We start from the raw sequence: 54,484 nt of genomic DNA on the forward strand, positions 1-54,484 counted from the left end.
GTGCCAGCTGCTGTTCAAGCACCTGGTGATGGGCGGCTACCACCTGCGCAGCGGCTACCGCCAGATGCAGGACGTGGTGAAGCATTACCCGGCTTTCCTGCCGGCGCGCAAGACGCTGGGCGTCTGTCAATTTGCGATAGGCTCGTTGCCCGAAGGTTACCATTGGCTGCTGAGTTTGCTGGGGCTGACGGCGAACTCCAGCGAAGGATTGAAAAACCTGGCGCTGGCGGCTGCCCAGCCCCACGACTTCCAGACCGAAAGCCAGATTTACCTCAGCCTGATTCGGGAAGGGTACTACAAAAAGCCCGAAGAAGCCCTGCGGCTTGTCGAGCGCCTGCACGCCCAACAGCCCGACAACCTGCTGTTTTCCTACCTGCTCATCAGCATCAATAAGCGCCAGCACCACGGCGAGGCGGCCCTGGCGGCTTACCGCGCCCGGCCCACCGGCCCTGGCTACGTACCCGTACCTTACCTGCGCCACATGGCGGCCGATTTGCTGCTTTACAAGGGCGACTACGCCGATTCGGAACGCGAAAACCTGGCGTTTTTGCGCGAATACAGAGGCGTGCATTACCGCAAGGACGCGGCGTTTAAGCTCTACCTGGCGGCGTGGCTGGGGAGAGAACCGGCGGCGGCTGTAGCCCGCTACCGCGCCCAAATCAACCAGCCCGGCCCCACCGATGTGGAGGAAGACAACTACGCCCAGCACTACTACCACGAGGCCGTGGCGCTGAACCCCATTCTCACCCGCGCCCGCCTGCTGACCGACGGCGGCTACAACCGACAGGCCCTGGCCACGCTGCGCAGCTTTCGGGCCACGCCTGCCACGCTCTGGCGCGACCGCATTGAGGAGCCTTACCGCCGGGCGCGTGCTTTTCAGGGCCTCGGCCGGCTCGATTCGGCTTGGTTTTACTTCGAGCGCACCCAAACCGTGGCTGGCCCGAAAGCGCCCTATTATTTTGCGCCCCAGGCCGCACTGCAGCAGGGCTACCTGGCCCTGGAAGCCGGCAAAAAGGCGCAGGCGCGGTTATACTTCGAAAAGGCCCTGCATTACCCCTGGCACGAATACAAAAACAGTACCGACGCCAAAGCCACCCTGGCGCTGCGGGAGCTGAAATGAGCCGTTGGGCTTGATTGTAACCGATTAAACGAACGCGCCTTTTGACTTCGGCCCCTCCTCTGGTTGTTCGCCTCGCTGACTTACCGCCCGATTTTCGGGTACGGGCCCTGCACTGGGGTGCCCGGTTTGCGCACTGCGCCTACTTCGAGCACAACGACCTGACCTATCCGCAAGGGCCCTTTCGGCGCCTGCTGGCTGTAGCCCCGGCCGGGGTTGCCACGGTCGATTCGCTCGGTGAACTGGAATGCTTGTCTGAGAGCCCAACGCTGCATTGCGGTTTCATCAGCTACGACGTTAAGAATGACGTGGAGGCGCTGACGAGTGAGAACTTCAGCGGCATGGCCTGGCCGCAACTCTGCTTTTTCACCCCCCAAACCTGGCTACTTTGGCAAGTTGACACGCTTGAAATTCATGGGTTTGCAGGCGATGTATTAAATCAGATTCTAAGTTGCTCTGCGCCAGAATTCCCACCACCACAGGTTCCATTCCTGCGGCCCCGAATGGCCAGGGCTGACTACCTGCAGGCCGTCGATGCCATCCGAACCGACATCCTGAACGGGGAAGTTTACGAGTTGAATCTGTGCCAGGAGTTCTACGCAGAAAACGTGGCTTTGCAGCCGCTGGACGTTTTTTGGCGGCTGATGGCGGCCTCGCCCGCGCCGTTTGCCGGCTTTGTGCGCTGGCACCAGCATTTTCTAATGTGCGCTTCGCCCGAGCGGTTTCTGGCGCGTGCGGACGCCCACATCCGTTCGCAGCCCATCAAAGGCACCATTCGCCGCGGCCACACGCCGGAAGCTGATGAACAGCAGCGCCTGGCGCTACTCAACGACGAGAAAGAGCGCGCCGAAAACCTGATGATTGTGGACCTGGTACGCAACGACCTCGCTCGCGTAGCACAAACCGGCACCGTGCGTGTGCCGGAGCTGTTTGGCCTCTACCCGTTCCGCCACCTATGGCAAATGATTTCGACGGTGGAGGCCAGCCTGCGGCCGGATGTGCAACTGCCTGGAATACTGAGGGCCGCTTTTCCCATGGGCTCGATGACGGGCGCGCCTAAAATCCGGGCCATGCAGCTCATCGAGCACTACGAGCATACCCGGCGCGGCCTCTACAGCGGCAGCATCGGCTACCGGTGGCCCAATGGTGACTTCGATTTCAACGTCGTTATTCGCTCCCTGCAATACCGGCAGGACACAGGCTACCTCAGCTTCGAAGTCGGCTCGGCCATTACTTATGACTCGGACCCGGAGCGTGAATACGAAGAGTGCCTCTTGAAAGCCAAGGCTTTGCTGGAGGTGCTGGGCGCAGTTATTAGGGAAGTATAATTGCCTCTCACCCTGAGCGCGGCCAAGCACCTTCACAACCCAGAAGTTCTGACGTGAAAAGGTCCTTCGCTAGGCTCAGGATGACAGGCGAGTATTCGCAGAAGCAAACCATGTTGCCTCTGCCATTCTGTCATTTTTCATCGCAAAGGCGTATCTTTGCCTTCCGCCGAAACGCGCTATAATTATGCCCCAGCCCCTGCTAACCTTAGATTTTTTAGACCAAGCCGCTCCTGCTGCCGAGGCCACACCCAGCGGTGAGGTGCGCATCACGGCTGCCACCCGCACCGGCCGCCAGCGCAAGCTCTACATTGAGAGTTATGGCTGCCAGATGAATTTCTCGGACTCAGAAATCGTGTCGAGCATCCTATTCGATGAAGGATTCGACACCACCGACGACCTCGCCAACGCCGACCTCGTGCTGCTCAACACCTGCTCCATTCGTGAGAAGGCCGAGCAGACTGTACGCATGCGCCTCAAACAGATTAACTCGCACAAGAAGCGCAAGCCGGCCATGCTGGTGGGTGTACTGGGCTGCATGGCCGAGCGCCTGAAAAGCAAGTTTTTGGAGGAAGAAAAGATTGTGGACCTCGTGGTGGGCCCCGACGCCTACCGCGACCTCCCCGGCCTCATCGAGCAGGTAGACGGGGGCCAGAAGGGCGTGAACGTGCTGCTGAGCCGCGAGGAAACCTACGCCGACATCACGCCGGTGCGCCTGAACTCCAACGGCATTACGGCCTTCATCAGCATCATGCGCGGCTGCGACAACATGTGCTCCTTCTGCGTGGTGCCCTTCACCCGCGGCCGCGAGCGCAGCCGCGACGCCCACAGCATCGTGCAGGAAGCCGAGGCCCTGGTGGCCGCCGGCTACAAGGAAGTGACGCTGCTGGGCCAGAACGTGGACTCCTACAAGTGGGCCTCGGCCGACGGTACCGAGCACGTGAACTTCGCCCAGCTGCTGGAGCGCGTGGCCCTCATCAGCCCCGAACTGCGCGTGCGCTTCTCCACCTCGCACCCCAAGGACATCACCGACGAGGTGCTGCACACCATGGCCCGGTACGAGAACATCTGCAAGTACATCCACCTGCCCGCCCAGAGCGGCAACACCCGCGTGCTGGCCCTGATGAACCGCACCTACGACCGGCCCTGGTACGAGGACCGGGTGCGGGCCATCCGCCGCATCCTGGGCGAGGACTGCGCCATTTCAACCGACATGATTTCGGGCTTCTGCTCCGAAACCGAGGAGGAGCACCAGGACAGCCTGAGCCTCATCGACTTCGCGCAGTACGACATGGGCTACAACTTCTTCTACTCGGAGCGCCCCGGCACGCTGGCCGCCCGCAAGCTCGAAGACGACATTCCGCTGGACGTGAAGAAGCGCCGCCTGCAGGAAATCATCGACCGGCAGCAGGTGCACGCCCGCGCCCGCTACGCCCGCATGGTGGGCCAGGTGCACCGCGTGCTGGTGGAGGGCCCCTCCAAACGCTCAGCCGAGCACCTGAGCGGCCGCAACAGCCAGAACCAGGTCGTCATCTTCCCCAAGCAAAACTTCAAGAAAGGCGACTACGTGAACGTGCTGGCCACCAGCACCACCGGCGCTGCACTCTTGGGCGAAGCCGTGTAGCTTCTTCCTGAGAGCTTAGCAGCATTTCCGCCTTCCATAAAAAGCTATTTGCCTTGACCACCCAAGAAATCCAATCCATTAAGCTCCGATTCGGCATCATCGGCAACGCGTCGGCGCTGAACTACGCCATTCAGGTGGCTGCCCAGGTAGCCCCTACTGATATGACGGTGCTCATCACCGGCGAAAGCGGGTCGGGTAAGGAGTCGTTTTCCAAGATTATCCACGCCCTGTCGCCGCGCAAGCACGGGCAGTTCATCGCCATCAACTGCGGCGCCATCCCGGAAGGCACCATCGATTCGGAGCTGTTTGGCCATGAGAAGGGCTCGTTCACGGGCGCCAACGAGGCCCGCAAGGGCTACTTCGAGGTGACCAACGGCGGCACCATTTTCCTGGATGAAATAGGCGAGATGCCGCTGGGCACCCAGGCCCGCCTGCTGCGCGTGCTGGAGAATGGCGAGTTTATTCGGGTGGGCAGCAGCAAGGTGCAGAAAACCGACGTGCGCGTGGTGGCTGCCACCAACGTGAACCTGCTCGACCGCGTGCAGGCCGGCACCTTCCGCGAAGACCTGTACTATCGCCTGAACACGGTGCCCATCACGGTGCCGCCGCTGCGCGAGCGCGGCGAGGACATCTACTTGCTGTTCCGCAAGTTTGCTTCCGATTCGGCCGAGCGCTACCGCACGCGCCCCATCACGCTGCTGCCCGATGCGGTGCAGGCGCTCACCCGCTTCCGCTTTCCCGGCAACATCCGCCAGCTCAAGAACATTGCCGAGCAGATTTCGGTGCTGGAAACCGACCGGGAACTGGATGCCCGGCGCTTGGCCCCCTACCTGCCGCAGGAACAGACCAGCCGCTTGCCCATGCTGCTAGGAGGCGCCGGCGCGCCGGATAGCGCTACGGCCGGCTACTCGGAGCGTGACCTGCTTTATAAAATTCTGTTCGACATGCGCCGCGACATGACGGACCTCAAAAAGATGGTGCTGGAGCTGGCCACCGGCCAACGTCCCCACGAGGCCCAGGAGCTGTTGCGTCAAAACAGCCACCTCTTCAGCAATACCGGCCCCGGCAGCACGTTTGAGGCCAGCGTCGGGCCGGAATATTTCCTGCCGCCCGCTCCCACGGGATACAACAGCGAGCCCGCGGCCCGTTACGACGAAGCGCCGGTGGAAGACATTCCGCACGAAACCGAGGACGAAACGCTTTCGCTTGATGTCAAGGAAAAGGAAATGATTCTCAAGGCGCTAAAGAAGCACAACAACAAGCGCAAGTACGCTGCCCACGACTTGGGCATTTCGGAGCGCACGCTCTACCGCAAGCTGAAGCAATATGACCTGGAACAAGTTTGATTTTAAGCGGCAAGCCGAAAATGGCATAGGGCTGACGTTGCGCTACCTCGTGCTTTGTGGCTTGTGGTTTGTGGCGGCCAGCTTCCTCACCGGCTGCGGTATCTACTCCTTCAACGGCACCAACATTGACCCGGCGGTGCGCACAATTTCCATCTCCACCATCCAGAATAACTCGCCGACAGGTCCGGCCTTCCTCACGCAGCGCTTTACGGAAGATTTGAAAGACTACTTCCAGCGCAACACCAACCTGAAGCTGGTGCCGCGCGACGGCGACCTGCAATTTGACGGCAGCATCGTGGCCTACGACTTCGCCCCGGCCTCCATTCAGCAAGTGAACGGCGTGAGCCAGGCGGGCTCCAACCGCCTGACCATTCAAGTCAAAATTCGCTTCACAAACGTCAAAGACGACAAGCAGAGCTTCGAGCAGGTATTCCAGAATTTCGACGACTACGCGGCCGACCGCAACATCGCCACCATCAACAACGACCCGAACGCCGTACGCACCACGACGAACAAAATCATCACCGATATTTTCAATAAGTCGGTGGCCAACTGGTAGTCGGCCTTGAAGCCGGCTTTGGTAAGGCTCAATCGGTGAAGGCATTGCCTTGGTTTGGCGCCAAATCAGGGCAGTTGGCAGCAAAAGAAACCTGCGGGTATTTGCGTAAATTGACGTAATGTTGCGGCCCCATTCTTCTGTCGTGCCAGCAGAATTTGAGAATGGGCCTGCTTTTTAACGCTTTTTAAGCTCCGCTTTCGCTCGTGACCCGCGCCACGCTTTTGCAAGTTCTTGCCCGCCCCACGGCCCTCGGCCCGGCGGAAGTGCGCGAGTTGGAGCAGTTGGCCCAGGCCTTCCCCTACTGCCAAACGGCCCACTTGCTGCTAGCCAAGGCGGCCCACGACCACGGCACCATGCTGGCCGGCCAGCGCCTGCGCCGCGCCGCAACTTATGCGGCCGACCGCGCCCTGCTGCGCCGCCTCATTGAGGAAGTAGAGCCGGCAGTTTTGGCTGTTGAACCTGCGCCGGAAGCCGCATCCGAAGAAACCGTAACCGCGCCAGAGCCGGTGCTTTTGCCAGTCGCTGCGGTCTCGGCAGAGCCGGAATTACCGGCAGAAGCGCAGTTGCCCGTCGCAGCTGCTGCGGCCGTTGCCGCACCGGCTGCAATAGAAATAGCCACTTCGCCTCCCCTCATCATCGAGCCGGAAGTCGTTGTACTTGCTCCCGAAGTGGCGCCTGCCACGGCCCCTGAGCCCGTTGCACCGGCTCCACCTGCGGAGGCGCCGGTTGCAGCCCCCGATACAGCCCCTGAACCCGCAGTAGCAGAAGCTGCACCGGAACCAGAAGTGGCGGTATCTGGGGCTGCACCAGTAGCAGAACTACCGGTTGCTCCTATTGCCGAAATAGCATCAGAGCCTGAAATAACGGCTGCTGCCGAAGAGCCAGCCGCTGCTGAAGTTGCAGCGCCAGCTGTCGATGCTGAACTCCCGCCGGCACTTGTCGACCAGGAAGGGGTTGCTATTGCCCCCGCTACGTCGCAGCCGGAACTATTGCCCGAACCGCCACCGGAGGCGGCCCCCGAAGAAGAACCCGACCTGCCCGCCCAGGCCCCAGCCATCCGGCCGCCAGTTGAAGCCGGCGAAGCGCGCTTCGAGTTCGGTCTTTCCGAACCGCCGCCGCCCCCGCCTGCCTATGAGCTGCCCGGACTGGTGGATGAGTGGGCGGCGGCGGCCGTCACCCTTAGCTTGGCTGGCCCCGAGCCCGCGGCCGATTTTCTGGCAGTAGCCACTGCTGCAGCCCCCGCGCAGCCGGCCCTCACCCCGGCTGCCTTCACGGGCGACGAGGTCGTCGGCTACGGCTTGGGCGAAAGCAGCCGCCTGGGCTTTTCCATGCAGCTTCTGAACCTGCTGGCCGACAAGGCCGCGCAGGACGACGCCGCAACGCGACCGGCCGAGCCCCCTGCCGCGCCGCTGCCGCCCGTTGGCGCCTTCTTCGAGCCCGACCCCTTGTTGCTCGACCACTGGGCCACGCACCGCCCGCTGCCCCCGGCGCTGCCCTCTTCGCTCGACCTCATTAACAACTTCCTCAAGCGGCAGCCGCGCCTCACCCGGCCCGGCATGTTGCCGCCCGCGCCCGGCGGCCAAACCGACTTGAGCGCGCGCAGCACCCGGGCCGAACCCGACTTGGTTTCCGAAAATCTGGCCCGCATTTTCGTGCGGCAGGGCAAAACCGCCCGAGCCATTGAGATTTATGAGAAGCTAATGTTGAAACAGCCGGAAAAAATGGCGTACTTTGCGGCCCAAATACAATCTTTGCAACCTTAGGCGTAAGCCGTCTTTCTCTTCTTTGATTCCATGTATATCGCCCTTGTCGTTCTGATTCTTGTTGTGTGCTTCCTGCTGGCCCTCGTGGTGCTGGCCCAAAACCCCAAGGGCGGTGGCATTTCCAGCCAGTTCAGCGCCGGCGGCGCGGCCAGCATGATGGGCGTGAAGCGCACCGGTGATTTGCTGGAGAAACTGACCTGGGGCTTCGCCATCGGCTTGGTGGTCCTGTCGCTGGGCACGCACATGCTCACCGGCACCACGGCCGGCCCCGTGCGCAGCGTGAACCAGCAGCGCGCGCTCGAAACCAAGCTGCCGGCCCCGGCTCCCGCACCTAGCGCGCCCGCTCCTGGCGGTGCAGCCGCTCCCGCTGGCGACGCTAGCACGGCGCCCACCACGGCTCCGGCTACGCCGGCCGATGCTCCGGCCACTCCTGCCAAATAAATTCCCTGGCGCTTCGAGCGCCCCTGAGCTTAAGAGCCGGTGTTTCTTCGCGAAACACCGGCTTTTTTATTGGCGGCCGTAGAATCCTACCAAATATTGGCAACATTGCTTCTGCGTGGCGGTTTGCTTGCGGCGCTCTGCCACGCCCGGTCTAAAATCTGTCTATTTTGTCAGGTTTGGCGGGCTGGCACGGGAAGTGAGGCAGGGCCCGGCACAACCAATTTCCACTTAACTCAACCCCAACACACCCAAAATGGCACTTAGCATGAAACCGCTGGCCGACCGCGTCATTGTACGCGCCGCCGCCGCCGAGGAGAAAACCAAATCCGGCATCATCATCCCCGATACGGCCAAGGAAAAGCCCCAGCGTGGCGAAGTAGTGGCCGTGGGCGAAGGCAAAACCGCCGACAGCGGCTCGCTCATCAAGCCGCAGGTGGCCGTGGGCGACCAGGTGCTCTACGGCAAGTACGCCGGCACCGAAATCACCGTGGATGGCGAGGACCTGCTCATCATGCGCGAGTCGGACATTTTCGCCGTGCTCTAAGCCGCTGGCTGAGCTTCTCGGAAAGTCCTTATTAACTCATTCCTTCATTCCCTCATTACCCAGAAATGGCTAAGAACATCCAATTCGACACCGAAGGCCGCGCCCGTTTGCAGGCCGGTGTGAACAAACTGGCGAACGCCGTGAAAGTGACCCTCGGCCCGAAAGGCCGCAACGTCATCATCGACAAGAAATTCGGCGCGCCCTCCATCACCAAGGACGGCGTGACCGTGGCCAAGGAAATTGAGCTGCGCGACCCCATCGAGAACATGGGCGCCCAGCTCGTGAAGGAAGTGGCCTCGAAAACGGCCGACCAGGCCGGCGACGGCACCACCACTGCTACCGTACTGGCCCAAGCCATCTACACCGCCGGCTCGAAGAACGTGGCCGCCGGTGCCAACCCCATGGACCTGAAGCGCGGCATCGATAAGGCAGTAATTGCCGTGGTGGCCAACCTGAAGTCGCAGTCGAAGAAGATTGAAAACTCGTCGGAAATCGCCCAGGTGGGTGCCATTTCGGCCAACAACGACATGGAAATCGGCAAAATGATTGCCGATGCCATGGACAAAGTGGGTAAAGAAGGCGTCATCACGGTGGAAGAAGCCCGTGGCACCGAAACCGAAGTAAAAACGGTGGAAGGCATGCAGTTCGACCGCGGCTACCTCTCCCCCTACTTCGTAACCAACCCCGAGAAAATGGAGGTTGAGTTCGACAACCCTTATGTACTCATCTACGACAAGAAGGTGAGCACCATGAAGGAGCTGCTGCCCGTGCTTGAGCAGGTACTCCAGACCGGCAAGCCCCTCGTCATCATCTCGGAAGATGTGGACGGTGAGGCCCTCGCTACCCTCGTGGTGAACAAGCTGCGCGGTTCACTGAAAATTGCCGCCGTGAAAGCTCCCGGCTTCGGCGACCGCCGCAAGGCCATGCTGGAAGACATCGCCACCCTCACGGGCGGTACCGTTATCAGCGAAGAGCAGGGCTACAAGCTCGAAAACGCGACGTTGGAGTACCTCGGCACCGCTGAGAAAATCATCATCGACAAGGACAACACCACCATCGTAAACGGCAAGGGCTCGAAAGACGCCATCAGCGGCCGCGTGGCCCAGATTAAGGCCCAGATGGAAACCACCACGTCGGACTACGACAAGGAGAAACTGCAGGAGCGCCTCGCCAAACTGAGCGGCGGCGTGGCCATTCTCTACATCGGTGCCAGCACGGAAGTGGAAATGAAAGAGAAGAAAGACCGGGTGGACGACGCCCTGCACGCCACCCGCGCCGCCGTTGAGGAAGGTGTGGTGCCCGGCGGTGGTGTGGCCCTGGTACGCGCCCTCGATGCCCTGGAAGCCGTTGATACCCTCAACAGCGACGAGCGTACGGGCGTGAACATCATCCGCACGGCCCTGGAGGCTCCCCTGCGTACCATCGTGGCCAACGCCGGTGGCGAAGGCTCGGTAGTAGTGCAGAAGGTGCGCGACGGCCAAGGCGACTATGGCTACAACGCCCGCGAGGACCGTTACGAAAACCTGGTGGCCGCTGGCATCATCGACCCCACCAAGGTGACGCGTCTGGCCCTCGAAAACGCTGCTTCCATCGCCGGCCTGCTGCTGACGACCGAAGCCGTGATTTCGGACGAGCCCGAGCCCAAAGAAGCTGGCCATAGCCATGGCGATGGTGGCATGGGCGGTATGGGTGGCATGGGCGGCATGATGTAATCGACCGCAGATTATAATGGATTTGACTGATTACGCAGATTCACTGTAGCTCAAGAGAAAGCCCCGTTGGCAATGCCGGCGGGGCTTTTTTGTGAGCATGTGAGAAGCAATAATCGGATTTTCTGGTCCGACCGCTCTGGGCGGTCCGACCGGTTGAAGAGCGAACAAGCCGTTGGCACGGCAACCGGTCGGACCGCCCAGAGCGGTCGGACCGGCATACGCGAGTTGCGCACGGCACAGTTGCTTGATTTTCATTCAGCTATTCTGCTGGCTTATCAATGTTAATTTTCACAAATGCCAGTCCCGCAATGAAGGCAACAGCTGTCCCCAAGCCTATCCAGTTGTAGTGAAGCGCCTGACATAAATTGCGGCCATCCACTACTGAAATGCAGTTATTATCCTTCCTCTCATATTTTAGGCTGACCATCGTATTCGCAATCCCCAGCCCACAAAACAGAAACACGAGCGCAGCCAGCGCCTGCAGGAAACGATGAAGCTTAAGCGGCATGATAAACTTGGTAAGCATGGCCTAAGATAAAGAAAAAGCCCCCGCCGCACGATGCGCCAGGGGCTTTTCTCTTAGCAACAGGCTGAACTTAGGCAGCCGTCACCGGCTCCTCCATCATGGTGAAGAGGCGCTTGTAGATGACAAACAGGATGAGCGAAGCCACGGCCGACAGGCCCACGAAAATCATGAAGAAGTCGTAGAGGCTTGTGATTTGGAAGCCCAGGAAGGTGGGCCATTTGGAGGCCAGCTCCAGCGAGGCCAGCTTGGCGCTTACGTCGGCCGTGAGCTGCGTGGCGCCGTTGAGGATGCCGGGCAGGTTGATGCCTTCCTTGGTGGCTTTGGCAAACTCGGCCGGGCCGGGAGGATACAGGCCCGAGAGCACGCCGGCCAGCTTGTTGCCGGCGGCGGTGGCCAGGAACCACACGGCCATCAGCAGCGAGGCGAAGCGGGCGGGCGAGAGCTTGTTCACCAGCGCCAGGCCGATGGGCGACAAACACAGCTCGGCGAAGGTGTGCATGAGGTACATGGTGATGAGCCAGAACATGCTCACCTTGGTGTTGGCGTCCACACCTTTCACGCCGAAGGCGATGATGAGGTAACCCAGGGCCATAAGCATCAGGCTAATGGCCATTTTGAGCGGCGACGAGGGTTCCATGCGGCGCTTGCCCAGCCAGGTCCACAGCACGGCGAACACGGGAGCGAAAACGATAATGAACAGCGCGTTGGCACTCTGGAAATACGAGGCCGGCACCACCGTGGAGCCCAGGGTGCGGTCGGTCTGCTCGTCGGCAAAGAAGGTGAGCGAGGCGCCGGCCTGCTCGAACGTGCCCCAGAAGAAAATCACGAAGAAGCTAAGGATGAAAATAACGTAGATTTTCTGCTTTTCGCGGGCCGTGAGCGAGGGGTCGGTCAGGATGGTGACGGGGGCCACAATCATGGCCGAAAACACCAGCGCACCAATCCAGTCGCGGTTCATGAGCCAGGCAACGGCCGCGTACACCACCACAAAGAGGCCGATGAGCATGGGCAGCTTGCTGGCAAAGCTCTTGGCGGGCGCGGCCGGGGCGGCGATGCTTTCGGCGCGCACGGGGCCGTCGGTTTGGACCGGCACCACGGGTGAGGCTTCCACATTGCGCTCGGGCTTGGCGCCCAGGGGAGCACCTTCGGCCGTGACGACGTATTTGGCTTTCAGCAACTCGAACGTGAGGCTGCCCACCAGCATACCGATGCCGGCGGCCAGAAAGCCCCACTTGAAATCGCTGGGGTTGCCGGTGTCGCCCAGCGTGCCGCAGACCAGGGGCGAGAAAAACGCGCCCAGGTTGATGCCCATGTAGAAAATGGTGTAGGCCGCGTCGATGCGCGAGTCACCCTTGGGGTAGAGCGAGCCCACCATCGAAGAGATATTTGGCTTGAAGAAACCATTGCCGAAAATGAGCAGGCCCAGACCCAGGAAGAACAGCAGCAGCTGCGCAGAGGGCACGGCCGTTTGGCCGGCGCTGTACATCGAGGCCGAGAAAAACAGGGCAAACTGCCCAGCCGCCATCATCAGGCCACCCACCAGAATGCTGCGCCGGTTGCCCCAGTAGCGGTCGGCCATGTAGCCGCCCAGCAGCGGGGTAAGGTACACGAGCGAGGTGTAGTTGCCGTAGATGAGCGAGGACATTTCCTTGTTCATCAGCAAGGCCTTGAGCATGTACAGCGACAGCAGGGCGCGCATGCCGTAGTAGCTGAACCGCTCCCACATTTCGGTGGCGAACAGGACGTATAGTCCTTTGGGGTGGCTCGTGGATGCCGCAGCGCGTGGTTGCTCGGTTTGAGCAGAAACAGTTTGCATAAGGGAAGCTAGGGTGAGAAATGAGACGTAAATGCGATGCAAAGTGGCCCGGTATCGGCTTGGTGCAGTGCGGGCACGGTAAATCTAGGAAAGTTTCGGCATTGTGCAGGTTTTGCGCAATTTCAGCAGATGCGCCGTCTGTCATCCTGAGCGTAGCGAAGGACCTTCTCACGCTTGCAGTAATCGAACCCCTGCTAGCCGTCCATCGGTAATAAAGTCCTTTGCTACACTTAGGATGACAGTTCCGCCTTCCCTGTTTTGCCGACTGTATCACTGCGGTACGCCTTGGCCCGGTAGGCCCCCGGCGCCAGCCCGGTTTGCTTGCGGAAGAAGCGAGTGAAATAGCCGGGGTCAACGAATTGGAGCTCGTAGGCGATTTCGGCCACTGAGAGCGAGGTATATAATAGGTAGTTGTGGGCCTTGCGAATGGTGTGGGCCTGCACAATCTGCTGGGCGGTTTTGCCCTTCACGGCCTGGCAGATGCGGTTGAGGTGCACCGGCGTAATCTTCAGCTCCTGAGCAAAATCGGCTATTTTCTTCTCAAACGGAGCCGTTTTTTCGATGGCTTTCTGGAATTCGCGGAAGTAGTGCAGGGCGCGGTTGGGGCTTTCCTCCTTGCGGCGGTTGTGGTGCAACAGGCGAAATATCTTCACAAACAGCAACTTAAAATAGCCGTTGATGGCCAACTGCTTGCCGGGCAGCTCCGAATAAATTTCCTCGTGCAGGCGCTGCTCCAGCTCGGCTAGGTCGGCAAAGCTGACTTCGGCGTTGAAATCGGAGAGGATGTGCACCGTGTTCAGCTCCACCAGCACGCCGGGCGTGGCTTGCAGGATGGTATCGAGCAAGGCCTCGGAGAGCGTGAGGGTGCGGCCCTTCACCTGCGGGCTGAAGGTGAAGCCGTGCACGGTATTGGCCGGAATGATGACCAGGCAGGGCGTACGCAGCTCCACTAATTCGGTGGCCTCGAAGGCAGCGCGGCCCGATTCGAGGAAGAAAAGCTGGAACAGGTTTTCGTGCAGGTGCGGCTTGAGGCCCCAATCGGTGAGCCGCGGCCGGGGCACAATGAGCTGGCTTTGCAGGTAATCGTGCGAAATCTGGGCGCGGTGGTCGCCGTAGATTCCGTTGTAGCGGGCAATATCGGTGCGCATGGACAAATGAGCGAAAGACCGGGACAAAGCAAACCTAAAGATAAGCAAGCGTTTTATTCTTCCTACTCTGGCGGCTTGTCAGGCAGCATATTTCCAGCTACAGGCACAAATCAAGCATAGTCGGTTTGATTTGTCCTGCTAAAAAAACAAATTGTTTCACTGGTAACGATTGCGGCGCCCGTACCTTTGTGAAAGAAGTCAAGAGAGAATTCCCACCCAACACTTTCCAACGCTTTCCGGGCCATGCAACAAGACGCACAGTTTGCCGCCGACCTCCACAATCGTTTGCAGCCGTTGGGCTTCAACGAAACGGCTACCGTTCACCTCAACCTCACCCCTGCCGCGCTGGTAGAACATGCCCTGCGCAACGGCGAGGGCCACCTCACCGACACCGGCGCGCTGATGGCCGACACCGGCAAGTTCACCGGCCGCTCGCCCAAAGACCGGTTTGTGGTAAAGGACGAAAACACCGAAAACAGCGTGTGGTGGGGCGACATCAACATCCCCTTCGCCCCTGACAAATTCGACCAGCTGCACCAGAAAATGGTGGCCTACCTGGCCGATAAGGAGCTGTATGTGCGCGAAGCCTACGCCGGCGCCAACCCCGACTACCAGCTTAAGCTGCGCGTGGTGAACGAGCAAGCCTGGCATAACCTGTTTTGCTATAACATGTTCCTGCGCCCCGAAGAAGGCGCTGACACCTCCTGGACGCCTGATTTCAGCATCATCTGCGCCCCCGGTTTCGAGGCCGACCCGGCCGTGGACGGCACCCGCCAGCCCAACTTCGCCATCATCAACTTCACCAAGAAGATGATTCTGATTGGCGGCACGGGCTACGCCGGCGAGATGAAAAAAGGCATCTTCGGCGTGCTGAACTACCTGCTGCCCCACGAGCACAACACGCTGAGCATGCACTGCTCGGCCAACGTGGGCAAGGGTGGCGACACGGCCATCTTCTTCGGCCTGTCGGGCACCGGCAAAACCACTCTTTCGGCCGACCCGAACCGCGGCCTCATCGGCGACGACGAGCACGGCTGGACGCCCGACGAAGGCATCTTCAACTTCGAAGGCGGCTGCTACGCTAAGGTGATTGACTTGAGCAAGGAGAAGGAGCCCGAGATTTACGACGCCATCCGCTTCGGCTCCATCGTGGAGAACACGCGCTTCGTGCCCAGCACCCATACCGTGGATTACGCCAACAAGTCGGTGACCGAAAACACGCGTACAGCCTACCCCATCAACTTCATCCCGAATGCCATTGAGCCCGGCGTGGCCGATGCCCCGAAGAACATTTTCTTCCTCACGGCCGATGCCTTTGGCGTGATTCCGCCCATCAGCAAGCTCGATAAGTCGCACGCCATGTACCTGTTCATGTCGGGCTACACGGCCAAGGTGGCCGGCACCGAAATGGGCGTGACCGAGCCGCAGACCACGTTCTCGGCCTGCTTCGGCGCGGTGTTCCTGCCGCTGCACCCCACCAAGTATGCCGAGATGCTGGGCCAGAAGATGGATGAGAACCCCGACATCAACGTGTGGCTCATCAACACCGGCTGGACCGGCGGCAGCTACGGCACCGGCTCGCGCATGAAGCTGCCTTACACCCGCGCCATGATTACGGCCGCGCTGAACGGCCAACTCGACGACGTGAAGTTCACCAAGCACCCCGTATTCGGCATGATGGTGCCCGGTGCCGTGCCCGGCGTGCCCTCCGAAATTCTGGACCCGCGCAACACCTGGGCCGACAAAGAGGCCTACGACAAAACCGCTTCGGACCTGGCCGACAAGTTTGTCGCCAACTTCAAGAAGTACGCCGAGTACGCCAACGAGGAAATCCTGGCCGGCGCGCCCAAAGTGGCAGCCGCCGCGGTGGTAGCCTAAAGTTACCCAGTAGTTCACTCACCAAAAAGCCCCGCCGGTTGCAGCCGGCGGGGCTTTTGCTGTTTCGAGCAGACGCTTATTTTGTAATTAAATCGAAGGAAGCAAAAACCTCTCGCTATCGCTGCTTCCTAAGCTACTTTTTGCGACTGGGCCGCCCCAGCCACGCGGCTAGCGCCACACCCGCGCCGGCCAGCAGCGCCGTGCGCAGGGCCGGGCTGCCGGTAGTTACCGCTTCGGTGTAGAAGCTGGTTTCGCGGGTGTAGCCGGGGTAGTTGCCGCGCTCCTTGAGGGAGCCGGCGGGGCGGTCGAGGCCGTTGTGGCCCAGCGGACGCGGAGGCTCGCTGCTGTGCTCCTGCTTGAGGAAGGCCTTTTCCATGTACTGGTCGAACAAGGTGGGCGTCCAGCGCTGCATGCCGATAAAGGCGCGGCCCCCGCCGCCCACCACAATGGCGCGCTCCGACGTGACGGCCGCGTGCAAAATGGCGCGGGCCACGGTATCGGGGGCATAGGCGGGCGGACCGTGTTTGGCCTCGCGGTTCATGTAGTTTTTTGCGTGCACCGTGTAAGGCGTGTCGATGGACGAGGGCTGGATGAGCGTGACGGAAACTGGAGCGCCATCCATTTCCAGCTCCATGCGCAGGCCGTCGGTGAAGCCTTTCACGGCGTGCTTGCTGGCCGAGTAGATGGTTTGCAGAATGGCCGTGACGTCGGACAGAATGCTGCCCACGTTGATGATGGCGCCGCCCTTGCTTTTCAGGTGCTGGGCAGCTTCCATTGAGCCATAGACCAAGCCCCAGAAATTGGTTTCGAATAGCTTGCGCATGTCCTCCACGGGCACCTTTTCCAACTTGCCGTAGATGGAAACACCCGCATTATTCACCCAGGTATCGTAGCCGCCGAAGGCTTCCTGCGCGGCTTGGGCAATGCGTTGCACGTCGGTTTGCTGGCTCACGTCGGCCACTACGTAGATGGCTTGGCCGCCGGCCTGGTCGATTTCTTCGCAAAGCAGGCGCAGGGATACTTCGCTGCGCGAGGCCAGCACCAGCCGGGCACCTTCTTTGGCTGCCATGCGGGCCGTAACGAGGCCGATGCCCGACGAGGCACCGGTGATGACCATGACCTGGTCTTTGAGTTTTTTGAGGTTGACTTTCATGAAATGATGGTTGGAAGGATTTAATAATGAGCAAGGCCGCAGTTGAGGCGCATATCGGCTTCCCGTTGTGGAATAAGGGCGCGGGGCTCACTGCACACCTGACCGGATTACCCGGCTTTACACTTCTGCAAGTGGAGGAAGCGGATTATTCTCTGGGGCATCGGCTACGGAAGGCAGCTCCCGGGCCGGGCCAAACAGGCCCGAGAGCAAGCTCGCACCCACGCTGATGGCCCCAAAGACGAGGAACGTGTTGCGGGCCCGGCGGCGGCGGGCAAAGCCGGCGAGCCAGGGCATGGCCATGGTGCCCAGGCCGGCCGCAAAGTCCAGGGTCAGGTGGGCTTTATAGGGCATGAGTTTCCACACGCCCCACTCGGCGCGGGTGAGCAGCGTGGACGCCAGCACGCCGCCGCTCACGATGCGGGCGAGGCGGGCCGGGGTTTTGTGGTGCGCGAAACCAAACAGGGCCGGTGCGGCGGCCACGGCCGGCACGTAGAGGTAGTCGGCCACCCCGTGCAGGGGGCGGGGAATGACGGGCGTATGCATAAGGCGGGAACGAGGAAATGTGGAGCTACTCCCTACGCCCTCCGGGGGCCGGCCGTTATGGTTCAGCTTACCTCTCAAGAATGAAAAACGCCTTTCCGCCGCGCCTGCCGTTCTTTGCACTTATGCATACCTTCTTCGCCCCCGACCTCGCCGGCCCCACCCATACTCTGCCCGAAGACGAAAGCAAGCACGCCATCCGCGTGCTGCGCCTGAGTCTGGGCGACGCGGTGGAGCTGCTGGACGGGCGCGGCGGCCGCTACCAGGCCGCCGTGGCCGATGCCAACCCCAAGCGCTGCCAGCTGCGCATCACCCAGCACGAAACCGTAGCGCCCCGCCCCTACTTTACCCACGTGGCCGTGGCCCCCACCAAAAACCTCGACCGCATGGAGTGGTTCGTGGAAAAGGCGGTGGAAGTGGGCGTCGAGCGCATCAGCTTCCTGCGCTGCGCCCGCTCCGAGCGCCGCGAGCTGAAGCTGGAGCGGCTGGAGAAAATTGCCATCAGCGCCCTCAAGCAGAGCGGCCAGGCTTGGCTGCCGCAGCTGGATGAGTTGCAGGATTTCACCGCTTTCGTGACCGGCGTAACGCCCGAAACTACTTTCATCGCGCATCTGGAAGAAGGCGAGCGCACCGCCCTGACGCAAGTGGCCGGCGCGGGGCCGGGCTGTTGCGTGCTTATCGGGCCGGAAGGCGATTTCACGCCGCAGGAAATCGAACTAGCGCTGAGCAAAGGCATTCGGCCGGTGACGCTGGGCGCCTCCCGGCTGCGCACCGAAACGGCGGCGCTGGCGGCGGTTTTTACGGCGCATCTGGGGCGCTGAAAATCATGGATGAAACTTCGCAAAACCCACGCTTACCACTTTCTGCTTTTTATCACCTCCGTCAGTTTTTTGATTCTGACAAAATCTACTGCTGGCCAATTGTTGCCGTAATCAGTAGTCACAAAACTTTTTAAAGCCTTGTAAATAGGTTTCACCAACGATTCAAACGTGCCCGTTACACTGAATTCCATCTCGGATTTCAATCCGTAACGCTTGCTCGCAAGGATTGTCAGGGTAATTAAGTCGGCCTTGGGTTCAAAATAAAATTGATACCATGCTGGCTCCAAATGCCAGTTAACTTCTGCACTATCGCCATGCGCTACATTGATGAGCGCACTGCACAATTCATCCAGTGGATTTACGGGTACATCTGAAACATCAAGCTGAAGGTGATAATCTTCTGCCTGAAAGTCTACAGGTAACCAGCCATGCGCTGGCCGTCCAAATGTCAGCTGAACCATTATCCTAGCCTTTATTCGACTGTCAGCGCCGACCCATCGGCCTGCTCATCCGCGGCCGCCGCTGCTTCCGCCGCCTTTTTGGCCAGCTTCTTTTTGCGCCAGGGGGCGTCCTGCTCCCAGTCGCCGGCCATTATGCAGCCATAAGGGAGGATTTCGTCGATGACGGTGGCCAGGTTGAAATCGGCGATTTGCTGCTTCACGTCCTCGGCGTTTTTGTAGGCGCTGGGCAGTTCGGAAATGTCGATGCGGTTGAAGAAAAAGCGGGCGTCGATGCCTTGCGTTTCTTCGGCAAATAATTGCTCGTCGGTTTTGCCGGCTTTGCTGTATTTGTGGCGGGTGCGGCTCAGGTTGCGGCCGGCGCCGTGCGGAGCGAAGCCCAGGTTGTTGGCCGTGGTGCCGCCTTCCACAATCAGGATGGGCTGGGCCATGTTGAGCGGAATGATGCGCGGGCCGGTGATGTCGGGCAGGAACTTGGGGTCGAGCGGCGTGGCGCCCTTGGCGTGGTAATACACGTCGCCGTCGCGGAACACGAAGTTGTGCTCGTTCCAGTAGCGCTGCTGCACAGCAGCTTCCAGCTTCTCCGCAATGGCGTCGTGCAACACCAAGTGGTTTTGCTTGGTCCACTTGCGCACGGTTTGCAGGGCGGCCCAGTAGTTTTCGCCTTCGGGCGTGTTGGTGGGAATCCAGGCGTTAGCTGGGTCGGTATCGGGCGATATGTCGCGGCGGAAAAACTCGGCCACCTTCATGCCGTGGCCGTAGAGCACGGCGCCCACGCCGCGCGAGCCGTGGTGCGTCACCAGCACGGTGTCGCCGGTAGCGGCCGACACGCCCACGTAAAGGAAGTGGTTGCCGTCGCCCTGCGTGCCCAGGTGCTCACGGGCCATTTTCAGGCTGCGCTCTGAGTTCAAAAATGGGTTGGCCCGCATCTCGGCCTCAATATCGGCGGGCAGGGCAAACTGGTGTTCGACCTCGCGCCCGCCGGGACCGAAGTGCGTGATTTGCTGGGCCGTGTCGAGCACTGTTTTCGGGTCGGTTTTGCCCAGGTTGGTCAGCATCACGGAGCAGCAGATATCAGCCGAGTGCATACCGGGATGGATGGCCCCGCGCGCGGCCACCACGCCACCCACCGGAATGGTGCCCAGCGGCCCGGCCGGGCAAGCATCGGGCATGATGGCCCCGCTTACCACCGTGGGCGTGCGCATGAGCCGCGCCATCGACTGCTTCACGTAGTCGATGTTGGCCTGCTCCACGGCCGTGTCGGCGCGGATGTTTTCGTGGTACGGCACCGGCTCGGGCAGCAGCGGCAATTCCGGCGCGGGCTTCACGGTGTCGAGGTAGGCGTGCAGGGCCTCGCCTTCCAGTGCGTTAGCGTTGATGTGCTCCAGCGCATCTTTAAACCATTTGCCGGGCTTCAGGCCCAGTTCCAGCAAGTCTTTGCCCGTTACCATGTGATGGGTGGTTGAGGTATAATACTAAGCGAATGCATTTTAGCTATTCTGATGCCGAAGCTGCACCGGCTGCGGCGGTCCGACCAGCTACTCAGCGGCGGGCTCGAAGTAGGAAAGGTAAGATTCCTGGTCGAACTCGCGATAATAGAACAGCTCGAACGCCATGTGCGACAGCAGGCGAATAATATCGCCGATATCGGCATCAGTCGCCAAGGGGCGGAACGAAATGAGTTTGTCGCCCTGGTCGTAGCGGCGGAAGCCTAGCCGCTGAAGCACCCGTCGCCTTTTCTTGGTCAGGTGGTAGCGCTCCCGGAGCCGCCTGGCTTCGGGCAGGGTGATGATGAGCGTGCGGCGGGCTAGCCGGAAGGTGCAGTACAAGCCCATCGCCCGGCTGAAGGTCAACGTGAAGCCTGTAATCCGGCTTTCCAGCAGCTTACGCAGGGCCTCGGCTACGGCCGTGGTTTGAGGGCGGGGCAGGTGGGCCTGAACTTCCCATTGGGCTAGCTTTTTCCGCTCATCGGCTATCCAGGCGACGTAGTAGTCGCGCCCACGGGCGCGCTCCTGCTGGCTAAATTTTTCCAACGACTCAATGTGCCGAACGGTGTGTTCCTTTTCATCGTGCCGGTTATCGCGCAGGTTGTACAGCGTCTGCAACTGCGTGTTCACTAAAAACAGCCCTTTCGCGAAACGGTGCGCCATGCCGTAATCGAACTCTTCCACGCACTCATTTAGCTGCGCGGTTAGCAGCTGGCGTTCGGCTTCGTAGTGGGAAATGAGCTGGTGCAGCTTTCGACGCATGGCGCGACTTCTTCCGGAATAGATGAGCCGGCAAGCTACAGCAACGGCTCGTTCTGGTCCTTACTCCTGCGGCTCCACGTGAATGAGGATGTTGCCCAACTGCGGCAGCTTCGCGCGCAGCGTGTTTTGCAAGTGGTGTGCGATGTCGTGGCCCTGGCGCACGCTGATGTCGCCGCTCACGTTGGCGTGCAGGTCGACGTGGTACTGCATGCCGGCTTTGCGGATGAAGCATTTTTCGGTGCCGAGCACGCCCTGCACCTGCTGGGCCACGGCGCGGATTTCAGCCACTAGGTCGTCGTACACGTGCTCATCCAGGATTTCGCCCAGCGCGGGGCGGAAAATCAGGTAGCTGTTGTAGAGGATGAAGCCGGCGGCAAACAGCGCCGCCCAATCGTCGGCCGCCTCGTAGCCCTTGCCCAGCACCAGCGCGATGGAAATGCCGATGAAGGCCGCTATGGACGTCACGGCGTCGCTGCGGTGGTGCCAGGCATCGGCTTTGAGCGAGGACGAGTTGGTTTCCACGGCCTTTTTCATCACCGTGCGGAAGGAAATTTCCTTCCACACAATGATGCCGGCCAGCACGGCCAGCGTCCAGGCGCGGGGCAGCGCGTGGGGCGTGCCGATGTTCTGAATACTCTCGTAGCCGATGATGGTGGCCGAAGTGATGAGGAAGCCCACCACCAGAAACGTCACCAGCGGTTCGATGCGGCCGTGGCCGTAGGGATGGTTGGCGTCGGCCGGCCGGTTGGCGTACTTCAGCCCCAGCAGCACCAGCCCCGACGCAAAGATGTCGGCCGTCGATTCAATGGCATCGGCCACCAGCGCGTATGAATTGCCGAAAATGCCGGCCGCGCCCTTCAGCAAAGCAAGGCTGATGTTGCCCGCAATGCTGAAATAAGTGGCTTTGATGGCAGTTTCTTCCTTGGTCATGGGGCTAGAGAGCCAAAAGGGTCGCGATAATGCACGGCGCCCAAGTGCTGAGAAAGGCCGGTAGCGGCCGTTCTATTTCAGATAGTAGGCCCGCAGCAACTCCATGGCCTCCTTCGGATTGGCGGCGCACTCGCGGCAGAACGTGCCGACGCCATTCACGGGCCCCTCGTACTTCCAGGCAAACGTTTTGGGAGCATCAGTGCCCGCGTCGGCCACTTTGAGCTGGGTGCCGCTGGGAATGATGGTGAACAGGCGGTCGTCGGCCAGCCGCACGGCGAAGCTGGCGCCGTTGGTTTTGCCCGTTTGGGGCAGGTAGTTGCCCCTGAATTCGTTGCGGTCTTTGCCGCGGACGTAATAAATATCGGCCCGCTTACCGTCCTTCACCCAAAAGCTCAACTCCTCATACTGCTCCGTGCCGGGCTTGCCGGCCGAGTAGGAGGCTACTTTGGTCTGGGCTTGCGCCACGGGCGCGGCCAGCAAAGCCAAGGCCATTGCCGCCGTGGGCGCAAAAAGGTTCGGGAGCGTAGTCATGAGCGAATGCGTAAGTGGTCAGGCTCACCTTACTAAATCGGGCCGCGAAAAGTTGCTGCGCCGCTGTGCTGCCTCTGCCACGCCCCTTCGGGCACCCCACAGCCGCCGGATGGCCGCCAGGTGCGCCAGCAGCACCAGCGGCACCACCACGGCCGGCAGCAGGTTGAACGGGAAATATAGGATGGCCACGTTGGGCTGCTCGAAGGCGAGCTTTTGAAAAAGCGTGGGCGCCGCCAGCATGGCAGTAGCCACGATGTTGACCAACAAGCCCAGGGCAATGAAATTCCAGGTCAGCAGCCAGCCGGAGCTCAACGTCTTCCGCTTAAATGCCAGGTAGTAAACCACGGGCGCGCTCAAGCCAGACAGCACGTCCCAGTTGCGTCCGGCAAAGGTCATGAGCTCCGGCACCGCGTGGTGCACATACAGCCCGTACAGCACCAACTCAACCGGGATGCGCACCACGTGCAGCAGCGTCAGAGTGGGCAGATGAAGGCCGTTGAGGTACTGCTGGCCGCGCGCCGTGCCCCAGAGCAGCGCCATCAACAACACAGGCGGCGCCACCAGGGCCAGCGGGCGCGGCGGCAACGTGTTGGTGACGGTGTAGAAACCGCTCAGCGCCACGCCGGCCTGCAGCCCCAGCCACGCCAGCAGCACGGCCAGCGTGCGCCCCGAATAATGAGCGGCCCGGTAGAAAATGGCAACCGATAGTAGGGTAATCAGGCCGAAGCCAATGGCGAGGGCGGCGGGCACGTGTTCCATGGCGCAAAGCAGTTGGTGATGACGCTGCAAAGGAACCCGAGCTGTCGGCCAAACCTGCTTGTCAAATGGCAGGAAATCATTCCTTGCCGACGCCCTTCGCACCGGCCCGAATTCGGCTGAGCGAAGTGTCTGTCACCCCCAAATAAGTGGCGATGTGCTTCACCGGAGCATGCTGCAGCACCTCGGGCGAATTTCTGAGCAGCTGCTCGTAGCGCTCGGTGGCCGTGGCGGTTATCATGTCCAGCATCCGGTTTTTCAGGGCCGCAAAGCCCTGCACGAGCACTGACCGCCCAAACTCCCGAAACTCGGGACGGGCGTGAAACAAGGCGTTGAGCTGGGCAAACGGGACCACCCAACCCGCGCAATCGGTCAGGGCCTGAATGTTTTCCTGGGAAGGTATACGGTTGAAAAACGACGACACCTCCAGCACCGTTTGCCCGCTGGGGTAAAAAGCGGTGGTGACTTCATTGCCCGCCGGGTTGTGGGCAAAGGCCCGCAGTAAGCCCCTATCAAGGAAAAAATAGTCGTCGCATACCTTGCCTTCGCGCAACAGGAACTCGTGCTTAGACAGGAACTTTGGGCTGAATTGACCGGCAATTTCCAAGGCCTGCGCCGCGTTGATGTGGCCCCGGCTTTGCAGGAACAGGACGAGTTTTTCTGGCGGCAGGTGCTTAGCAGGCGAGGGCATGGGCTAAAAATAGCACCGGGCTTGGCAATCGTGGCTCGTCGGCTGGGCCGCAACCAGCGCCGCCGGTGCGCCGTCATTCCGACACTGGGCGGGCTGAACTTTCCCATTCGGCCGTTACTTTATACCGCTGTCGGGTTGTCCCCGACGCCGATTCCCATGCTCAAACACCTGCTGCTTTCCGCCGCGCTCCTTTTCTCGCTCACGGCCGCCGGCCCCAACTACAGCTTCCGCATCGCCAAGCTGCACTACGGCGGCGGGGGCGACTGGTACGCCAACAAAACCTCGCTGCCCAACCTCATCAGCTTCTGCAACCAGGCGCTGAAAACCAACATCGCGCCCGACGAAGCCACCGTGGAGCTCGACGCGCCCGAGCTCCTCACCTACCCCTTCGTGCACATGACCGGGCACGGCAACGTGAGCTTCACGGCCACTGAGGCTAAAAACCTGCGCCAGTACCTCATCGGCGGCGGCTTCCTGCACATCGACGATAACTACGGCCTCGACAAGTTCATCCGGCCCGAGATGAAGAAAGTGTTTCCCGAACTGGAATTTGTGGAGCTGCCCTATTCGCACCCCATCTACCACCAGAAATACCAGTTTCCTAAGGGATTGCCCAAGGTGCACGAGCACGAGGGCAAGCGCGCCCAGGGCTTCGGCCTGATTTACAAAGGCCGCCTGGTGTGCTTCTACAGCTTCGAGTGCGACCTAGGTAACGGCTGGGAAGATGTGGGCACCTATCCCGAAGACTCCCCCGCTACCCACGAAGCCGCCCTGCGCATGGGCGCCAACCTAGTAGCCTACGCCCTTACGCAGGATTAAGGCCCGGTCGTCGCTTCAGGGTTGCGTGGTTTTGCGGCGGCCCAAGCCGCCCCAGGGCCGCTGCCACCAAGTGGGCACCGGCGCTTCGGGCACCACAGCGGGCCGCGACTCCTGCGGCGTGGCTGCATTTTGCGCCTGCATGAGCAGCATCTTGGTGTAAAAAGCATTGTCGGAAAGCACGGGAGCATCACCGCCAGGGCGCGGAGGCCTCTCCTGCCGCTCGCGGGCCGCGGTTACTCGCGCCTTGTGCCACCACCACGCCACCAGGGCAGCGAGGCCCAGGAAAATCAACAGCAGGGTTTTGAGCTTTTCCATAGGCTTGGTCTACGGCACCGAATCAAACAAGGCGAAGCCTAGCGCACACCTTTTTCGGGAAAGCGACCCGTGACCTGACGGTAGAAAGCTTTGATTTTGGCTTCATCGGCTTCGTAGTCGCCGGTGGGCCACACGGCCTCGCCAATGCCGGCTTCTTTCTTGGCGTAGTCGAGGTAGCCCAGCCGGATGGGCACACCGGCTCCCAGCGCGGCAAAATAGTAGCCCTTGCGCCAGCGGGGCTGGTAGGCGCGGGTGCCCTCCGGGGTGATGAGTATAACCAGTTCTTCGTGTTCGTTGAAGAGCTTCACCATGCCGTCCACGAGGCTATTGTTGCGGCTGCGGTCCACGGCAAGGCCGCCGATGGCTTTCACCAGCCAGCCTAGTGCCCAGTGCTCGGTCCACTCCTTTTTCACGGTGAAGCGCACGGGCACGCCCATGAGGTAGAACGCGGCCCGGGCAATGATGATGTCCCAGTTGCTGGTGTGCGGCGCAGCAATCATCATGCTCTTCTTAATGTCGGGGTTGTGAATCTCGCCCAGGTGCCAGCCTGCTACTTTGAACACGAGCGTGGCCATGGCGTGCCAGAAGGGGGATTTTTCGCGGGGGGTCATGCGGGGCAGGGCAACAGGAAGTAAACAGCGCGGTGGCGCCAGAAAAATAATTCGGCCACCACGGGCGGCATTTCAACTGCAAAGATGCGCGGCTGGCTTTAATGCGGCGCCGGGTGCCGTTCCAACCGGCCTACAGCAAAGCCGCCAGGGCATCGGCCTGGGCCAGGGTGTAGCGGTAGCCGATGTCAAACAGTTCAGCGCCGCTCTTGTAGCTCAGGGGGCGGTAGTGGCGCAGGTCGGGCGGCTCCAGCAGCAGGTCGCACTGGGCTTTGCGGCTGGTGGTGTTGGCGTTGATGGCCAGGTGCAGGGTGCGCTCGATGAGCCGGCGGAAAGTGGGAATGCGCGCTTCGGAGTTGACGGGGTTGCAATTGACGCCCACCACGCGCAGGCCGGCGTGGCCCAGCAGCGGCTCCACGGGCAGGTTGTTGAGCAGGCCGCCGTCCACCAGTTGCCGGCCCTGGTACTCCACCGGCCGGTACACAATGGGCACCGCCGACGAGGCTAGCAGCGGCGGCAGCAATGGCCCGGAGTCGAAATAAACCGACTCGCCCGCCATCAAATCGGTAGCCACCAGGCTAACCGGCAGGCGCAAATCCTCAAAGTGGACCGTGCTGCCCAGGTGGCGGGCCAGCAGCTGGGCCACGGCGTCGAGGTGCAGCAGGCCGTGCCGGCTGAAGGCCGGCCGCGTCAGACGTATCACGTTGGTTTCCTGCAGCAGCCGTAGTATTTCTCGCGGCGCAAACCCGGCCGCGTAAAACACACAGGCAATGCCCCCCGAGCTGACGCCCGACAACCGCGCCACTGGCACCTGCAGCTCCTCCAGAGCTGCCAGCACGCCCAAATGCGCAATGCCCCGCGCGCCCCCGCCCGATAAAGCCAAGCCTAATTGGTGGGTTGGTGGGTTGGTGGGCTGGTGGGTTGTCTGCACGGCTACGAAATGGCGGATGGGCGAAGGGGCAGGTTAGTTTCGCCTTGTACGGGCTTTTCCTGCAATCCACCAATTTGCCCACTCTTCAACCCACTAGGTCCACCACGCTGCCCACTTACAAATCCGCCAGGCGCAGGGTTTCGGCCAGGCGTACCCCTTTGTCGGTGTGCTGCACGGTGCAGGCTTCGTGCACGGGGTCGTGTTCGAGCACCAGCACCCAGTTTTCCTCGGCGGCGCGGCGCAGCACGGCTTCCTTCTCGGTCATCGTCACGAGCGGACGCATGTCGTAGCTCATCACGTAGGGCAGTGGTACGTGGCCCGTGCTGGGGAGCAAATCGGCCATGAACGCCAGCGTACGGCCTTTGTATTCCAGTAGCGGCACCATCATTTTCTCGGTGTGCCCGTCGGCCATGATGATTTCACGCAACTGCGGCAGCGCGTCGGGCACGCCGCCATTCAGGCCCACGAAGTTTAAGTGCCCGCTTTCCTGAATCGGCAGAATGTTTTCCTTCAGAAAGCTGGCTTTTTCGCGCGGGTTGGGCACCACGGCCCAGTCCCAGTGCGCTTCGTTGCTCCAATACCTCGCGTTCGGAAAAGCCAGCTGCAACACCCCATCGGGCCGGCGCTGCACCGAGCCGCCGCAGTGGTCGAAGTGCAGGTGGGTGAGGAAAACATCCGTAATATCAGCGCTGGTAAAGCCCAGCTTGCGCAGCGACTTTTCCAGCGTATCCTCGCCGTGCAGGTAAAAATGCCCCCGAAACTTCTCGTCCTGCTTATCACCAATGCCGTTGTCGATGAGCAGCAGCCGGCCGCCGTCTTCCACCAGTAGGCAACGCATGGCCCAGGTACACATGTTATTGGCATCGGCCGGGTTCAGCTTCTGCCACATACTTTTGGGCACCACGCCAAACATGGCGCCGCCGTCGAGCTTAAAAAGGCCGGTATCGAGGGGGTGAATGGTCATTATTCAGGTTATGAGGGTGGGATGGAACGGGGGTATGAGCGACAATTATACATCAGTTGTCTAACTCCTGCCCCCATACCCTCCCGCCCGTACGCCCTACTCTACTACCACGCCCATGGCCGAAAACTTGTCGATGCGCTGCGAAATCCGCTCTTCGGCCGGCACCGCGGCCAGTTCCTTCAGCGTCTTCAGCAGCGTGGCTTTCAAGGTTTCAATCATGCGCCCGGGGTCAGTGTGGGCACCGCCCAGGGGCTCTTTGACGATGCCGTCCACAAGGCCCGCTTTCTGCATATCGGTGGCCGTGAGCTTGAGTGCCTCGGCGGCCTGCTCCTTGTAATCCCACGAGCGCCACAGAATGCTGCTGCACGACTCCGGCGAAATCACCGAGTACCACGTGTTTTCCAGCATCAGCACCCGGTCGCCGATGGCAATGCCCAAGGCCCCACCGCTCGCGCCTTCCCCGATGATGACGCACACCACCGGCACCTTCAGCATAAACATCTCCTTGAGGTTGCGGGCAATGGCCTCGCCTTGCCCCCGCTCCTCGGCCTCCAGGCCCGGAAACGCGCCGGGCGTGTCAATGAGTGTCACCACCGGCACGTTGAATTTTTCGGCCAACTTCATCAGGCGCAAGGCCTTGCGGTAGCCCTCGGGGTTGGGCATGCCGAAGTTGCGGAATTGGCGCTGCTTGGTGTTGTGCCCCTTCTGCTGACCAATAAACATCACCGTTTGGCCGTCAATCTCGCCGAAGCCGCCCACCATGGCCTTATCGTCGCCCACGGTGCGGTCGCCGTGCAGTTCCACGAACTTCTCGGCCATGCCCTCTATGTAGTCCAGGGTATAAGGCCGCTCCGGGTGGCGCGAGAGCTGCACGCGTTGCCAGCGGGTGAGGTTGGCATACGTTTCTTTTTTGAGCTGCTTGATGCGTTTTTCCAACGCGGCCACGGCTTCCCCAACTTCCACGTCGCTGTCGGCGGCGAGTTTCTGCATTTCGAGAAGCTTGCCTTCGAGGGCAGCAATGGGTTGTTCAAAGTCGAGGAGCATGGAGCGACGAATGGCTGAGCAAAAAGAATGTGTCGGAAGGCAAAAATAACGCGCTTTCGCGGGCCGAACGGTATTTGCCCCCGTTACACCGGCCCTCAAATATCGGTTGTGAGGCCGCCGGCAAAGGTAAATCACCTGCCGACGCAATAGTGACTAAAAAATAATCAGGCTGATAAACAACCCTCAAGCACCAAAACGAGCCTAATTCCGGAAAAATAATGGCCCCATCCTTGCGGGCGGTCAATTTCTTGCTCTACCTTTGCAGCACCAAAACGGAAAAGCATACGGCTTCTCCACCAAGGCAAACGGTTTGGTAGTTCAGTTGGTTAGAATGCCGCCCTGTCACGGCGGAGGTCGCGGGTTCGAGTCCCGTCCAGACCGCTACCGTTTGTAACGAAAACCCCTAAAAGTCGCTCCCCTGGTAACAGAAGCGGTTTTTAGGGGTTTTTTGCTTTTGGACGATTTAGCATTTATCTCCCTCTTTGGCTGGATTTGGCTCCCAATTGCGCTCCCAATTGCACCCCAAAAACCAACCGTTTTATGCTGAAGATTCAGTTTGACCGCCGGGCCGACCGCCCGGACGCAGCGGGGCGCTGCCCCATCCACTTACGGGCGTACTTCGACGGGCAGCGGCTCCGCGTGGCCACCCGCGAAAAGTGCTTTATTACCGAGTGGAACGCCGATAAAGGCAGATTTAAGAAACCATTCCCGGGGTTAGTTGAGGCCAATGAGTACCTGGATATATTGGCCGAACGGATGCACGCCCGGTACCGGCAGCTGCGAGCTTCGGGCGTTGCGGTAACAATTGAGGCGCTGAAAGCGGCGCTGGCCCCACCGGCGGTGGAAGCGCCAAAAGAAGAGGAGCCGGCCCCAATTGTGCTGACCGAACTCTATGCTGATTACCAAGCGGCGCTAAAGGCGCGGGGCAACATGGTTCAGTCGATGGTATCGGTGGCCACTACCCTTACCCACTTGAACGGGTTTGAAAAGGCGCTCAAGCGCAAGCTGCAGCTCGGCGACTACGACTTGGCCATGCATGACAAGTTTCTGGCCTACCTGCGCGAAAAAAAGAAGCTGGGGCAAAACACAGTGTGCAAAACAGTGAAGCATGTGAAGGCTTTTCTGCGCTACGTGCGCGAAGACCGGCGCATGCCGGTGGCCGTGGAATCGCGGGAGATGAAAATCCGTTGGGCTGAGGTAGACAAGGTTTATTTGAGTGCAGCTGAGCTGAGTTTGCTGGAAAAAGCCATGCTCCCCTCTACGCTAGTGGCCACGCGGGATGCTTTCTTGTTCTGCTGCTATACCGGGTTACGTCACTCGGACTTGGCAGAGCTGAACAAAGCCAACGTGCAAACCTGGGATGGCAGCCGCATCCTGCGGCTGACGCAGACCAAGACGCGCACAGCGGTCAGCATCTACCTCACGCCACCGGCGGCGGCCCTGCTCGACAAGTATGAAGGGACGCGGGCACACTTGCTGCCGGCATACAGCAACCAAGTGATGAACCGGTACCTGAAGCGCATTGCGCAGCTGGCGGGGCTGCGGGAGATGGTGGAAGTGGTGACAGTCGAGGAAGGCAAGGTGGTGAAGCGGCAACAGCCCAAACACGAGTTGCTGAGCATGCACACGGCGCGGCACACCTTCGCGGTGCTCTCGCTGATGCGCGGGCTGCCGGTGGCGGTGCTGCAGAAGGTGCTGGGCCACGCTAAGATTCAAACGACCATGCTCTATGCGAAGGTGGTGGAGGATTTTCAGCACCAGGAAATGCGGCGGATATGGGAAGGTAATACGGCATCAGTGCCGGCAGTAGTACCAAATCCGGTTTGTGGAATCGAAACTGCAGTGGCATAGACCAACTAGGTTACTTCAATTTCATTTAGTATTGAGAATAGAAAGCAAGTGGGCGAGAGTTGATGTAAGCTGCATGAAGCAGTCGGCATCAATAGTAATTGGCCAACAGGCAGCCAGGACTTGCGCAACACAACTAAGCAAATGTGTCAGCTTAGGATACCATTCGAATTTGCGGGCACCTGCACTATCTTGCCGGCACGCAGTTAAACCTTGCGGCATCACCTAAGAAAAAGCCAGGTCAAGCGTTGCTTACTTCCCTTCCTGTCAAGAAATCAGCAGCGCAATTACCTGGTTTTTTCTGGTGCTTTTGAAGCAGTAGCTCAGGGGTAGAGCATAACAGCGGTGGAATTACCTTCTCGGGTCAACCGGCGCTTACTTCCAAATTTTAGGGTCGTTGGTTCGAATCCAACCTGCTTCACTCATTTCTGATTCCTACGGCGTGGCCGTGTCATCATAAACCGCTACAGCCTTAGCCCCCTTTTCATTGCATGTACGAGTCATTGATTAAGGTCAGCCTGCGGCAGAAAGCGGTGTATGTACCGTCAGCGGAAGGTGCTGCCACTGCTCCGGCCGCGGCTGAAGATACAGCCCTGCTGGTCGCCAATTTGGCAAAGTTGGGCTATGCCACTTCGGAGCCGCTACGACAAGCACTAGCAGGAACTACGCCAGCGTTCCAGACGCAAATGCTGGGGGTGATGCGCGAGGTCACGGGAATGGAAAAGAACTGGACACCCTTGGTGAAAGGCTGGGACAAGCCCACAGGCGAAGGGCGCATGGACCACTTGCTCACCTGGGTAACTACGGTGTTTCAAGGCAAGGGCACCCGCCTACCCTGCGGACACATCATTCCGCCAAATACGTTTCCGTTGGAGCGGTACAACGGCTGCCCCTTTTGCGGGACACCTTTTGAGTTGGCGTCGATTGAGTACACCGGGCAAGGCAGCAAGTTCAAGGAGCTAGGGCTGTGGACCGAAGCCGATGTGACCGGCTGCTTGCGCGACCTGTTGGCTTCGAAAACGGCATTGGATGCTACGCAGCAAGACAGCCTGCAGCACCTGCTGGCGGTGCTGCCCCTGCCAACGAACGTGACCATCGTGATGAAGGAGACGCGTATGGCCGTGGTGGACGCCTATGTAAAGCTGGGACGCGCTGACCAGGCACAAACCTTCTTCACCTCTCCCACCGACGTTCTGCGGTACCTGTGGTTCAAGAAGACTGGCTTTTTGCAGTTGGTAGAGCCGAAAACCGTTCAGCATCGGCGGCTGAAAAACGCGCGCACGATTTCCCGCTTCGGCTGGACGAAGGAGCGGTTCGAACAGGCCCAGGCGGAAAACCAAGCACAGGTGCTGGCGCAAACCCGGGCCGACCTGAAGCTCAAGTACAGCCGTGGCGAGGCAGCCATGGTGGCCAGCTGGCTTAACGCCTTTCCGCAAAGCCCCGCGCAGCTCTGTGAAATCATGCACCCCAAGCGCGGCATGTGGGTGCGCTTCATTCGGGCGTTGCGGCTGGCCGAGTACAGCAAAAAGCCTGGACGGGAAAAGCTGCGCGAGACGCTGGACGTGTTCTATAACCAGACGTATGAGGTGTGGCAAGGACGCGTGAATCATTTCCGGCTGCGGGCGGACGCGGCGCAGACCTTCGCTTTGTTAAAGCAGCGACCGGGCTTGTTTGCCCGCTCCCTGTTCGCCAATATGGTGTGGTTTGGCGCGGAGCCTGCCATTGCTGCCTTTGCGGAAGTGATTGACAAGGTGCCGGCCCGACTGGTGTTCACCCTCTATATGTACGCCGAGGGCTACTTCGTGAAGCACAGCAAGCGCGCGGTAAAGCCCTTGGGCGGGGCCGGCCGGCATATTCCGACCAACCACCTGCTGGACATGTATGACGAGAGCGAGCTAGAGGCCATGCAGCAAGCGGTGGCCGGCCTGTGCGGACTCGCCATGGAGCGGCGGTTTGCGGCACAGCCCACGACCAACCGCACCATGTACATCGACCCGACGCTATACAAGATTCCCGTGGCCATTGGCGACCGCAGCGAGACCGTGCAGGACCTGCCCGCGGCGCTGATGGGCACGCGCTTTCAGGTGGCGGGCGACACGGTGCGCCTGTTTATGCAATGGGGTGTGGGCCTGCCGGCCCAGCACCTAGACCTGGACCTGAGCTGCACAGTGTCGTTCGCGGGTGGCACGGAAATCTGCTCGTTTTCGCAGTTGGTGGCCACCGGCTGTAAGCATAGCGGCGACATTCAATCCATACCTGACCAGGTAGGCACGGCGGAATACATTGAGTTGGACTTGGCGGCGCTGCAGCAGGCGCAGGCGCAGTACGTAACGTTTACGTCCAATGCCTATACCTACGGGGCAATTGTGCCGAATACCAGTATTGGATGGATGAGCAGCGAGCAACCCATGCGCATTTCCCAAAGCGGGGTGGCTTACGACCCTTCCTGTGTGCAACACCAGGTGCGGGTTAGCAAGAGCTTATCAAAAGGGTTGGTGTTTGGGGTGCTGAACGTAGCTCAGCGTGAGATTGTGTGGCTGGAAATGGCTTTTCAAGGGCAACTGGTGCAGAACCTCAATGCAACCGGCGTGCAAGCATTGCTGCGCAAATTGGAAAGCAAGCTGAGCATCGGACAGCTGTTGGCCATTAAAGCCAAAGCACAGCATATGGAACTGGTTGACACACCGGAGGCTGACGAAGTGTATCCTGCCGCTTGGGCCCTGAACACTGCGGCAGTCACGCAGCTGCTGGTGGACTAAAGGATGCCAAAAGTTTTTGTTAAGCAATCCCTAGTCAATTTAGTTGTTTACTAATTAAATTAGTTGCAAATTGCTATTATAATTAGTTGACCACTACTATATGTCTGACTTCGCTTACTCGTACGCCCGCCCTTCTGCGTTGGAGCAGCGCCCCGAGGGCAACGCCCTGCTGCTGTCCGCTTTTGCCGAGGAAGGGCTGGACACAGAAACCGCCTGTTTCTTCTGGGGCAGGCTGCGCAACTCCTGGCTCGCGGCGCGTGGGCTGAGCACCTTGGCCAAGGTGGTTGCCTCGCGGTTTGTACCGCAGAGTATCGCCTTGCGGGACCCTATTGTGACGGCGGGCGCTAGCCAGCTGCGCTTCGAAGCTTTTTCCTCGTGCAACGGCGTGTATGCTCGGTTGGACCTAGGACCGGAGGCCCTGGATGGGGAATTTCTCAGCAGCGGGACTACCAACGTGGACTTCAACGAGCCGATGGTGAATGCGCTGGCCCGCATCTCCCGCACGGAGCCGGTGCTGCTGTCGGTGGGACAGCAGGAAGTGGTGCTGGAGCGGGCCGCGGGCAAAGTGGTGGAGCGGAAAGTAGCCTTGCCCGAGCGCTGGATTAAAGGCCTGACCTCGGTGCAGGCCTATCTGGCGCTGATGGAGGAAAAGCTGCGCCTGACGCGCGTTCAGGCCGTTCAACTGGTGCAAAGCATTCCGGCCGGCTCTAGCAAAGCTGATTATTACCTGGTGCTGCGGGGCGTGCGACCCAGCTTTACTCCGGTGGCCAGCGCCGGGGCCGTGCAGGTGGGCGGGGTGCACCGCCTGCGCCTACTCGACGGGTTGCTGCCCCTCTGCGAAGCTGTGCGCGTGTACGCCACGCCGGACGGGCAGGCCTCGGCCTTCGTGCTCGAGCTCGGGGGTGGGCAGAGCTTTTTGCTGGCGTTGTCGGCTGACGTGTGGCGGGGCTTCTCGGGCGAAGGCAATCAGCTGGAAACGCTAATGGACGAACTGCCGGCGGAGTGGATTAGCGGGGCCAACCGCCTGTTTCGCGGAAACGAGGTGTTTAATCCCAGCCTGTTTGCCCTGGAGCATGACCTGGCGCCCGGCACCGTGGAGCGGCTCTGCGCCAGCCTCTCGGCCATGGGCCTACTGGGCTTCGACCTGGCCGACAACCAGCACTTTTACCGGCGCCTGCCCTTCAAGCTTGGCCGCATCCTGAGCATGAACCCGCGCCTGAAAAACGCCCGCGCCTTGCTGGACGCGGCCGATGACGTGCAACTCGTGGGCCTGGGAGCCGGGGGCCGTACCGAGGCGCGGGTGCGCGGCACCGACGTGTGGCACACGGTAGTGGTGGGCGGTGCGGAAGCAGCACGGTGCACCTGCCCCTGGTTTAGCAGCCACCAAGGCCAGCGAGGGCCGTGCAAGCACATTCTAGCAGCCCAGATGCGCTTTTTGTAAGTCGCCTCCCGCTCAGCTTGCTCTTTTCGCCCCTTCCCCTCCTGCCCGTTTTCCCTCATCACCTATGTCTGTTGTCGACACTTTCGAGCGCATCATTCGCCACCAAGGCCTGAGCCAACTGGTGCCTCTTTTACTTGCCCTGGATAAGAAAGAGCAGCTGGCCGTTCGCGCCAAAACCAAAGCTCTTCGGAAGGAATTAACCGAGTTCCGGCAGCTGGGCTCTTCCACCTGGGGGCGGACGGGCACGGAGCTGCAGCTGGCCATGCTGTTTTTGGCAGGGGTGGCGACGTACACTCGCAAGGAAGCCATGGGGCTGAACGAGGCCTTGGGCATGCATTGGGGTGAAGGCGACGCCCGTTCCGCTCACCGGGAGGCCTTTTTTGCGGTGGCGGAATACGCCCGGCCGAATTGGTTTCGAGAGTGGTTTGAACGCCAGAGCCGAGGCGGGCCCTGGGGCCTGCCTGACTACGAGCTGCTGCGAGAAATGGAATCCCGGGGACTCATTGACTACGACTCTGCCCTGTTCAGCCGCACGCTGGCCCACTCGCTGCACCTGAAGAGCTTCCACTTCCGCCGCGACAAAAAGCCGGTTCCCAACTACGCCGAAAAGCTGCTGCACGACTTTGAGGCCGGCGCCGCCACCATTGAGCGGGACTTGCTGGAGTTTTTCGATTACGACACGACGGTTGATTCGACGCAGGCGTACACGGGAGTGGCCCAGCAGCACGTTGCGTGGCTCAACGTGCTGGGTCACTTAGTGGCCACGGGTCATCTTGACCGGACGGAACTGCTCACGCGCAGCCTGATGGCCTTGCGGCGCGACTTCCGCCGGCCGCTGCTGACGTGGTTTAAAAATTTATTTCTGGACCTGCAGCCCACCCCGGCGGAGTGTTTATCTCAGCAGTTGGAGCTGGTTGAGCTGCTGGCGCACACGCAGCCGCAAGTGGTCAACTTCGCGATGGACCAGCTAAAAGCTTTCTGGACGGATGCGGCGTTCGACCCGGCTCCGCTGCTACTGTACGCCGAAGGCGTGCTTACCCGGCAGGACCTTAAAACAGCGCAGCGCACCTTGCTGGGTGGATTGGAGAAGCTATTGAAGCGCAACCCGGCCCTGGCGCCGGAGCTGGGACGTTTAGCCGTGTCCGCCATGGCCAGCGCCGATGCCGCCGTGCAAGCGAAAGCGGCCAAGCTGCTGGCCGCGATGCTGCAGGCCAAGCAGCCGCTGCTATCGGCCGATGAAAAGGCTGACCTGCTGACTTGGCTGGCCGATTACGCTGACCTGTTGACCGCGGGCGCCCGGCAACTCTTGGGTACTTGGCTGGGGTCGACGCCGGCACTTTCACCGACGGAAGGCGGTGTCTATGTACCGCAAGTGGGTTTCGTGCCTGACTTGTCGGCAGCTACTGCCGTGGTTCCGGTTGCTGATTGGCACGAGCTGCTCTTTCTTACCGGGCAGGTGCTGCGCCACGACAACGCCTTGGAGCTGGAACGGTGGGTAGATGGTTTGCTGCGGCTGCGCCCACAGTTTCCAATTGATGCGGCCCAGCAGCTTATGCCCTACCTGGTGCAGGTGCGGCCGGCGCTGAAAGGAAAAACCGGCGAGCAGGCCAGCGCCATCATTGCAGGCAATGGGCTATCGGGGCACATTGGGCTGGTTCAGGCTCTGCTACTCGGCTGGGCGCAGGGCTTCACCACTGAGCGCGTGAACAAGGTTAACGTGCGGCACGACCATGACACTTCGGACCCGCTGGTGTTGGTGGAACAAGGCCGTTTCAGGGCTGCCGAAAACCACCTGCGCACCCGCTCCGGCCTACCCTTGCTGAGCACGCCCTCGCAGGCACCGCATTGGGTAGCTCCCTCGGTTCTGGTCGACAAGCTAATGCAGTACGAGGCTGCCCAAGTAGAGCCGGACCCGTTTGATTTGGTGGTGGCGCTGGCCCGCACGGCCTATGCTAATGCAGCAGATGCGCGAACGGCCCTAGCCCGGCTCTCCCTCCTGCAGCGGGTAGAACTGCGCGAGCTGCTGCAGTGGCTGCTGACGCCCGGTCAACATCCCCTACCTGCATTCCAGCCTGCGAAAACCTCTTTGCTGAAGCACTTGACGACGCGCCTGGGCAAGCTCCTCCCGGCCAATGCGGGCAGTACCAGTGCCTTGGCTGATGCCTGGCCGTGGCTGTGGGCGGTGGCTGCCCGTACCCGTCAGCCCGAGGGCGTGTTTGAAGAGTTGAACGGGCTAATTCCGACGGATTACACGGGGGTGGTGCGCCCCTGGGCACCGGAATGGGAGTTCGAAATCAAAACCAATACGTGGGTGGAGCAGTGGAAACCGGGTAAGCCCACGGTGACGCAGCAATACCCAGTGCTGCAGTTCCCAAGTAAGTACACGAGCCAGACCCCGCCGTCGCCGCTGCTGCTCTACTCCCAGCACGCCCGCTTCCGGGCCATGGGCCAGGCCGGGTGGCTGCTGCCCCACGACTACCGTTTTGTGGCCAGCCTGATACCTAATAACCCGGTGCCCCTGCACTGGCACGTGGTGCGGACCGCCGCCTGGGCCGATGGGCTGGAATCCACCGAGCGCGATGTGATGCAGGCGGCCCTGCAAGAGCTGCTGGGCCCGGGCCCGATGTTTCCAGCACCCACTACCCTGCTGCTGGCGCTGGGTCTCATGCACAAGGTGCCGGCGTGCCGGGCCCTGGCCCTGGAGGTTTTCCTTTCTGGCTGCGCCAATGGGCGGCTTGCCCCCGCGGAGCTGGGCACCATACTCGGCCGCTTTCTGGCACACGAATTCGTTCCGGTGCAGCGCTTGGCTGACAACTTGCAGCAAGCCCGCGCCATTGACGCGAGCACCGATGACGCCCTGCTGCAGGTGTTAACCAACCTGCTACTGGAACTACCCGCCGAACCCCTGCGCAATACCAAGAAGCTGGTGGAGCTGTTCGCGGACGTGTCCGGACGCAGTGGCCGGAAGCCGGCGGAGGCGGTGGCCCGCAAACTGGGTGGTTGGAACGGCAGCGCGGCGCTGAAGAAGGCTATCGGAGAATTAGTGTAGCGCTGTAGTGAATAGACAAACGCTCCAGCTGCTAATGGGCCGTCATCGGCTGAGCTAGGGCTGAGGTACGGTTCAGGGTTACTTGAGGTACGGTCGAAGGTGGGTAGTGCTAGGCGCTCTTGCGGTTGAGGGCTTCGCTTACCTCACCTTCGTCGAGGCCGGTGAGTTGGCAGAAGTCACGCACCGACACCAGAGCCCCAGCTGGTTTGCCGGCGGCCTCGCGGGCGCGGCGGACCAGGCGCTTGGCGGCGTCGTAGCTGCGGCCGGTGAGTTGGGCCACGTCTTTGGGATAGATGCAGATACGCGGCATGGAGTGAGCGGGCGCAAACCGGGCTATTGTGGGCGCAGTGCTTGACTAGACAAAAATAGTAGATGAATTTTGGTCCACCATTGAGCGCAGGGCCATTTAAGTGGGTCAAGCGGCAATTACAATCATCCACTTCATCCACTTTTTTTTATTATGGCACAGCAGACCGGTATTTTGGGCATTCAGGGCACCGTTGGGGGCCTCGTGTTTGCCAAGGACGGAAGCATTCGGCAAAAACCGGCTTCCAACAAAGCCAAGTTCATGACGGCGGCCAGCATGGCGCGTACCCGTGAGAACACGGCGGAATTTGGCCAGGCGGCCAAGTATAGCAAGGTGCTGCGCGACTCGTTGCGCGTGGCCATTGCCTCGGCCAGTGACAGCCGCGTGGCCTCGCGTCTCACGCAGAAGATGCGCGAGATTATTGGGCTCGATGACACGAATGACCGGGGCCAGCGCGTGTACGATTCGTCGAACTCGGCTCCGCTGCTCGGCTTCAACTTCAACGCCGGCGCGGGCATCGGGCAGACGATGTACTTCCCTTACGAAGTGACGGGGGCCGGCGCGGACGTGACCATGACGATTCCGGCGTTGAACCCGGCCTCAGACATTGCCGCGCCGCAGGGCACGACGCATTTTGAGCTGGTGTTCGCGGCCTCGTCGCTGGACATGGAGCTTCTGACCTTCACCAACGCGGTGGTGGCCGCTCCGCTGGGCATCCTGGCCGTGAACAGCCCGGCTCTGGTGAACCAGACGCTGGTGGCCAGCTTCCCGGCTGCTCCGGCCGATGCCAACCTGGTGGTGGGCGTGGTGGGCATCAACTTCTACCAGCAGGTGAACGGCAAGTTCTATCCCCTCAACAACAACAGCACTAACCCGCTGGCGATTGAGTACGTGGCCTAAGCCATGAGAACTTGTCGGAACGGCCAGCCATCACCGGCTGGCCGTTTTTTCTTCCCTTACTCCTCCCCTTTGCCATGGCACTCACCGGCTATCAGCTGCAGTACAAGCGGCGTATGAAAAAGGCCCTGGCGCTGCGGGCCAAGGCAGACCGGCAGGCCCGTTTCCTGGTGGCGCGGCTGGCTACAGTGTTGGCGCTGGGCGAAACGGCGGCCGACCATATCGGGCGGATAAACACGCTGTATGGGACCAACATGAGCCTGCGCACGGACTTGGTAGACGGCTACCGGCTGGCTGGTACAGCGGCGGCGCTCAACCAAGTGGCGGGGGCCAGCCTGGGCGGGGCCCCGGCGGCCGTGTTTGTCAACCTGCCGGCAACTTCGGGCGATGCCATGCTGCCGCCGGATGCTGACTTGGATTAAGTCTTTCTTTTCACATTCATTTTTTGACAATTATGGCACTTACGGCCTATCAACAGCAATTCAAGCGGCGCATGAAGCGCGCCATCAGCCTGCGGGCTAAAGCCGACCAGAAGGCCCGGCGTTATACCCAACTCCTCTCGGATGCCATTGGCGCAGCTGAAGACGCGGCCACGCAGATGAACGCGCTAAACCAGCTCTACAACGCGGACGTGAGCACCTACACGCTGCTCACGCAGGCGCTGCACGCCAACAGCGGGCAGGAAGTGCTGCAGGACCATCTGGCGCAGAGCGCGCCGGGTGAGGAAGCAGTAATCTTCAATCAAGTGCCGGACGCCAACGGCGGGCAGCCGCTGCCGGCTAACCCACTGTTTGGTGAGGTGGTGACAGGCACGCCGATTACCCCGCCGGCGCCGGCTCTTAAAGCCGTGGCTAAAGACGTAACTCCGAAAACGCCTCTGGTGCCGGACGTAGCACCAGCAGCTTCGGACGAGGTTGCGGGGTAAAAGCCCCATCAACGACTAATAAAGGCCAGCTCCTATTGATTAGGGGCTGGCCTTTTTTTATACCCGGCCGGGTACATTATGTTACCGAAACTCTATATTTACACCCGCTCGGGTATACTTTTAGTCAATGTCCCTTCTATCCCCGGTTGATTGGTTTTATGGCTGACAGCATTGCACAGTTCGTTAAACAGCGGCGGAAAATGCTTCGGCTTACCCAACCTGATATGGCCGCCAAAGCGGGCGTGGGCTTGCGGTTTGTGCGGGAATTAGAACAAGGGAAAGCTACCCTGCAGCTGGACAAGGTCAATCAGGTTCTCGGATTATTTGGCCACGAACTGGGTCCGGTGCCGGTGGACAGGTCACGCTGGAATGATGAACTGTGAGAGACATCCAGCACCTCTGTGAGACAAAGTGACAAGCTGATACACCTGGGGCTTACTGTCGGTTTCGACGGGCGCGGCGCTCGGCCACTTTCATGAAAAAGGATTCCAACTGAGTGTCGGGGTGGTTGCGCTGCTGCCAAGAGAGCAGCTCGGCGGCCGTGATGCGGTGGCCACGGGGGCTACCAGTACAATCCACGTAGCGCAGGCGGCGGGGGTGGCGAGCGGGCAGCTTGGTGTAATCGCGCAGCGTTTCGGGATGCAGCGCCAGCAGTTTGGCGGCTTGCGGGAAGGAAAACATTACCTCGGGGAGCGGCAACCGGGACAGAATGGTACTCACCTGGTGCTCGATTTCGCGCTGGATTGACTGCTCTAGCGCTGCTTTCTGGTCTTCCGTGAAGGTGAGGGTAATTTCAGGTATCATGGCCTAACGTTTTAAATAGATGCCACAAATCAGAAATATGAAAGTTAATAAGCTAAAGGACTATTGTCAAGCACTTGAAGGCTAACAGAGGGACTTAACCTATCCTATCATTTGGTCTACAATGGTTGAAATTGGGGTAGTTTCGCGGCTATGAAGCAAGGCCAACGCCTCTGGACCCGCGACGAGCTGTTGCTAGCCATCAACTTGTACTGCAAGCTCACCTTCGGCCAGCTGCACAAGGGCAACCCGGCCATTATCGAGCTGGCGGGGCTGGTTGGGCGTACGCCGAGTTCGGTGGCGTTGAAGCTGGTGAATTTCGCCAGCCTCGACCCGAGCCTGGACCGGGCGGGCATGAGCAATGCCAGCCACCTGGACCGGCAGGTATGGCAGGAATTTTACGCCGATTGGGCGGGGCGGGCGCTGGAAAGTGAGCGGCTGCTGGCGCAAGCGCAGCACCTCACGCTGGAAGACGTGGCGGCGGAATACGAGCCGCTGCCACCGGTACCGGTGGGCCGGGTGAAGGAGCAACTGGTGAACGTGCGGGTGAATCAGCAGTTTTTTCGGCGCACGGTGCTGGCCGCGTCTGACAATACCTGCTGCATCACGGGCCTGCGCCAGCCGGCGCTGCTGGTGGCGGGTCATATAAAGCCCTGGGCGGTAGACGTTGCCAACCGACTGAATCCGCGCAATGGGTTGGCGCTAAATGCGCTGCACGACCGGGCATTTGAGCTGGGGCTGTTCACCATCCGGCCGGACGACTATGTAATTGAGGTAGCGCCGACCGTGCGGCAGCAGAACCGGCCGGACGCTCAAGCAGCCGGGGAACTGCTAGGACAGTACCATGGCCAGGCGCTGCGGCTGCCAGCGCGGCGGCGGTTTCTACCGGACCCCGCGTTTTTGGACTGGCATCGCAGTAAATGGCAGCCGTAATTAGGCGACAAGCCGTTGCTTGATTTCACCTATGTGGGGTTAGCATCTGAATTGTGGGGGCTATTGAGGCGATGCTACACTAGACAGCTTGTCCTGTTCTATAGCCTTTGCTTGCTTGAGCACCCATCCATCTTTGCCTTTTTTCTGGTCGAACTGCGAGATGGCAATGCCTTGCAGGTGTTGTCCGGAAGTCCAATTGTGCTGACTGATGAGGCGAGCTGGCACGAATACATCATTGACAAAGCCAAACCCGGCATCCTGTACACGCAGCAATCCATCAAAATCACGAGTAATGGGGCTTGGCTCTGGACGTGGAGTTGGGCGAGTATCCCACGGGGAGCCTTCGGGCCGGGCCGCTAGCTGAACTACCTGCTCAAAGCCATTGACTGGTTCGCAGCGCACTTGTAGCGGGGCTCCTAGGGTTTCTTTCGCCAGCCATGGGTATTTTTTTAACCGCACTGTTAGGGGGCGGGCATTGCGGCCGCCGGGTAGCAGACGCACGCGGGCAGGCTTTTCAGCAGTTGCAGCGATGAATTCCTGCAGCGCGACAGGTTTCCAGGGCAAGTCGCCGTATGCAGCTGTCTCGGCTGTGGCCAAAAGTGCAGCTGACAAAGTTTTGTCGACTGGATATACTTCGGCAAACCACGGCTGCCCCATTAATTGCTTAGCTGCGTAGGGTGGCTGTTTGCCTTCGGCCTCTTTGGCTTGAGCAAGCCTCCGAAGCTGTTCCTGTGCTAGGCCGAAGTGTCCTGCACTATGCAGTAGGCTAGCCAACGTTTCACGCACTTTGCCTAAGTACATTTCTTCGCTGTTGCACTTCGTAGCGCGATAGTAGCAGGCAAGCGCAACGGCAGAATCAGTTGGCCGCAACGTTTCGGCCAGCAGTTGCCAGGCCCAATACTCGCCGCTTTTCTGACGCACCAACGGCAGCAACGTGGGGAGTGCGGCGGCCGTGTCACCTAAGGCCACCAATAGCTTGGCGCGGTAGTAGCCCAGCCAATTATAGTCGGCATGGCTGGTCGACAGCTCTTCCAGGCGGGGCAGTAGTGCCTGGGCTTCTAGTCGGGTTTCGGCTTGCTGTTCGGCCTGAATAGACTGACCAAAGGCTCCCGTCAACTTATCAGTTGGAGTCAGCCGCTTAATCAGGCTTTTGGCGTAGGCTCCATAGGCTGTTTCGGCCAGGGCGGGTAGCCGCATGGGCTTGCCGGTATCAGCCGGAGTGAAAATCTCTTTCACGTAATCCTCCGGCCGCAGAAGCTCGAAGTTCCACCAGGCCCACCACTCGGCGGACAGCTGCTCTTTAAATTTTAAAGCTGTTTGCAGGAGCAGTGACCGGCCCAATGAAGCCACCGGGGCTAATGTAATGGTCGGCAGCGCCCGTAGAAGCTCAGCAATTTCCACATAGGGTGGGTACTGCCGCTTGGCCATAGTAGCCAGCAGTTTGCGTATTTCCCAGCACAGTTGCTCGTCGCGCCCGGCGTGGGCCGGCAGGGCCAGCGCCGCCAGTTTCTGGAGCCACCGCGTTGTGCCAACTACATCGGACTGGCCCATTGCTTTCTTAATGCAGGTCATCGCCACGAGATGCATATCGGCTTGGGCAAAAGTGCTGTCAGGACGCTCAGCTAGCGCGGCTTTGGCTTGCTGGTAGGCAGCGGCCAACTCGCCTGCTTGGCACAATGCGGTAATGGTAGCGGGCATAATGGGGCGGAAAAGTTAGTCCAGATTTTGCAGGATGGTTTGCACGCGGTGCAGCAAGCTTTGCGAATCGTGCTGCGTAATCCGCGCCCCGGTCATGCGGCCTTTGCCGTCGTAATCCAGGTTCAGCACGGCCCGCCCCGTGGCATCCTGGAGCAGGTAGCGTTCGAGGTTTTTGTGGTGCTGCACAATCAGAATCATGATTCCCGCTTCGGTGGCAGCTTCCGCAAACTGCTCATAAAAGCCGGCCAGCGCGGGTGGGGCATCGTCGGCGAAGGTGGCCGGCACTACTGCAATGCCCGCCGGCAGCGGCTCGTTCAGCCGGGTAGTCGCCTCCTGGGCGAGGGCATTGGCTTTGCCCTGCGCCACGGCCTTGCTAAAAGGCACATCGTTTTTATAATAGGCCAGCACTTCGCCCCGCTCCTCGCCCCGGCGCAGCAGGTAGCGCAGAGCGTGCTGCTGGTCGCTTACGTCCTCTACATTTACCCCCATTTCGCCAAGCTGGCCTGCCACTCGCCGAAACTGCTGCACTTGGGCCACTGGTCGGCTGGCGATTCCTAACCGGGATTCCAGTTCATCTAGCGGGTCAAACAGGGCCGTTTGGGCACGCAGCACTTCCGGCCACAACGCGATGCCGCCCGGCGCAGGAGGCACCCCCAGCGGGTCGAACACGCGCATCTCGCCCCACGGCACAAAGTCTGGCGGGTTCAGTAGATACAGCTGCTTGGCGGCGCGCGTTATGGCCGTGTAAACCCAGCGAAAATACTCAGCATGGCGCTGCCCGCCGTAGCCTTGGAAATCGACAAAAGCCGTGTCCCAGGTGCCGCCCTGGGCCTTGTGGCAGGTGATGGCGTAGCCGTACTTCACCCGCAGGGCCTGAAACTGCGGGTCGTTTTTGAGGAAGTCACTGAACTCGGGATGTTTGTGGTCGTGCCCGGTTTTTTCACGCCACCGAATCACCGCGTCGATGTAAAGCGCCCGGGTTGCCTCCGGGCGCAACTGCCCGTCAATGCTGGTCAGAAAGCTTTCCAATAGCAGCCGCTCGGCTTCGTACTGGCTGCCGTCGGGCCGGGTGAGGCGCAGGCGTACCCGCCGCCAGCGCAGCGGCACGTACACGTCGGTTCGTTTCTTTTCCAGCGTTTTCTTATCGGTAACGGCAATAGAGACCTTGCGCGAAATGCCGTACGACTCGCCTACCTCCAGCACAGTGGCAAACTCCCCGTTGTAGATGGCCTCCTCGGGGTTGAGGTAGTTGTTTTGCGCGATAATTAGCCAATCATCCACGGCCACGCTGGTTTGCCCCGGAAAGAAATGCGCCCGTACCTGCTCGTTGTACTGCCGGGCCAGGTTGTTGGAATACGTCACGATGACCGTCTTGTCGCCTGCTTGCGGGCCGCCGCCAGCCCCCAGATAGGTAGCCAGGATTTCGCCCGTCGGCACATCCTGTACATCGGCGGCCCGCGTCAGGCGCAAGCGGTTGAAGTCGCTGGTGCGAAGGCACTCACGCACGGCAGTAGCATTGCGCAAAATGCCGCTATCGGCTTGCTGACGCATTACTTCGGTCAGCTCCCGGCCTGGCAGCGCCCCCACGATGCCCAGGCGCTCACACAGCCACTGCTCGTTGAGCGCCCGCGATTCCGGGTCGCCCACTGGTGCCAGCTGCGCCCGGTCGCCTACCAGCAGGATTTTATACCCGTTGTGCACCGAGGGCTGCACGTATTGGAGCAAGTCGCTAAGCAGCCGCCCGCTACCCAGCTGGAAAAACTCGCTTTCGCTGTACTTATCGCCAATCATCGAGGCCTCATCCACCACGAACACCGTGCCCTTCGTGGCTTGATTGTTCGCTAGGTCGAAATGATATTTGAACGACTTGTGCGCATCGTCTTTCCCTGTGTTGTCTTCCGTTTCTTCCAACCGCCGCAGCTTCTCAAAATTATAGATGCCCCGGTGAATAGTGGTGGCCTCGCGCCCGGTTTGGCGGGTCATCACCCGCGCCGCCCGGCCCGTGGGCGCCAGCAGCACGGCGGGCCGCGTCAGCTCCGCCAGCAGCGTTTTGAGCAAGGTGGTTTTGCCCGTGCCCGCGTAGCCCCGCAGCAGAAACACTGGCTCTTCGGAACTATCCAGGAATTTGTGGAAGGCGGCGAGGGCAGCAGTTTGGTCGGGGGAAAGGGGCATAGTTTCTATCTTTTCTTCTTGCCTGTCGGCTTAGGTTTTTTGAAGGAGCCCCTTGACTTCTTTTCTTGCTGACCTTTAATTTCACCGGGCGCGGCTTCGGCGGTGGGCGCGGCTTCGGCGGTGGGCGCGGCTTCGGCGGTGGGCGCGGCTTCGGCGGTGGGCGCGGCTTCGGCGGTGGGCGCGGCTTCGGCGGTGGGCGCGGCTTCGGCGGTGGGCGCGGCTTCGGCGGTGGGCGCGGCTTCGGCGGTGGGCGCGGCTTCGGCGGTGGGCGCGGCTTCGGCGGTGGGCGCGGCTTCGGCGGTGGGCGCGGCTTCGGCGGTGGGCGCGGCTTCGGCGGTGGGCGCGGCTTCGGCGGTGGGCGCGGCTTCGGCGGTGGGCGCGGCTTCGGCGGTTAAGTCTGCTTTTACTTTATTGTAAATCACACCGTATTGCTTGCTAATCAATGCAATTCGATGCTCCTGCCCAACTAGTTCTAAATAATAATTAGATTTTTTGTCTAATACTCTAGGATGAGCAACACTATTTCTAAATTCTGATAAGCGTTGCACAACTGTCCCAACATAGTAACTACCTTTTTTATTGAAAAATAAATCCGCTTTATTATCAAAGCTAACTTTGTTAATGTCAGTGGAATTAAATTTAAATACTATCTTTCTAAAGTCTATATAATCTATTTTTAAATCGTTAAAAACGGATTTATATTTATCAAAAAAATTATCCGTATTTGCTCCCGCAAATGGATTGCTCAAATCAATATAGTCACTGATAAATTTCGAAGTGTTTACTCCGAGCAATTTATTAGCTTTTGCCATTAATTCTTCAAAACTAGATGGCTTATTTGGACGCCGAAAATATTCACTGGTTTTGAACAGCACGAATTCTTCGTTAATTTTTCTTACGTCGTTTCCCTGTTCGCCGATGTAATACTGTTCATACCATACGTTTATCAGACCTTCTATCTGCAAAAAAGCATTTCTCGAAAATTCCTCAAATGCCTGCTCCTTATTAAGATAGAATATACCAATCTTGGCATCTAACATTCTTGAGAAGAATTCACATAAACGCCGTGCAAGCTTCTTGTTCTTTATGAATTCATAATCATAATCCTTAGCAATATTCGCCACCCTTTCCTTGATAAAGGCCATGATTACATCGGCTGCGTTACGCAGAGTGGCGCAAGCTTCTTCGATAGCTAGCATACTATTGTCCCGCATCTTTAATTCTTAAAAAAGATTTTATTAGATTTAAGAACGCAGAGTCATTCTGCCCCCTAACCATCCCCAAGTAAGCAATTTTCCCCGCCAGAACCCGCTCCAGTTTCGGCACCTTGCCGTTGTGACGGGCGTGGGCTTTGCTAGTGGGATAATGCTGCCGCAATGTAGCACTAGCTGCTTCATAGCCTTTGGTTTCCCAGTTGTGCAGCATGGCCCGGATTTGCCGCACGTATTCGCGGGGTACGTTGGGGCGGTCGTTTACCACGATGCCGGTTACTTCCTGGCGGGTTTCCGGGGTTTGGAGGCGCTGTTTCTGCTCATTTTGCTGGTAGCCTTCGGCCGCGAGTGTCGCGTTAAGCTCCTGGTGAAATGCGGCGCGGAAAACCGGACGGTTGCACGAGAACGTGAGGTCGTCGGCGTAGCGGGTGTAGGTACAGCGGTGGCGGGTGGCGAGTTGCTGGAGGCGGCGGTCGAGGCGCTGGCACACGGCATTGGTGAGCAAGGGCGAGGTGGGCGCGCCCTGCGGCAAGCTGCCCTGGTCGCAGCAGAGGTTGGCCACGAGGTAAGCACTTTCTTTGGCGAGGCTGAACGGTGGCAATTGCAGCACAGCCATCACCCGCCCCACCGACGTGCTGGGGAAGAAGTTGCGCAAATCTAGGTTCAGCACGAACCGGTGGCCCACATGGGGCAGCGCATTGGTGAGTACGCTACGGCCAGGTACAAAGCCGTGCGAAGCCGGGTGGCTGGTGGTGAAAGCAGCAGTGAGGCAGCGGAGCAGCAAGCGCTGCAAGCGCAGTAGGCCGTGGTCGGGCGCTTTGATGGTGCGGAACTCCCCCCGCGTGCGCTTCGCAATCTGAAAGGTGCGGTAGCGGGTTTCCTTCTTATGGTAAGCGTAGTAATTCAGCAGCTTGGGTGTGATGAGCTTAGGCTTGTGCTGGGGGTTTTCATCTAAATCCTGCTGCAAGGCTGCGTTCAGCGCGAAGGCCAATTGTTGAACATCGGTAACGCAGCTGAACAACAGTGCTAGCTCGTTAGCTGGAATGAGCTCACCAGAAATGACTGCCAATGCCACCTCCGCTACAGAACGGCGGGCCGGAGTTTCGGCTGCATTCGGTTCGGATGGAGATGGTAGAGGAGAAGCCATATAAGGGAGAAAGCAATTGAAATCAGTAGCCCAAATGAAAGTACCTGCCGGGAGTTTTCATGTCCTATACCTGAATGATTCAAATACAAGAAATTAATCAATAGCTAAGAATAACAAAGCAATGATTACAAGAAGAAACAGAGCAATGATAAATAAATCAATTAATTAATATCAAATTAATCAATCAACTCAAGTGTCAATGCGGCCGTTGTGAAACGGGCGCGGCGCAACGCCGCACGGGGTCAAAGGCCCAGACGCAGGTACTTTCAAAGAGCGAGCGGCCACCACAGTTCGGTGGCCGGGGTTAGTCGGTTGGGGCCGCAAGTAAGGCGGCTACTGGCGAACTACGCGAGTAGTCCGGAAGGGGAATGCTGATGCAAAGGTTAGTGGCAGGAATGCAGCTTAACTGCATCGGCGAAAAAACTTTCGATTTATTTTCAGGCCACCCGTCCAACGGACAGCTGACCCGCGCCCTGGCAGCGGAAGCAGCGCCCGGCTTCGACGTGACGAAACTGGGGCAGACGGCCGCTGCCCTCGCAGCGAGGGCAGGTAATAGCGGCCAGCACGAAGCGCGGCACGGGGGAGTTCGTACTTTGAGCGGGCGAAAGTGCCGGCGCGGCGGGAGCGGGTTGGTTCATGCTGCAAACCAACTGCCCCGAAATGCAGCTGAACTGCATTGTCGAAAAAAGTAGAAAATAATTTATGCCGACTACCAAAGAACCAGAAACCCGCTACCGCCTGATTGACGAGTGCTTGCAACGCCGGCAAAAAATATGGACCTCTCAAACGTTGAGGGAAACGGTGACGGCTAAATTTTGGGAGTTGACCGGCCACAAGCTTAGCCCTCGGCAATTCTCGCAGGACCTAGCCGATATGCGTGAAGGCGGCAGTACTGGTTACAATGCCCCCATCGCACACACCCGCGACCGGGGCTACCACTACACCGATGATAATTTCCGCCTCCACAATAGTCCTCTGGAAACCGGCGACGCGGCTGTGCTACGGCAAGCACTGGCGGCGCTGCGGCAGTTTCAGGGCCTGGGACTGAGCGACGAATTGGGCGACGTTGTGCAGCGCGTGGAAGCCCACTTGCAAGCCCAGCCCGCCGACGACGCGGCCGGGCAGTCGGTTATCTGGTTCGAGCAGGTGCCCGACTATGCGGGCACGCCGTTTTTGGGGCCGCTGTATCAGGCCATTCGGGCACGACAGGTATTGCTGCTGCGCTACCGGGCGTTTGGCGCGGCCGAGGCTTGGGAGGAAACCGTGCAGCCGTACCTGCTAAAGCAGTACAACCACCGCTGGTTTCTGGTGGGGCAGGGTTCGGGACGGTCAGGCATCAGCAACTACGCGCTCGACCGTATTGAGGGTGTAGCTGCTGATGAAACCATTTCGTATCAGCCGCCGAGGGCCGATTTAGCAGCGCGGTTCGCGGATGTTGTGGGAGTATCGGTGCCGGAGGGGGGCGTACTGGAAACGGTGCGGCTGCGCTTTCGAGCCGGGCGCGGGCAATACGTGCTAACTAAGCCCCTACATCCCAGCCAGCAGACGGATACGATAACCGGTGATGTCGTTGAAATCAGCCTGCAGCTGGTGCTGAATCCAGAGTTGCAAACGCTGCTTTTGAGTTTCGGGGATGATATAGAAGTGTTGGCACCATTGAGCTTACGTACACGTATTTCTGAACGGCTGAAGGCTGCCACCGGCCTGTATCGCCAATAAGAAACCCCGCTGGCAATTTACCGGCGGGGCTTAGAAGTACCTGAGGGCAAAAATTAGGCAGCCAACGCCAACGGCGCGGGCAAGATAAATGGAATGGATAAGCCGGCGACTTGCCGGCCATGCCCGGACTCATAGAGCAGCGCCGCGTATTTCTTGCGGCCCTGCTCTATGAGTCCGGGCATGGCCGTTAGCTCAACGCGCCACACTTCGTGCGGGGCTTTCTTCTGCACGCCGATGATGAGGAAGCGGGTAGCGCCAAGCACGTCCAAGTACAGGGCGGCCTGACGGTCGTAGTCGTACTTCTCGATGGTGGTCAGGAAGTGAGCCCGGTCGGGGCTGCTGGTGGTTTTGAAGTCGATGAGCGTGAGCTGGCGGCCGGCGGGGCTGCGGACCAATAGGTCGGGGCGCAGCTTCACTCCTACCCCGGTGGCCGTGTGGGTGGCGGTGTAGGACTGTTCAGCCTGGCCTCGGTATAAAATGTCGCGGCAGTAGCGTTGGCGGCGCACCTGGCGGGCCAGCATCTCCAAGTCGGTCCACTTGATGCCGCGCTCCTCGGTGCGGGCGTAGGTAGCCGGTTCCAGCACGGCGGAATGGAAATGGCTGCCGTAGGCCAGGGCTACCGGGTTGGGCCGGCGCAGTTGGCCCATGATGCCGGCTTTGAGTTCGGACAAGTCGGTGTTGGAAACCTGGGGCAGGGCTCGGTGCTGGGCCTGGGTCAGGGCGGGATGATGCGTAAGGGCGTGAAACATGAGGGTTCAGAAAAGAGGGTTAGCGGATAAGGGCCAGGCGGTTGGGGTCAGCGGCGCGGTGCAGCCAGATATGGGCGCTGCCGCAACCGACCAGGTACGCGGGCTCGGGAAAGAGCTGGCGCACCTGCGGGGCCAAGTCGCGCAGGTCGGGCAACGGGTCGGCAGCGGTTAAGAGCTGGGCCAACTGGACCAGCAAGGCGGCCTCGGCTTCGTCGCGAGCCGGCTGCTCAAGGGTAAGCTGAGGCATTTCGGTGGTGTAGTTCATCGGGAATCGCATTTGATGAGTGAGTAAAGCCGGGTGGCCCCCACGGCGAGCACCATCGGGGCCTTGGCATTAGGCGGCCAGGGGTAATGCAGCCGGTTCAGCGGCGGCAGGCTCCGGGCCCTCGGGGTCGTCTTCGACGGGCACGGTGTAGCCGTGCTGGATGCGTGTGTCGGCGTTGCCGGTGTAGGTTTCGGCGCGCCAGATGGGGAAGTCGCGGGCGAAGTCGCGGCGGGCGGCTACTTCGGCCGCGTCGGCGGCTTCGTAGCTGAACTGGGCGATGTAGTAGGTGGCCGTCTTGCCGTCTTTCGTGGTCTGCTTCTTCTCGGCCGTGACCTTTACCGTCACGTCGGCCAGGGTCAGGTCGTCGTAAAACAGCGGCTCGATGAGGCGGTAGAGGTTTTCCACGCTGTAGCCGTGAAAGAGCACAGCACAAATAGCACCCTTGTCGTCGGCAAAAAACAGTTCGGCCCACAGCTTGCGGCTCATGTTCAGAATGTCGTCCTGAAACACGCGCCAGGCCAGCGGAATAAAGGAAAGAGAATTGCCAAGCGGCACAGTGCCGCCGATGTTGAACTGGCCGGCTTTGGCATCGAAACGCACTTGGCGGGGGTGACCGGGCAGGTAGCGGAAGCGCGACACCTGCACCACTTCGCCGGTAGCCTCGTCAGCCTTCTCGGTGAGGTAGGCGGGCACGGCCGTAATGGGGCCACTGAGCGTGAAAACAGGGGCTTCGGGGGCGGTGGTGGGGGCGGCAACGGCTTCGGTGGCGGCGCTGCTCTGAGCTTTTACTTTGGTGGACATAAAGGGAAATGGTTGGGGGTTGGAAATGAAAAAGGTGGGGCCTGTTAGCGGCCGGCCCCTGCGCCGTAAGTGTTCTATTTGAATTGCTTATCGTGGCACAGGATGGCGCGGCCCACGATGGTATCCTGGCCCCGCGCTTCGGGCTGGTGGTGGTACCAGAGGTAGGTGGCCACCAGGTTGAGGTAGGCCGGGTTGCGGAACTTGCCTTCGTCGTCGATGATGAGAATGAGCTCGGGCGTGAGGCGGATGACATCAACTAGCCGGCAGTCGAGCAGCTGGTATAATTCGGCCAGCTTGAAGCTGCGGCCGTTGGCGGGGCTGACCGGCTGCGGTGAGGCGCTGTGCGGGTCGAGTAATTGGGGCTGGTAGGTGGTAGCGATTTTTGCCATTGTTAGGCGGGTTTTGCGGGGCCGCCCGGCTTGGCGACCCCTGGTGAATGTTGGTTTAGTGGCCTTCGACTTCGAACATCATCTGCTCGTATTCGCCGTCCTCCCACCCTTCTTGTTCCTGCTCGTGGTGGTAATAGGCTTGTCGTTCCCACTCTTCTTGCTGCTCGTAGAAAGCGGCCTGGGCTTCATCAGCGGCCATTTCATCGCCGCTGAGGCCGTTGAGCTCGGCCTCGGTTGGTTCGTAATCCATGAAAAGGGGGCTTAGGGGCCCACGCCGGGCGTGCGCGGGCCTGTTAGCTAAAAGCGGGGGTACTTGGCGCGGGCAGCCTGCAAGGCAGTGCCGGCGGGGCTAGCATGAAAAGCAGCAGCGGCAGCCCTGTATCTGGCCTGGGCCTCGCGGCAGCGGATGATGGCAGCGCGCAGCTGGGCAAAGCGGCCGGGCTGGGTGCGGTAGTCATCGCGCAGCGCATACTTGACGGCGCGGGCATCGAAAAAGGCGGAGTGGGCGCGGGCCAGCGCGTGGCGGGCGGCCACAGTGGCCGGGCAGACGGGAGCCGGCGCGGGTGCTGCTACGGGCCGGGGCGGCTGCTTGGCTTCCAACTTGGCCAGAGCGGCGCGCAGGGCGGCCCACTTGGCCGCGACCTGGCCACCAGCCGCACCCACCACGGGCGCGGCTGGGGCAATGGCGACGCTAGGCACGGGCGGGGACGCCGGCAAACTCATCCTCGGCCTTCATCACCTCCCACACGGCCGCGAAGGCATAGCCGGGGGCCGCGGCCCGCATGGCCCGAAAGGCTAAGCGCAGCGCCTCGAACGGGCAGGGCGACGAGCCGGCGAAGCCGCCCGAGGGCTGGCACTCCGGCCGCTGCTCCAGGCTGAGCATGACGTGCCAACGGGTACCGCCCTTGCTATAGGTGGCGGCGGACTGCGAAATGTAGATGCCCGAGAACGAGCAGAGGGCGGGGCCTTTCCAGGCGGCAGCGGCGAGCTGCAAAAGTTGATTGGGTTGCATGGCTGTAGATGTTAGCCGTGGGGTGCCCGCGCCGTAGGCCTCCGGGTGGGCGGGTAGCCAGGGCCTTCCCGACTACACTTTAAAGATACTAATAAAAACGAGTAAATCAAACTATAATTTACTAAAATACGGTTTACTCGCAAATATTTTTGGCGTATCTTTAAGTATGGAAAAATACAAAAATAAGGCGGTAGCGGTGGTGGGTAGCCGGGGCGTGAAAAGCTGCGCCGCGCTGGTGCGGCGGCTGGCCGAACTGGAGCCGGCGGAAGTGGTGAGCGGGGGCGCGGCCGGCGTGGATGCCCTGGCGGCTAGCTGGGCCAGGGCCCACGAGGTGCCGCTGACGGAACTGCGGCCCAACTATGCCGCCCACGGCCCCACGGCCGCTACCCATGTGCGCAACGCCGAGATAGTGAAGCGGGCCGCGCTGGTGCTGGTGGTGTGGGACGGCCAGAGCAAGGGCACACTGAGCACGCTGAAAGCGGCCCGGCGGCTGGGGCGGCCGGTGGAGCTGCTGCCCCTGGACTGAGCCGGCACTTGGCGGCCAGCTGGCGGCCGGGCCGGGTGACCTGACACAACGACCTAGATGCCTCGGCCTGGGGGTTTGGGGGCGGCCTGAGGCCCCCAATGGACACTCGGCGGAGCCGACCTTGTGAGGCGGTAGCAGCCCATTAGGGCTGCGGGAGCCGAGGCAGATGACCGGGCGTTAGCCTGGGCATGATGGCGGGGGCTTGGGGTGCTCCCCAATGAAACCCTCCGCGAAGCGGGCCTAGCTTCTGCCTGCGTGGCTTGAACGCAAGCTTTATTCGCGGGTGGCAGGCTCTTTTTGGCCTGCGGCCTGCAACCTAATCAGGTGGGGCTGACGGGCGGCGTGGGGCCTTTTTCTGGCCCTGCGCGGCACGGTGGCGGTGCGGTGGGTTGGCGGTGGGCGGCTGGCTGACCAGCGGGAAGCGGGCCGTGGGGTGGGCTGGCGCTTGGTCTTGTATCGGGAGTATCAGGGGCGCGGCCTGCTGCGTGGGTGGGTGGCGGGTGGCTGAGCAGCAGGTGGCGGCCCCTGTATCAGTTGAAGCAAGTGTATTGATGTGCGGTGGGTTTTTTCGGTAGCGCAGGCCGGCCAAATGCAGCGACCGGAGCCATAGCAAGCCTAGTAAAGAGTGACGCCAGGAGCGATGAACGGTGCGCCGCGTTGGCGTAGGGAGCGAAATGAGGTGGGCCGGAGCGTAGGGCAGTTGTCGCGCTGAGCAGCTGAAGCGTCGGGAGAATGCGGGAAGGATAGGAAGGGCACGACCAACGGGAGTGGTGCGCAGCACGCCAGCGAAGCGGACCCCTGGACAGCCTGACCCCGGCCCGGAGCGGAGCGCAGGGCCGGGGGCCCGCCCAAACGGAAACACAATACAGTTAAAGTACAATTACTAGGTGAGCAATATCGCCAAACTATTATTAAATAAAAGTTGCCTATTGGCAGTACATTTGTCGTAAATAAGTTACTATTCACTTTTTTAGACAACATGCCATGTTTAGCAGCACGAAAGCAGGACATATCTCCCACATTGTAACCACGGCGTTGCTGGGGCAAGTGGTGAGCAGCGAATTAACCCCGCCCGACCCGTCGAAGATTGAGAATTACGGGCATTTGGTTATTCAGGCGCTGGTGGCGCTGGTCACGATTTGGGCGACGGTTCGCAAGGCGCTGCAGAAACCCGAGGAAGTGGTGAAGGTGCCGGTCGAGGTGGTGCCGGTCGAGAAAACAGGCCC

Annotated in this window: 56 protein-coding genes and 2 tRNA genes (2 of these 58 running past the window's edge); 26 read left to right on the forward strand and 32 right to left on the reverse strand. The window is 60.3% G+C overall.

The window, feature by feature from the left end:
* The 9 genes from MTP16_RS19140 to groL form a co-directional block, all read left to right on the forward strand.
* Positions 1 to 1,120 carry the 3' portion of a tetratricopeptide repeat protein gene (locus MTP16_RS19140; RefSeq protein ID WP_243512903.1) on the forward strand. It extends 428 nt beyond the left edge of the window, so the window shows 1,120 of its 1,548 coding nt (coding positions 429–1,548); its start codon lies off the left edge, out of view; the stop codon is at positions 1,118 to 1,120.
* A gap of 338 nt (positions 1,121 to 1,458) precedes the next feature.
* Positions 1,459 to 2,445, forward strand: coding sequence for an aminodeoxychorismate synthase component I (gene pabB / locus MTP16_RS19145; protein ID WP_262922684.1), 987 nt, complete (start codon positions 1,459 to 1,461; stop codon positions 2,443 to 2,445).
* A gap of 184 nt (positions 2,446 to 2,629) precedes the next feature.
* Positions 2,630 to 4,066 carry a tRNA (N6-isopentenyl adenosine(37)-C2)-methylthiotransferase MiaB gene (gene miaB, locus MTP16_RS19150; protein ID WP_243512907.1) on the forward strand — a complete coding sequence of 479 codons (1,437 nt, stop codon included), beginning with the start codon at positions 2,630 to 2,632 and terminating at the stop codon, positions 4,064 to 4,066.
* 53 nt (positions 4,067 to 4,119) lie between these two features.
* Complete coding sequence (locus MTP16_RS19155) at positions 4,120 to 5,412, forward strand: sigma-54 interaction domain-containing protein (RefSeq protein WP_243512909.1); 1,293 nt, start codon at positions 4,120 to 4,122, stop codon at positions 5,410 to 5,412.
* Positions 5,393 to 5,971: an LptE family protein gene (locus MTP16_RS19160; protein WP_243512911.1), complete on the forward strand. Its 579-nt coding sequence runs from the start codon at positions 5,393 to 5,395 to the stop codon at positions 5,969 to 5,971. Before MTP16_RS19155 ends, MTP16_RS19160 begins: the two co-directional genes overlap by 20 nt.
* A gap of 221 nt (positions 5,972 to 6,192) precedes the next feature.
* Complete coding sequence (locus tag MTP16_RS19165; protein WP_243512912.1) at positions 6,193 to 7,734, forward strand: hypothetical protein; 1,542 nt, start codon at positions 6,193 to 6,195, stop codon at positions 7,732 to 7,734.
* Positions 7,735 to 7,764: 30 nt separating this feature from the next.
* Entirely contained in the window at positions 7,765 to 8,175 is a 411-nt protein-coding gene (secG, locus tag MTP16_RS19170) for a preprotein translocase subunit SecG (protein ID WP_243512913.1), read from the forward strand.
* Between the two features lie 253 nt (positions 8,176 to 8,428).
* Entirely contained in the window at positions 8,429 to 8,719 is a 291-nt protein-coding gene (gene groES, locus MTP16_RS19175) for a co-chaperone GroES (protein WP_068232777.1), read from the forward strand.
* Positions 8,720 to 8,784: 65 nt separating this feature from the next.
* Entirely contained in the window at positions 8,785 to 10,431 is a 1,647-nt protein-coding gene (gene groL / locus MTP16_RS19180; protein ID WP_243512914.1) for a chaperonin GroEL, read from the forward strand.
* Between the two features lie 259 nt (positions 10,432 to 10,690).
* Here the strand turns inward: groL and MTP16_RS19185 are convergent, their stop codons facing one another.
* From MTP16_RS19185 to MTP16_RS19195, 3 genes are all read right to left on the reverse strand, one after another.
* The gene (locus MTP16_RS19185; RefSeq protein ID WP_243512915.1) at positions 10,691 to 10,957 is read right to left on the reverse strand and encodes a hypothetical protein; all 267 of its coding nucleotides are present in this window, start codon (positions 10,955 to 10,957) and stop codon (positions 10,691 to 10,693) included.
* A 70-nt stretch (positions 10,958 to 11,027) separates the two neighbouring features.
* Complete coding sequence (locus MTP16_RS19190; RefSeq protein ID WP_243512916.1) at positions 11,028 to 12,773, reverse strand: peptide MFS transporter; 1,746 nt, start codon at positions 12,771 to 12,773, stop codon at positions 11,028 to 11,030.
* Positions 12,774 to 13,003: 230 nt separating this feature from the next.
* On the reverse strand, positions 13,004 to 13,921 hold the full coding sequence (locus tag MTP16_RS19195) for an AraC family transcriptional regulator (RefSeq protein WP_243512917.1): 918 nt from the start codon (positions 13,919 to 13,921) through the stop codon (positions 13,004 to 13,006).
* A 243-nt stretch (positions 13,922 to 14,164) separates the two neighbouring features.
* Here MTP16_RS19195 and pckA point away from each other — a divergent pair, with 243 nt between their 5' ends.
* The gene (pckA, locus tag MTP16_RS19200) at positions 14,165 to 15,799 is read left to right on the forward strand and encodes a phosphoenolpyruvate carboxykinase (ATP) (protein WP_243512918.1); all 1,635 of its coding nucleotides are present in this window, start codon (positions 14,165 to 14,167) and stop codon (positions 15,797 to 15,799) included.
* A gap of 133 nt (positions 15,800 to 15,932) precedes the next feature.
* Here pckA and MTP16_RS19205 read toward each other — a convergent pair whose 3' ends face one another.
* Together MTP16_RS19205 and MTP16_RS19210 are read right to left on the reverse strand one after the other, a co-directional pair.
* Entirely contained in the window at positions 15,933 to 16,952 is a 1,020-nt protein-coding gene (locus tag MTP16_RS19205) for an SDR family oxidoreductase (RefSeq protein WP_243512919.1), read from the reverse strand.
* Positions 16,953 to 17,069: 117 nt separating this feature from the next.
* The gene (locus MTP16_RS19210; protein ID WP_243512920.1) at positions 17,070 to 17,495 is read right to left on the reverse strand and encodes an SPW repeat domain-containing protein; all 426 of its coding nucleotides are present in this window, start codon (positions 17,493 to 17,495) and stop codon (positions 17,070 to 17,072) included.
* Between the two features lie 122 nt (positions 17,496 to 17,617).
* Between MTP16_RS19210 and MTP16_RS19215 the strand changes: the two genes are divergently transcribed.
* Positions 17,618 to 18,313, forward strand: coding sequence for a 16S rRNA (uracil(1498)-N(3))-methyltransferase (locus MTP16_RS19215; protein ID WP_243512921.1), 696 nt, complete (start codon positions 17,618 to 17,620; stop codon positions 18,311 to 18,313).
* 32 nt (positions 18,314 to 18,345) lie between these two features.
* Here the strand turns inward: MTP16_RS19215 and MTP16_RS19220 are convergent, their stop codons facing one another.
* From MTP16_RS19220 to MTP16_RS19250, 7 genes are all read right to left on the reverse strand, one after another.
* Positions 18,346 to 18,774 carry a hypothetical protein gene (locus MTP16_RS19220; protein WP_243512922.1) on the reverse strand — a complete coding sequence of 143 codons (429 nt, stop codon included), beginning with the start codon at positions 18,772 to 18,774 and terminating at the stop codon, positions 18,346 to 18,348.
* A gap of 11 nt (positions 18,775 to 18,785) precedes the next feature.
* The gene (locus tag MTP16_RS19225; protein ID WP_243512923.1) at positions 18,786 to 20,222 is read right to left on the reverse strand and encodes an RtcB family protein; all 1,437 of its coding nucleotides are present in this window, start codon (positions 20,220 to 20,222) and stop codon (positions 18,786 to 18,788) included.
* 87 nt (positions 20,223 to 20,309) lie between these two features.
* On the reverse strand, positions 20,310 to 21,020 hold the full coding sequence (locus tag MTP16_RS19230) for a hypothetical protein (RefSeq protein WP_243512924.1): 711 nt from the start codon (positions 21,018 to 21,020) through the stop codon (positions 20,310 to 20,312).
* Between the two features lie 60 nt (positions 21,021 to 21,080).
* The gene (locus tag MTP16_RS19235) at positions 21,081 to 21,950 is read right to left on the reverse strand and encodes a cation diffusion facilitator family transporter (protein WP_243512925.1); all 870 of its coding nucleotides are present in this window, start codon (positions 21,948 to 21,950) and stop codon (positions 21,081 to 21,083) included.
* Positions 21,951 to 22,022: 72 nt separating this feature from the next.
* Positions 22,023 to 22,481: a hypothetical protein gene (locus tag MTP16_RS19240; protein WP_243512926.1), complete on the reverse strand. Its 459-nt coding sequence runs from the start codon at positions 22,479 to 22,481 to the stop codon at positions 22,023 to 22,025.
* A 24-nt stretch (positions 22,482 to 22,505) separates the two neighbouring features.
* Positions 22,506 to 23,240, reverse strand: a complete 735-nt coding sequence (locus MTP16_RS19245; protein WP_243512927.1) for a hypothetical protein — start codon at positions 23,238 to 23,240, stop codon at positions 22,506 to 22,508.
* A gap of 76 nt (positions 23,241 to 23,316) precedes the next feature.
* Complete coding sequence (locus MTP16_RS19250) at positions 23,317 to 23,928, reverse strand: Crp/Fnr family transcriptional regulator (RefSeq protein WP_243512928.1); 612 nt, start codon at positions 23,926 to 23,928, stop codon at positions 23,317 to 23,319.
* A 156-nt stretch (positions 23,929 to 24,084) separates the two neighbouring features.
* On the opposite strand from MTP16_RS19250, the gene MTP16_RS19255 reads away from it, so the two are divergent.
* A complete protein-coding gene (locus tag MTP16_RS19255; protein WP_243512929.1) occupies positions 24,085 to 24,747 on the forward strand; it encodes a DUF4159 domain-containing protein in 663 nt (220 codons plus the stop codon).
* 15 nt (positions 24,748 to 24,762) lie between these two features.
* On the opposite strand, the gene MTP16_RS19260 is transcribed toward MTP16_RS19255, so the two are convergent.
* The 5 genes from MTP16_RS19260 to MTP16_RS19280 form a co-directional block, all read right to left on the reverse strand.
* A complete protein-coding gene (locus MTP16_RS19260) occupies positions 24,763 to 25,062 on the reverse strand; it encodes a hypothetical protein (protein WP_243512930.1) in 300 nt (99 codons plus the stop codon).
* 38 nt (positions 25,063 to 25,100) lie between these two features.
* Positions 25,101 to 25,673 (reverse strand): 1-acyl-sn-glycerol-3-phosphate acyltransferase, encoded by a 573-nt coding sequence (locus MTP16_RS19265; protein WP_243512932.1) that lies wholly within the window; start codon positions 25,671 to 25,673, stop codon positions 25,101 to 25,103.
* Positions 25,674 to 25,803: 130 nt separating this feature from the next.
* Positions 25,804 to 26,601: a patatin-like phospholipase family protein gene (locus MTP16_RS19270; protein ID WP_243512934.1), complete on the reverse strand. Its 798-nt coding sequence runs from the start codon at positions 26,599 to 26,601 to the stop codon at positions 25,804 to 25,806.
* Positions 26,602 to 26,716: 115 nt separating this feature from the next.
* Positions 26,717 to 27,565, reverse strand: coding sequence for an MBL fold metallo-hydrolase (locus MTP16_RS19275; RefSeq protein WP_243512935.1), 849 nt, complete (start codon positions 27,563 to 27,565; stop codon positions 26,717 to 26,719).
* 96 nt (positions 27,566 to 27,661) lie between these two features.
* On the reverse strand, positions 27,662 to 28,609 hold the full coding sequence (locus MTP16_RS19280) for an acetyl-CoA carboxylase carboxyltransferase subunit alpha (protein WP_243512937.1): 948 nt from the start codon (positions 28,607 to 28,609) through the stop codon (positions 27,662 to 27,664).
* 307 nt (positions 28,610 to 28,916) lie between these two features.
* Between MTP16_RS19280 and MTP16_RS19285 the strand changes: the two genes are divergently transcribed.
* The 6 genes from MTP16_RS19285 (at position 28,917) to MTP16_RS19310 (ending at position 37,706) form a co-directional block, all read left to right on the forward strand.
* A tRNA-Asp gene (locus MTP16_RS19285) sits at positions 28,917 to 28,990 on the forward strand.
* Positions 28,991 to 29,149: 159 nt separating this feature from the next.
* Positions 29,150 to 30,460, forward strand: a complete 1,311-nt coding sequence (locus MTP16_RS19290; protein ID WP_243512939.1) for a site-specific integrase — start codon at positions 29,150 to 29,152, stop codon at positions 30,458 to 30,460.
* Between the two features lie 309 nt (positions 30,461 to 30,769).
* Positions 30,770 to 30,878 (forward strand) — tRNA-OTHER (locus tag MTP16_RS19295).
* A gap of 70 nt (positions 30,879 to 30,948) precedes the next feature.
* Positions 30,949 to 33,216, forward strand: coding sequence for an RING finger protein (locus MTP16_RS19300; RefSeq protein ID WP_243512940.1), 2,268 nt, complete (start codon positions 30,949 to 30,951; stop codon positions 33,214 to 33,216).
* A 100-nt stretch (positions 33,217 to 33,316) separates the two neighbouring features.
* Positions 33,317 to 34,657, forward strand: a complete 1,341-nt coding sequence (locus tag MTP16_RS19305; protein ID WP_243512942.1) for an SWIM zinc finger family protein — start codon at positions 33,317 to 33,319, stop codon at positions 34,655 to 34,657.
* A 64-nt stretch (positions 34,658 to 34,721) separates the two neighbouring features.
* Positions 34,722 to 37,706: a DUF6493 family protein gene (locus MTP16_RS19310; RefSeq protein WP_243512943.1), complete on the forward strand. Its 2,985-nt coding sequence runs from the start codon at positions 34,722 to 34,724 to the stop codon at positions 37,704 to 37,706.
* A gap of 109 nt (positions 37,707 to 37,815) precedes the next feature.
* Here the strand turns inward: MTP16_RS19310 and MTP16_RS19315 are convergent, their stop codons facing one another.
* On the reverse strand, positions 37,816 to 38,016 hold the full coding sequence (locus MTP16_RS19315) for a hypothetical protein (RefSeq protein ID WP_243512944.1): 201 nt from the start codon (positions 38,014 to 38,016) through the stop codon (positions 37,816 to 37,818).
* A gap of 150 nt (positions 38,017 to 38,166) precedes the next feature.
* Here MTP16_RS19315 and MTP16_RS19320 point away from each other — a divergent pair, with 150 nt between their 5' ends.
* The 4 genes from MTP16_RS19320 (at position 38,167) to MTP16_RS19335 (ending at position 40,218) form a co-directional block, all read left to right on the forward strand.
* Positions 38,167 to 38,913: a hypothetical protein gene (locus tag MTP16_RS19320; RefSeq protein ID WP_243512945.1), complete on the forward strand. Its 747-nt coding sequence runs from the start codon at positions 38,167 to 38,169 to the stop codon at positions 38,911 to 38,913.
* A gap of 74 nt (positions 38,914 to 38,987) precedes the next feature.
* Entirely contained in the window at positions 38,988 to 39,332 is a 345-nt protein-coding gene (locus MTP16_RS19325; RefSeq protein WP_243512946.1) for a hypothetical protein, read from the forward strand.
* Between the two features lie 32 nt (positions 39,333 to 39,364).
* Positions 39,365 to 39,835, forward strand: coding sequence for a hypothetical protein (locus tag MTP16_RS19330; protein WP_243512947.1), 471 nt, complete (start codon positions 39,365 to 39,367; stop codon positions 39,833 to 39,835).
* Positions 39,836 to 39,993: 158 nt separating this feature from the next.
* On the forward strand, positions 39,994 to 40,218 hold the full coding sequence (locus MTP16_RS19335) for a helix-turn-helix transcriptional regulator (RefSeq protein ID WP_243512948.1): 225 nt from the start codon (positions 39,994 to 39,996) through the stop codon (positions 40,216 to 40,218).
* Positions 40,219 to 40,270: 52 nt separating this feature from the next.
* Here the strand turns inward: MTP16_RS19335 and MTP16_RS19340 are convergent, their stop codons facing one another.
* Entirely contained in the window at positions 40,271 to 40,639 is a 369-nt protein-coding gene (locus MTP16_RS19340; RefSeq protein WP_243512950.1) for a hypothetical protein, read from the reverse strand.
* Positions 40,640 to 40,789: 150 nt separating this feature from the next.
* Here MTP16_RS19340 and MTP16_RS19345 point away from each other — a divergent pair, with 150 nt between their 5' ends.
* Entirely contained in the window at positions 40,790 to 41,569 is a 780-nt protein-coding gene (locus MTP16_RS19345) for an HNH endonuclease (protein ID WP_243512951.1), read from the forward strand.
* A gap of 60 nt (positions 41,570 to 41,629) precedes the next feature.
* Here the strand turns inward: MTP16_RS19345 and MTP16_RS19350 are convergent, their stop codons facing one another.
* From MTP16_RS19350 to MTP16_RS19370, 5 genes are all read right to left on the reverse strand, one after another.
* The gene (locus MTP16_RS19350; protein ID WP_243512952.1) at positions 41,630 to 43,267 is read right to left on the reverse strand and encodes a tetratricopeptide repeat protein; all 1,638 of its coding nucleotides are present in this window, start codon (positions 43,265 to 43,267) and stop codon (positions 41,630 to 41,632) included.
* A gap of 15 nt (positions 43,268 to 43,282) precedes the next feature.
* Positions 43,283 to 45,439, reverse strand: a complete 2,157-nt coding sequence (locus MTP16_RS19355; RefSeq protein WP_243512953.1) for an ATP-dependent DNA helicase — start codon at positions 45,437 to 45,439, stop codon at positions 43,283 to 43,285.
* A gap of 5 nt (positions 45,440 to 45,444) precedes the next feature.
* A complete protein-coding gene (locus tag MTP16_RS19360; protein ID WP_243512954.1) occupies positions 45,445 to 46,638 on the reverse strand; it encodes a hypothetical protein in 1,194 nt (397 codons plus the stop codon).
* A 1-nt stretch (position 46,639) separates the two neighbouring features.
* Positions 46,640 to 47,641 carry a reverse transcriptase domain-containing protein gene (locus MTP16_RS19365; RefSeq protein ID WP_243512955.1) on the reverse strand — a complete coding sequence of 334 codons (1,002 nt, stop codon included), beginning with the start codon at positions 47,639 to 47,641 and terminating at the stop codon, positions 46,640 to 46,642.
* A 593-nt stretch (positions 47,642 to 48,234) separates the two neighbouring features.
* Positions 48,235 to 48,435: a hypothetical protein gene (locus tag MTP16_RS19370; RefSeq protein WP_243512956.1), complete on the reverse strand. Its 201-nt coding sequence runs from the start codon at positions 48,433 to 48,435 to the stop codon at positions 48,235 to 48,237.
* Between the two features lie 64 nt (positions 48,436 to 48,499).
* Between MTP16_RS19370 and MTP16_RS19375 the strand changes: the two genes are divergently transcribed.
* A complete protein-coding gene (locus MTP16_RS19375) occupies positions 48,500 to 49,516 on the forward strand; it encodes a helix-turn-helix transcriptional regulator (RefSeq protein WP_243512957.1) in 1,017 nt (338 codons plus the stop codon).
* A 53-nt stretch (positions 49,517 to 49,569) separates the two neighbouring features.
* Here MTP16_RS19375 and MTP16_RS19380 read toward each other — a convergent pair whose 3' ends face one another.
* The 7 genes from MTP16_RS19380 to MTP16_RS19410 all read right to left on the reverse strand — a co-directional run bounded on the left by MTP16_RS19380 (position 49,570) and on the right by MTP16_RS19410 (position 52,732).
* On the reverse strand, positions 49,570 to 50,265 hold the full coding sequence (locus tag MTP16_RS19380) for a PD-(D/E)XK nuclease-like domain-containing protein (protein WP_243512958.1): 696 nt from the start codon (positions 50,263 to 50,265) through the stop codon (positions 49,570 to 49,572).
* A 19-nt stretch (positions 50,266 to 50,284) separates the two neighbouring features.
* The gene (locus MTP16_RS19385; RefSeq protein ID WP_243512959.1) at positions 50,285 to 50,530 is read right to left on the reverse strand and encodes a hypothetical protein; all 246 of its coding nucleotides are present in this window, start codon (positions 50,528 to 50,530) and stop codon (positions 50,285 to 50,287) included.
* A gap of 69 nt (positions 50,531 to 50,599) precedes the next feature.
* On the reverse strand, positions 50,600 to 51,331 hold the full coding sequence (locus MTP16_RS19390) for a hypothetical protein (protein WP_243512960.1): 732 nt from the start codon (positions 51,329 to 51,331) through the stop codon (positions 50,600 to 50,602).
* Positions 51,332 to 51,405: 74 nt separating this feature from the next.
* Positions 51,406 to 51,720 carry a DUF3846 domain-containing protein gene (locus MTP16_RS19395; RefSeq protein WP_243512961.1) on the reverse strand — a complete coding sequence of 105 codons (315 nt, stop codon included), beginning with the start codon at positions 51,718 to 51,720 and terminating at the stop codon, positions 51,406 to 51,408.
* A 55-nt stretch (positions 51,721 to 51,775) separates the two neighbouring features.
* Complete coding sequence (locus tag MTP16_RS19400) at positions 51,776 to 51,970, reverse strand: hypothetical protein (RefSeq protein WP_243512962.1); 195 nt, start codon at positions 51,968 to 51,970, stop codon at positions 51,776 to 51,778.
* 47 nt (positions 51,971 to 52,017) lie between these two features.
* Positions 52,018 to 52,419 carry a hypothetical protein gene (locus MTP16_RS19405; RefSeq protein ID WP_243512963.1) on the reverse strand — a complete coding sequence of 134 codons (402 nt, stop codon included), beginning with the start codon at positions 52,417 to 52,419 and terminating at the stop codon, positions 52,018 to 52,020.
* Positions 52,412 to 52,732, reverse strand: coding sequence for a hypothetical protein (locus MTP16_RS19410; RefSeq protein ID WP_243512964.1), 321 nt, complete (start codon positions 52,730 to 52,732; stop codon positions 52,412 to 52,414). The genes MTP16_RS19405 and MTP16_RS19410 overlap by 8 nt, the downstream gene beginning before the upstream one ends.
* A 166-nt stretch (positions 52,733 to 52,898) precedes the next feature.
* Between MTP16_RS19410 and MTP16_RS19415 the strand changes: the two genes are divergently transcribed.
* The gene (locus MTP16_RS19415) at positions 52,899 to 53,258 is read left to right on the forward strand and encodes an SLOG family protein (protein WP_243512965.1); all 360 of its coding nucleotides are present in this window, start codon (positions 52,899 to 52,901) and stop codon (positions 53,256 to 53,258) included.
* Positions 53,259 to 53,574: 316 nt separating this feature from the next.
* Here MTP16_RS19415 and MTP16_RS19420 read toward each other — a convergent pair whose 3' ends face one another.
* The gene (locus tag MTP16_RS19420; RefSeq protein ID WP_243512967.1) at positions 53,575 to 53,871 is read right to left on the reverse strand and encodes a hypothetical protein; all 297 of its coding nucleotides are present in this window, start codon (positions 53,869 to 53,871) and stop codon (positions 53,575 to 53,577) included.
* Positions 53,872 to 54,242: 371 nt separating this feature from the next.
* Between MTP16_RS19420 and MTP16_RS19425 the strand changes: the two genes are divergently transcribed.
* Positions 54,243 to 54,484, forward strand: partial view of a hypothetical protein gene (locus tag MTP16_RS19425; RefSeq protein WP_243512969.1) — the 5' portion only. 37 nt of this gene lie beyond the right edge of the window; only the first 242 of its 279 coding nucleotides appear in the window; it begins with the start codon at positions 54,243 to 54,245; its stop codon lies beyond the right edge, outside the window.

This window comes from Hymenobacter monticola (assembly GCF_022811645.1).
Lineage (GTDB): Bacteria > Bacteroidota > Bacteroidia > Cytophagales > Hymenobacteraceae > Hymenobacter > Hymenobacter monticola.

What these genes read in the sequence shown, in the direction of transcription:
- MTP16_RS19335 (WP_243512948.1), top strand. Translation starts at nt 39,994, where the DNA reads ATGGCTGACAGCATTGCACAGTTCGTTAAACAGCGGCGGAAAATGCTT.
- MTP16_RS19340 (WP_243512950.1), bottom strand. Translation starts at nt 40,639, where the DNA reads ATGATACCTGAAATTACCCTCACCTTCACGGAAGACCAGAAAGCAGCG.
- MTP16_RS19355 (WP_243512953.1), bottom strand. Translation starts at nt 45,439, where the DNA reads ATGCCCCTTTCCCCCGACCAAACTGCTGCCCTCGCCGCCTTCCACAAA.
- MTP16_RS19280 (WP_243512937.1), bottom strand. Translation starts at nt 28,609, where the DNA reads ATGCTCCTCGACTTTGAACAACCCATTGCTGCCCTCGAAGGCAAGCTT.
- MTP16_RS19325 (WP_243512946.1), top strand. Translation starts at nt 38,988, where the DNA reads ATGGCACTCACCGGCTATCAGCTGCAGTACAAGCGGCGTATGAAAAAG.
- MTP16_RS19265 (WP_243512932.1), bottom strand. Translation starts at nt 25,673, where the DNA reads ATGACCCCCCGCGAAAAATCCCCCTTCTGGCACGCCATGGCCACGCTC.
- MTP16_RS19305 (WP_243512942.1), top strand. Translation starts at nt 33,317, where the DNA reads ATGTCTGACTTCGCTTACTCGTACGCCCGCCCTTCTGCGTTGGAGCAG.
- MTP16_RS19210 (WP_243512920.1), bottom strand. Translation starts at nt 17,495, where the DNA reads ATGCATACGCCCGTCATTCCCCGCCCCCTGCACGGGGTGGCCGACTAC.
- pabB (WP_262922684.1), top strand. Translation starts at nt 1,459, where the DNA reads ATGGCCTGGCCGCAACTCTGCTTTTTCACCCCCCAAACCTGGCTACTT.
- MTP16_RS19260 (WP_243512930.1), bottom strand. Translation starts at nt 25,062, where the DNA reads ATGGAAAAGCTCAAAACCCTGCTGTTGATTTTCCTGGGCCTCGCTGCC.
- groL (WP_243512914.1), top strand. Translation starts at nt 8,785, where the DNA reads ATGGCTAAGAACATCCAATTCGACACCGAAGGCCGCGCCCGTTTGCAG.
- MTP16_RS19195 (WP_243512917.1), bottom strand. Translation starts at nt 13,921, where the DNA reads ATGCGCACCGATATTGCCCGCTACAACGGAATCTACGGCGACCACCGC.
- MTP16_RS19395 (WP_243512961.1), bottom strand. Translation starts at nt 51,720, where the DNA reads ATGGCAAAAATCGCTACCACCTACCAGCCCCAATTACTCGACCCGCAC.
- MTP16_RS19215 (WP_243512921.1), top strand. Translation starts at nt 17,618, where the DNA reads ATGCATACCTTCTTCGCCCCCGACCTCGCCGGCCCCACCCATACTCTG.
- miaB (WP_243512907.1), top strand. Translation starts at nt 2,630, where the DNA reads ATGCCCCAGCCCCTGCTAACCTTAGATTTTTTAGACCAAGCCGCTCCT.
- MTP16_RS19315 (WP_243512944.1), bottom strand. Translation starts at nt 38,016, where the DNA reads ATGCCGCGTATCTGCATCTATCCCAAAGACGTGGCCCAACTCACCGGC.
- MTP16_RS19240 (WP_243512926.1), bottom strand. Translation starts at nt 22,481, where the DNA reads ATGACTACGCTCCCGAACCTTTTTGCGCCCACGGCGGCAATGGCCTTG.
- MTP16_RS19415 (WP_243512965.1), top strand. Translation starts at nt 52,899, where the DNA reads ATGGAAAAATACAAAAATAAGGCGGTAGCGGTGGTGGGTAGCCGGGGC.
- MTP16_RS19300 (WP_243512940.1), top strand. Translation starts at nt 30,949, where the DNA reads ATGTACGAGTCATTGATTAAGGTCAGCCTGCGGCAGAAAGCGGTGTAT.
- MTP16_RS19190 (WP_243512916.1), bottom strand. Translation starts at nt 12,773, where the DNA reads ATGCAAACTGTTTCTGCTCAAACCGAGCAACCACGCGCTGCGGCATCC.
- MTP16_RS19375 (WP_243512957.1), top strand. Translation starts at nt 48,500, where the DNA reads ATGCCGACTACCAAAGAACCAGAAACCCGCTACCGCCTGATTGACGAG.
- MTP16_RS19245 (WP_243512927.1), bottom strand. Translation starts at nt 23,240, where the DNA reads ATGGAACACGTGCCCGCCGCCCTCGCCATTGGCTTCGGCCTGATTACC.
- MTP16_RS19160 (WP_243512911.1), top strand. Translation starts at nt 5,393, where the DNA reads ATGACCTGGAACAAGTTTGATTTTAAGCGGCAAGCCGAAAATGGCATA.
- MTP16_RS19235 (WP_243512925.1), bottom strand. Translation starts at nt 21,950, where the DNA reads ATGACCAAGGAAGAAACTGCCATCAAAGCCACTTATTTCAGCATTGCG.
- MTP16_RS19225 (WP_243512923.1), bottom strand. Translation starts at nt 20,222, where the DNA reads ATGGTAACGGGCAAAGACTTGCTGGAACTGGGCCTGAAGCCCGGCAAA.
- MTP16_RS19220 (WP_243512922.1), bottom strand. Translation starts at nt 18,774, where the DNA reads ATGGTTCAGCTGACATTTGGACGGCCAGCGCATGGCTGGTTACCTGTA.
- secG (WP_243512913.1), top strand. Translation starts at nt 7,765, where the DNA reads ATGTATATCGCCCTTGTCGTTCTGATTCTTGTTGTGTGCTTCCTGCTG.
- MTP16_RS19360 (WP_243512954.1), bottom strand. Translation starts at nt 46,638, where the DNA reads ATGCTAGCTATCGAAGAAGCTTGCGCCACTCTGCGTAACGCAGCCGAT.
- groES (WP_068232777.1), top strand. Translation starts at nt 8,429, where the DNA reads ATGGCACTTAGCATGAAACCGCTGGCCGACCGCGTCATTGTACGCGCC.
- MTP16_RS19290 (WP_243512939.1), top strand. Translation starts at nt 29,150, where the DNA reads ATGCTGAAGATTCAGTTTGACCGCCGGGCCGACCGCCCGGACGCAGCG.
- MTP16_RS19230 (WP_243512924.1), bottom strand. Translation starts at nt 21,020, where the DNA reads ATGCGTCGAAAGCTGCACCAGCTCATTTCCCACTACGAAGCCGAACGC.
- MTP16_RS19330 (WP_243512947.1), top strand. Translation starts at nt 39,365, where the DNA reads ATGGCACTTACGGCCTATCAACAGCAATTCAAGCGGCGCATGAAGCGC.
- MTP16_RS19345 (WP_243512951.1), top strand. Translation starts at nt 40,790, where the DNA reads ATGAAGCAAGGCCAACGCCTCTGGACCCGCGACGAGCTGTTGCTAGCC.
- MTP16_RS19275 (WP_243512935.1), bottom strand. Translation starts at nt 27,565, where the DNA reads ATGACCATTCACCCCCTCGATACCGGCCTTTTTAAGCTCGACGGCGGC.
- MTP16_RS19250 (WP_243512928.1), bottom strand. Translation starts at nt 23,928, where the DNA reads ATGCCCTCGCCTGCTAAGCACCTGCCGCCAGAAAAACTCGTCCTGTTC.
- MTP16_RS19385 (WP_243512959.1), bottom strand. Translation starts at nt 50,530, where the DNA reads ATGAACTACACCACCGAAATGCCTCAGCTTACCCTTGAGCAGCCGGCT.
- MTP16_RS19400 (WP_243512962.1), bottom strand. Translation starts at nt 51,970, where the DNA reads ATGGATTACGAACCAACCGAGGCCGAGCTCAACGGCCTCAGCGGCGAT.
- MTP16_RS19320 (WP_243512945.1), top strand. Translation starts at nt 38,167, where the DNA reads ATGGCACAGCAGACCGGTATTTTGGGCATTCAGGGCACCGTTGGGGGC.
- MTP16_RS19390 (WP_243512960.1), bottom strand. Translation starts at nt 51,331, where the DNA reads ATGTCCACCAAAGTAAAAGCTCAGAGCAGCGCCGCCACCGAAGCCGTT.
- MTP16_RS19370 (WP_243512956.1), bottom strand. Translation starts at nt 48,435, where the DNA reads ATGAACCAACCCGCTCCCGCCGCGCCGGCACTTTCGCCCGCTCAAAGT.
- MTP16_RS19380 (WP_243512958.1), bottom strand. Translation starts at nt 50,265, where the DNA reads ATGTTTCACGCCCTTACGCATCATCCCGCCCTGACCCAGGCCCAGCAC.
- MTP16_RS19185 (WP_243512915.1), bottom strand. Translation starts at nt 10,957, where the DNA reads ATGCTTACCAAGTTTATCATGCCGCTTAAGCTTCATCGTTTCCTGCAG.
- pckA (WP_243512918.1), top strand. Translation starts at nt 14,165, where the DNA reads ATGCAACAAGACGCACAGTTTGCCGCCGACCTCCACAATCGTTTGCAG.
- MTP16_RS19410 (WP_243512964.1), bottom strand. Translation starts at nt 52,732, where the DNA reads ATGCAACCCAATCAACTTTTGCAGCTCGCCGCTGCCGCCTGGAAAGGC.
- MTP16_RS19310 (WP_243512943.1), top strand. Translation starts at nt 34,722, where the DNA reads ATGTCTGTTGTCGACACTTTCGAGCGCATCATTCGCCACCAAGGCCTG.
- MTP16_RS19350 (WP_243512952.1), bottom strand. Translation starts at nt 43,267, where the DNA reads ATGCCCGCTACCATTACCGCATTGTGCCAAGCAGGCGAGTTGGCCGCT.
- MTP16_RS19205 (WP_243512919.1), bottom strand. Translation starts at nt 16,952, where the DNA reads ATGAAAGTCAACCTCAAAAAACTCAAAGACCAGGTCATGGTCATCACC.
- MTP16_RS19255 (WP_243512929.1), top strand. Translation starts at nt 24,085, where the DNA reads ATGCTCAAACACCTGCTGCTTTCCGCCGCGCTCCTTTTCTCGCTCACG.